We start from the raw sequence: 56,871 nt of genomic DNA, 5'->3' as shown, positions 1-56,871 counted from the left end.
CGTTCTTCGCCACAATGTAATAGGGCTGCTCACCGGTGAGTGCCTCGCGGATGGTTTCCCGGTCCATCCCCAGCACGCTCGCCAGTTCGGAATGTCCCTGGTCGCGGCTCACGTCCACCAGCCGGTCCTGCCCGTCCACGGTCTCAAGCCGTTTGAAGGTATCAGTCTTGGTGTTCACGCGCTGGTCCACAACCACGTTGTAGCGGATCACGCTGTTGGCCAGGACCGTTCCGCGGCTGTCAAGGACACTGCCCCGTTCGGCGGGCAGCGCCGTGTGCATCATGCGCTTATTGAGCGCTGCCTCGGCCATGCCGCCGACGTCCAGACCCTGGACCAGGAAGAGCTTGCCGCCCACCACCAGCAGCAGCGTCAGCATGATGCCGAGGCCAAGACGGAGGCGTTTGGTGGCGTCAGGTTCTTTCGCGTTCCGCGGCTTGCCGGTCTTCTGCGCCACCGTGATCTTCCTTGCTGCTCGGCTGTCCTGCGTGAATCCGTACTACTGCTCCGGGGTCTTCTGTTCCGGGACCGGAACGGACCCGCCGTAGAGTTCCACCGCAGGTTTCTTCGGTGCGGCCACAGACTTCTTCTTGGCCGGTGCTGCGGCGGCTGCCTGCGCGGGCTTGCGGCCCGACAGCGGTTCGCCCTTGGTCGCAGGGGGCACCACGATCAGCTGGCCGGGAACGGCCGGCGCAGGAATGACTGCCCCTGCTGCGCCGCCCTCGACAGCCGGGACCGCCTTTCCTGTTACAGAGAGGTTGGACAGGTCGATCTGTCCCTTCACGGTGGATGCAACCATGCCCAGTTCCGTGGCCTTGGCGGCGAGGTTCTGCGGTGCTTCGAAATTCTGGACCTGCTGGGTCAGGTCCTGGTTCTGCTTGGTCAGGGTGCTCTGCCGCGCCTTGAGGGTGACCAGTTCGTACTGGGCGGTGGAAACTGAAATATTCAGGACCAGCACTGTCACCAGGGCAACTGCCAGCATGGCGAAGCACAGGACCACGAAGGGAGCGCGCCGCTTCCTTGGGGCCGTGCGGACCACGGACAGCGGGGTGCGCGCCTTCCTCGCCGGGCCCGCCGCGCCGGCGGGAAGGTGGGCGTCAGTTGCCGAGGTGCCCGGGACGACCGGAAACGTCTTGGCGGCTGCTGTGCTCATTCGGCTCTCCTGGCTCTGATTCGTTCCACAGCGCGCAGCCTGGCTGACGCAGCGCGGGGGTTTTCGGCGATTTCGTCGGCGGTTGGCACCTCGGTGCCTTTGGTGAGGGTTTTCAGTTCCGGCTTATGTTCTTCAAGCTCCACGGGGAAACCCAGTGGGGCCGATGACTTGGAGCGGGCCTGGAATACGCCTTTGACGATCTTGTCTTCCAGCGAGTGGTAGGACATGACAACGATCCGTCCGCCCAGGCCAATGGCGTCCACTGCCGCCGGAACTGCCCGTTCGAGGACATCCAGTTCCTCGTTGACCTCGATGCGGAGGGCCTGGAATGTCCGTTTAGCGGGATGGCCGCCGGACTTCGCAGCGCCGGCAGGCACCACAGCCCGGATCTGTTCCACCAGTTCGCCTGTGGTGGTGAACGGCCTGGCCGCCCGGGCCGTGACGATCCGGCTGGCGATGCGGCCAGCGAACTTCTCCTCGCCCCATTTCCGGATGATCCGGACAAGCTCTTCCTCGCCGTAGCTGTTAACCACGTCTGCCGCGGTCTGGCCACGGCTGGTGTCCATCCGCATATCCAGCGGAGCATCAAACGAGTAGGCGAAGCCCCGTTCCCTTTCATCGAGCTGGAGGGATGAAACTCCAAGATCCATCAGGATGCCGTGAACCTCGGAGACGCCAAGGTCTTCGAGGACATCGGGGATCTCGTCATAGACGGCATGGACCAAATCGGTGCGGGCCGCGAACGGAGCGAGCCGTTCCCCGGCCAGCGCCAAAGCTTCCTCGTCCCGGTCGATGCCGATGAGGTGCAGGTCCGGGAACCGCTGCAGCATGGCTTCCGAATGGCCGCCCATGCCGAGGGTGGCGTCGATCGCGATGGGAGTTTCGCCCCTGAGCCGCGCAGCCTCGAATCCGGGTGCCAACAAATTGATGCACCGGTCGCGAAGGACCGGCACATGGCGTTCGGACGTAGGCCTGCTCTCATCCATGCCGTGGTCCCTTCCGCCGTTGCTGGTGCCTGTCCTTTTCTTGGACCAGATCCCCATCCGCGCCTACCGGGCCCGCCTGGCTCCGGGGAAGTGAGCCAGGTTGGCCGGCCGGTGGGCCGGCTGGAGATCTCATCCAAGAATCTGCTGCTGTCCCGTCCGTCATTCAGAGAATGCCGGGAATGGGATCGTCCGTTTCGGAGAAGGCTGTTTCCTTCTCCGCCAGGTACTCATTCCAAGCCTGGGCATCCCAGATCTCCGCTCGGGAACCTGCGCCAATGACCGCCAGTTCCCTGCCGAGACCTGCATATTCCCGGAGCGCCGGTGGTATGGTCACGCGCCCCTGCTTGTCAGGTACCTCGTCCGAGGCTCCAGAAAGAAAGACGCGGATGTAGTCACGTGCCTGCTTGGAGGAGATCGGTGCCTCCCGCATTTGCTCGTGGACCCGCGCAAATTCCTTCTCGCTGAAGACGTAGATGCAACGCTCCTGGCCCCGCGTGAGAACCAGCCCGCTGGCAAGTTCCTCGCGGAACTTCGCGGGGAGAATGATCCGCCCCTTTTCATCCAGACGCGGCGAATGGGTTCCCAGGAACACTGGCCCACCGCCTGTCTGCTGTCAGGAACTGCACATCCCCTGTGTTGCAACCACCCTCTTATGTCCTCCACATTACTCCACTTTCCACCACAGTCAACGCAAACGCGCGCCTCTGCCAGCCTTTTCCACCAAATCCCGCCGCGGAATGACGCGGTTTTCGGGCCGGTGGTGCAAAGTGGAGGGATTGTGCGCCGCCGGCAGGGGCTTGACGCGAGCAGCGTGGAACAGCGCGCCCCGGACCACGGGTGCTGCGGGGCGATATGCGGGGCCGGCAAACGCTGCAATTGGGCGCAAAAAAAGACCCGCCGAAGCGGGTCTTTCACTGTTGTCCCGCTCCCGGCAATTGATCCGGGGAGCGGAATGGAGGAGAGCGGGCTTAGGGTTCCCCGCGGCGGCGTTCGTCCCACCGCTCTTCAAGATTGCTCATAAAGGACCCGCGCTTACCCGGCTTTCCTTTTAGGGTTTTTCCGGATTTCGCAGCGGGCGCGCTGCTGCGCATTGTTGCGAAGTACACGCCGCCGCCCATGACGATAAAGCCCAGAACGCCAACAAATATGTTTTGGAAAGTAACGCCAACCAAGAGCAGGAACACGCCGGCCAAGGCGCACAACACGCCAATCACCACATGCCTGGTGGACCACGAGCGCCCCGGGTCGGAACCCATCGAATTCGCAAACTTCGGGTCGTCCTCGTGAAGCTGCTTTTCAAGCTGCTCCAGCAGCTTCTGTTCGTGCTCCGACAGCGGCATCACGACCTCCTTTGGTAGGCCAACGTCCGGGCTGGTCCCAGCCACGACTTCTGCACCATTAACGGCTGTGATGCCTAAGAGGTTCCCGTATTTGCCGGTGCAGGCAAAAACGGAAACCCGGCATGCAGCCGCGGGAGCGGGAGCATGTCCAAGAGGGTCCGGCAGTATGTCCATTCGCTCATAAACTATGTACCTCTAAGGATAGTTTGTCGCGGGCCGTTCTGAAAGACGCCAATGGGTTTCGCAAGGGTTGCCCGGGACCGGCATTTCAGCCATGCCGGGAGGCTCCGTCCGTGCCTCGGCCCGGCTCCATCAGCCGGGCCGGAAGCACCGATTTGCTTCCAAATTTCCGCGTGACCTGGTCCAGTGCCTGCTCGGCCGCGCGCCAGTTCTCATCGCGCCGGTCGAAACTCAGCTGCAGCGACGTGGTGGCGGACTCCTCCAGCTGTTCGGCGCGCACGCCGACCAGCCGTACGGTCTGGCTCCGTTCTCCCACCGAGCCCAGGAGTTGCACGGCCACCGAGTAGATCAGCTGCGCGCTGTCCACGGGAGTCTGGACGGTCCTGCTGCGGCTAATGGTGGAAAAGTCCGCGTACCGCAACTTCAAGGCAATAGTCCGGGCCACAAGCCCTGCTGCCCGGAGGCGGCCGGCCGTGCGGTGAGACAGCCTCAGCAGTTCACGGTGGAGCAGGGCGTCATCGGCGGTATCCACCACAAAGGTTTCTTCCGCGCCGATGCTCTTCTCCGCCCGGACGGGCGTAACCACACGGGGATCGATGCCCCAGGACAGCCTGTGGACATGCTCGCCGGCGGCACCGAGGATCCTCTTCAGGGTGGGCAGGGGCGTCGCTGCGACATCAGCCACGGTCCGGATCCCCATCCTGGCAAGCACTTCGGCAGTCTTGGCCCCCACGCCCCATAGCGCCCCAACGGGAAGGCTGTGCAGGTAGGGCACAGTTTCATCGGGCGTGATCATCAGCAGGCCGTCCGGCTTGCAGCGCGTGGAAGCAATTTTGGCCACGAACTTGGTCTCGGCGATCCCCACCGAGGCAGTGATTCCCAGCTCCGTGGCGACACGCCCCCGGATCAGCTCCCCGATACCCCGTGGCGGCCCCAGCCGGCGAAGGGCTCCGCTGACATCAAGGAAGGCCTCGTCCACGCTGAGCGGTTCAACCAGTTCCGTCACAGATTCGAAGATTTTCATCAGCTGGCCGGATACCTCGTAATAGAGGGAATGACGGGGTTCAATGACCACCGCCTGGGGACACAGCCTGTAGGCCACTGCCATGGGCATCGCCGACTTTACCCCGAAGGCCCGGGCCTCGTAGGAAGCCGAGAGTACCACCGACCGCTCCCCCGGAAACCCGACGATAACCGGCACGCCCAGGAGCTCGGGACGGCTCCGGAGCTCTACAGAGACGAAAAAGGCGTCCATATCCACATGCATGATGCACATGGGCCGGCGGCCTGGCGGCCGTGCCGGCACTGGCTGGTTCTTACCTTCTGGCCCCACGGCTGCAATCCTATCGGCAGCTACTGACTAAACTGGAGGCTGATCCGGCATCAACTCCAGGAGGAATGACCCTGTGACGGTCTTTGGAAATCCCAGGCAGGCTGGCCTGACCGCCCTCGCAGCGGCGGTTGCCGTCACCCTGGCAGCATGCAGCAGTCCTGCCCCCTCCGCGTCGCCGGAATCCACGACATCGGCATCCGCCACCGCTTCTGCGGCCTCCGCCGGTCCAAGCCCGTCCGCTTCGCCCGGGACAACTGCCACCGTTGGCGGATTCGTGCCAGGTTTTCCGCAGAAGCTGCTGCCCCTGATGCCGGGCGCCACGGTGCTTTCCAGCAGCTTCGACAAGACCACCTCGCCCGCTACAGCCGCGCTGGTTGCCACAACCAAAGCCACACCGGCCGCAGTCCTGGCCTTCTACACCAAGTCCCTCAGCGGGCAGGGGTTCAAGGCCGTCCCCGGAGACGCAGTGGGAACCGTCGCTTCCAAGGACTTTGTGCGCGGGGACGGCGAAACGGTCAACGTCTCTGTAGTTAAGGCCGGCGACGTAGCCACGTTCACAATTGGCGCCAACGTGGCAGCGAAGTCCGTCAAGTGACGGCGGCAGAGCAGTTAAGGGACGAACAGGCCGGCTTCGTCGCATCCGTTGCCGGGGAACTTAACGGGTTCCTCGCCGGACGGCAGGCTGTCATGGCGTCCATCTCCCCCGATATCGAGCCGATCATGGGTTCGATATCCAACCTGGTGACCGGCGGCAAACGGCTCCGCGCCCTGATGTGCTACTGGGGCTGGCGGGGGGCCGGCGGGCAGTCAGGCGCCCGTGAAGTCATAGCCGCGGGAGCCGCGCTGGAGTTGTTCCAAGCGGCAGCACTCATCCACGATGACATCATCGACCGGTCCGACACGCGCCGCGGCGGGCCCAGCGTCCACCGCCGGTTCAGCCAACTCCATGAGGCGCAGGGTTGGGCGCTGGACAGCGAACGTTTCGGCCATGCCGCAGCCATCCTGGCCGGCGACCTGTGCCTGTCCTTTAGCGAGGAAGCGTTTACGGACATCGGCGAACGGGCCGCTGCCGGTGGGCGTGCCCGCCTTATCTTCAATCTCATGCGCGCCGAAGTGATGGCGGGACAGTACCTGGACATTCTCGAGGAAGTAGCCGGCCCGGTACGCGACCGGGCCGGGGCGGTGGACCGGGCACACTCCATCATCAGGTTCAAGAGCGCAAAGTATTCGACGGAGCATCCCCTTGCCCTGGGCGGGGCGCTCGCCGGCGCGCCTGATGAACTGCTGCGGGGCTACTCGGCCTTCGCACTGCCCCTGGGTGAAGCGTTCCAGCTGCGGGATGACGTCCTGGGCGTCTTCGGGGATCCGCTGACCACCGGCAAACCGGCCGGCGATGACCTCCGGGAAGGAAAGCGCACCGTCCTCGTGGCGCTGGCACTGGACCAGGCATCGCCTGCAGAATCCGCTTTCATCGATGCCAGGCTGGGGAACCCGGACCTGTCGGCTGAGGACATCATGGAAATCCGGCGGATTATCGAGGATTCAGGTGCACTCCAGGCCACCGAAGTACTCATCGCCGAATTCGGCAGCCGTGCCTTCGACGCGCTGGCGGCACTGCCTTTGGAGGACCTGCCCAAGACGGCCCTGCAACGGCTGGCGGAATCGGCGGTCAGCCGGGCCTCCTGAGGGCAGAGCCGCATAAGAGCGGAACGGCCAGGACCCTGACGGGGCCTGGCCGTTCCGCTCTTTGACTTTCGCGCCCTTACCAGGCCAGCGTCTGCGCCCTGCGGCGGATCTCCGTCTTCCGCCCCTCACGGAGGGCGTCGATGGGCCGTCCGCGCAGGGAGGGATCCTCAGTGAACAGCCAGACAATCAGGTCTTCGTCCGAATAGCCGGCATCGGCAAGGACGACGATGGTGCCCTTAAGGCTGTCAACCACCTGGCCGTCCTGAATGAATTCCGCCGGGACGCACCGGATATTGCGCTCACCGACGCGGATGGCGGCCAGCGCCTTTTCGTCGATCAGGCTGTGCACGCGGGTGATGGAGACATCCAGCAGCCGGGCGACGTCGGGCAGGGGCAGCCATTCGCCCACAAGGTTCTCAACATTAGTCACTGACCAAGGTTGCCACGGCGCCGGCCCCGGCGCCTAGTCGACGGTCCGTCGAGAGAGCAGGCGGAGCAATCCGCCGGAACACTCCGCCCAATTCCTATTGCCGCCAATGCCGGAATTCTTGTGCTATTCGCAAATTCGTGAGAGATTCACATTGATCACAGTCATAACACTATTCACTTAAGTCACACTAGTACCGGATAAACACCGCTATCCCCGACCGCCCCGCAGTTGAGAAGAGGATTCCTTCCATGACGACGTCCCACTCGCCTAAGCAGCACCCCAGGCCGAGTCTGCCGATGATCGCCGCAACCACGGCGGCGCTGCCGGCAGTCGTGTTGTCCTCCCTGGCCCTCGCCGAGCCTGCCGCGGCAGAAAAACCGGCCCGCGCCGTGCCTGCGACCCTCGCCGCAGCCATGAAGGCCCAGGCCGCCCAGGCAGCCGCGCCGGTGATTCCCGCCGCAGCTGTGTCTACTGCGATCCCCTCCGCACTTCAGCCCGCGCGGCCCTCTGCGCCGGCCAGCTACACGATCGCGCGCGGCGACACCATCGGCGCCGTTGCCCGGCGGTTCGGCCTGAATACGGGTGAACTGCTGAAGCTGAACGGCCTGAAGGCCACCACGATCATCTACCCCGGACAGAAGATCAAGTTGTCCGGAAAAGCGGCTGCCGCACCCGCAGCACGCAAGGCGGGCGCACCTGCCGCGGCACGTCCCGCCGTCGCGGTCTCCGGTGCCACCTATACCGTTAAGGCCGGGGACACCCTGGGTGCAATTGCCGCCCGCCACGGGGTGCGGCTTGCCGATGTCTTCGCCTGGAACAACCTCTCGGGCCGTTCCATCATCTATCCGGGTCAAAAGATCAGGATGGGTGCCGCAAAGGCTGCGCCTGCGCGGGCAGCCGCGCCCGCACCGGCCAAGGCATCAACCCCCAAGCGCACCGGCGGCTCCTACACTGTCAGGGCCGGCGACACGCTGTCCGCCATCGCGTCGCGGCATGGAGTCAGGCTCTCCGCCCTGCTCTCGGCCAACCGGCTGAGCATGAGCTCCATCATCTACCCGGGCAACAAGCTGGCCATCCCGGGCGGCGTACCCGCATCCCCGCTTCAGCCGGTTGCCGCAACCAAGCCCCTGGTTCCGAGTACTTTCCTCGGGTTCACCTATCCCCCGGCCGTAGTGAGTTCGGCCAATGCGAACAAGGCGCTGCTCAACGCTTCCCCGGTGCCGACGCGGGAGCAGATGCGCGGCATCGTGGCGGACACTGCACGCAGGATGGGCGTCGAACCGTCCCTTGCACTTGCCTTCGCGTACCAGGAGTCGGGGTTCAACCAGCGCGCAGTTTCACCAGCCAACGCGATCGGCACCATGCAGGTCATTCCCAGCTCGGGGCAGTGGGCTTCGGACCTGGTGGGCCGGAAGCTGAACCTGCTCAACCCCCAGGACAACGTCACGGCCGGCGTTGCCATCATCCGCCAGCTCCTTGCCACCAGCAAGACCAAGGACCTGGCCATTGCGGGCTACTACCAGGGCCAGTATTCAGTCAGCAAGTACGGCATGTACCAGGACACGAAGGCATACGTCGCCGCCATTAAGGCGCACCAAAAGAACTTCAGCTGACTGCCCGCCCCTCACCACGAGGCGGCTGCGACACACCCAACGGGTCCGGACCGGTGACGGTTCGGACCCGTTTCACTGCCGATTAGGATCGTATGGTGAACGAACCTGCCACAGACCCCTTCGTGGGAACGCTCGTGGACCACCGCTACGCTGTCCGCTCGCGGGTGGCCGGCGGCGGCATGTCAACGGTCTACCTCGCGACCGACCAACGGCTGGACCGGGATGTTGCTTTGAAAGTGCTGCACCCCCACCTTGCTGCGGACGAGTCTTTCCTGGGCAGGCTGGCCCGCGAGGCCAAGGCGGCTGCCAGGCTTTCGCATCCTCATGTGGTGGGTGTCCTGGACCAGGGCATTGACGGACGCACCGCCTACCTGGTCATGGAGTACATCCAGGGCCACACCCTGCGCGACCTCATCAATGAGAAAGGCGCCCTGCCTCCGCGCCTTGCCCTGGCGCTCATTGATCCGGTGGTGGAGGGACTCGCTGCCGCCCACAGCGCCGGGTTCATCCACCGCGACGTCAAACCCGAAAACGTTCTTATCGCCGACGACGGCCGGATCAAGGTAGGAGACTTTGGCCTGGCCCGCGCCGTCACGGCGTCCACCGGCACAGGCACCCTGATCGGCACCGTGGCCTATGTTTCCCCCGAGCTGGTCCTGGGCAAGCCGGCGGATGCCCGCAGCGACGTCTACTCCGTGGGAATCATGCTGTACGAGATGCTCACCGGCCGCCAACCTTTCGAAGGGGAAGTCCCCATCCAGGTGGCATACCAGCACGTCAACGGGACGGTAGGGCCGCCGTCGGACCTGATCCCGGGCCTGGCAGCGGAGGTGGACGAACTGGTGCAATGGTGCACCGCCAACGACCCCGAGCACCGGCCCGTTGACGGAACCGCACTGCTGCAGGAACTGCGTCACATCAGGACGAACCTCAGCGACGCGGAGCTGGACCTGCACCCGCCCGCCGCGGACAACCGGAAGCCCGCACCGGCAAGCCCTGCCGCTGCGGGCAACGCCCCCACCGAGATCATTTCCCGAACAGCCAACCCCACAGCCGCGCTGCCGTTCGGCCGGCACCCGGTGGTTCCACTTCCCCCGGCAGAGCCCGCCCCGCTGGGCAAGCGCGCCCTGAAGAAGGCAGCACGCGAAGAAGGGAAGGCGCGTGCACGTGCCGCCGCCACCCCGGCCAGGAGCCTGCGTGAGGGCAACCCGCGGCGGCGTGGAGCGCTCTGGGCGGTCCTGCTGGTCCTCCTTGCCCTGCTGGCTACCGGGGCAGGCTGGTTCTTCGGCATGGGCCCGGGCTCGGCCGCCACGGTCCCGCCAGTGGCCAACAAGACCGTTGCGCAGGCGCAGCAGTTGTTGGAGCAGGCGGGATTCCGTTCCAGCACGAGTGATGTTTTCGACGACGACATCCCCGCCGGCCTGGTGGTGGGCAGCGACCCTGCCGCCGGCCAGGAGATCCGGAAGCTGCAGCCTGTGTCGTTGTTTGTTTCCAAGGGCCCCCAGCTCTTCCCGCTGCCGAAACTGGCAGGCGAAACCCTGGCTGATGCCCGGACCGCAGTGCAGCGCGCCGAAATGGCGTTGGGCGCCGTGACGGAACGCTTCGACGAGAACGTCGCGGCCGGCGTCGTATTTTCCCAGGACCCCGTGGCCGGGACGGAGGTCCGCCGCGGAACTCCCGTCGCACTCGTGGTCTCCAAGGGCCCGCGGCCCATCCCCGTCCCGGCGGTAGTAGGCCGGGACAGGATCGACGCGGTGAAGGCGATCGAGGATGCGGGCCTGTCTGCGGAGGTTGCCGCCGAAGAGGTCTTCGACCGCAAGGTCCCCAAGGGCGCGGTGGTGAGCCAGTCGCCCGGCAGCGGAACGCTGGCGCGCGGCGGAACTGTCACCCTGACGGTCTCCAAAGGCCCGAGGATGGTGAAGGTCCCCAGTTACATCGGCAAGCAGGCCGCGGACGCGCGCGAGGCGCTGGAAGGGCTCGGATTCGAGGTTCGGGTGAACAACATCCTGGGCGGCTTCTTCGGGACGGTCCGGGACCAGGACCCTGTGGACGCCGAGGCGCCCGAAGGTTCGGTCATCACCCTGACGGTGGTGTAGCCGGAACGCTCCGCCCGCAACACCGCCAGGGGTATGAATGCACTGATCAGTGCCTGGCCAGCGCGCCTGCCACCAGGAACGCCATTTCCAGCGACTGCATGTGGTTCAGCCGCGGGTCGCAGACGGACTCGTAACGGTCCAGGAAGGCTTCCTGGTCGATGGGGTCGGCGCCGCCCAGGCACTCGGCGACGTCATCGCCGGTCATCTCGACATGCAGGCCACCCGGGACCGTGCCCAGGGCGTGGTGCACTTCGAAGAACCCGCGCACCTCGTCAATGACGTCGTCGAAATTGCGCGTCTTGTAGCCGTTCGGGGAGGTGACGGTATTGCCGTGCATGGGGTCGGTGACCCACAGTACCTGCGCGCCGGAGGCAGTAACCTTTTCGACGACGGCGGGCAGCTTCTCACGGATGTTCCCTGCGCCCATGCGGGTGATGAAGGTCAGGCGGCCCGGCTCGCGCTCTGGATCCAGCCTGTCGATGAGGCGCAGGGCGTCATCGCCGGTGGTGGAGGGGCCAAGCTTTACGCCGATCGGGTTCCGGACCCGGGACAGGAAGTCCACGTGTGCGTGGTCAAGTTCGCGGGTGCGCTCCCCGATCCAGAGGAAGTGCGCGGACGTGTCGTACGGGAAGCCGGTGCGCGAGTCGATCCTGGTGAGGGCACGCTCATAATCCAGCAGGAGCGCCTCGTGGCTGGCGAAGAATTCCACCCGCTTGAGGGCTTCGAAGTCCGCACCACAGGAGTCCATGAACTTGATGGCCCGATCGATATCGCGGGCCAGGGATTCGTAGCGGGCGTGTGCGGGGTTTTCCGTGAAGCCCTTGTTCCACTGGTGCACCGAGCGCAGGTCCGCGAAGCCGCCTTGGGTGAAGGCGCGGATCAGGTTAAGGGTCGAGGCAGACGTGTGGTAGGCACGGAGCATGCGTGCAGCGTCGTGGCCGCGAGATTCGGGGGTGAACTCGTAGCCGTTGACGATGTCGCCGCGGTAGGCCGGGAGGGTCACGCCGTTGCGCGTTTCGTCGTTGGAGGAGCGGGGCTTGGCGAACTGGCCGGCCATCCGGCCCATCTTGATGACGGGCATCGCAGCGCCGTACGTCAACACGACAGCCATCTGCAGGATGGTCTTGACCCTCGCGCTGATCTTGTCCGCCGTGGCGGCTTCAAAGGTTTCCGCGCAGTCCCCGCCCTGGAGCAGGAAGGCCTTGCCCTGTGCCGCGGCCGCGAGGCGCTCCCGGAGGACGTCCACTTCACCCGCGAAAACGAGGGGCGGCAGGACGGAAAGTTCCTTAACCGAGGCATCAAAAACGGTCTTGTCCTGCCAGCTGGGCTGCTGGGAAATGGGAAGGTCCCGCCAGTCGTCCAGTCCGGGATAGTTGGCGGCTCCGCTCTGGGCGGTGCTGGACAGCGAAAAGGCGGGTTTGGCAGATAGCTCAGTCACCCTCTAAGCCTAGCGCCCGTGTTCCTGTGGCCGACACTGCCCTGTCACGCTGTGGACCCGGCGCGTCACACGCCGCCGGAAGCTCCCACGCCCGGCTCTCCCGGCGCTGCGGCCTCCGCGGCCAGCCGGAGCTTGACCGCGGCAGCGTATTCGTCGACATATTCCTGCCCGGACAGGCGCATGAGTTCGAACATGATCTGGTCCGTAACCTGGCGCTGCACCAGCCGGTCCTCCGCCTGGTCCCCGAACCCGCTGAAGTCCATGGGTTCACCGAAGATCATGCCGATCCGCCGGATGTTTGGGAGGCGCTTCCCTATGGGCTGCACCTTATCCGTCCCGATCATGGCCACCGGAATCACCGGGACGGCCGCCTGCAGCGCCAGCCTGGCAACGCCAACCTTGCCCCGGTACAGCCGGCCGTCAGGGCTGCGGGTACCCTCCGGGTAAATTCCCAGCAGGCCGCCGTGCATCAGCACTTCCATCCCGGCGCTCAGCGAAGCGGCTGACGCCGCGCCGCCGGAGCGGTCCATCGGCAGCTGGTTGGTGAGCCGGAAGAACAGCGCGGTGAGCCGTCCCTTAACGCCGGTGCCGGTGAAATATTCGGACTTCGCGAGAAATACCACGGGACGGCGGACCATCAAGGGCATGAAGATGGAATCCGAGAAGGACAGGTGGTTTGAGGCGATAATCGCGGCGCCCTCTTCCGGAATGTTATCCAGACCCTTGACCCAGGGGCGGAACAACAGCTTTATCACCGGACCCAGGAAGATCCTCTTCATGACCCAATAAAACACGTGGCGAACCTCTCCGGACGGCGACTTTCAAGGCCTTCTGGTCGGGCCTGGCGGGCAGCTCAATGCAACCCTACTCTAGTGAGAATTGTCCGGAACAGTGACACGATGGACGCATGACCGAAAGCAGCATCCCGCCCCGTCCCGCGGCTCTCAGCTACCCGGGACACGGCGGGAACGCCCGCATTGGCGTAGCGATCTGCCATGGCTTCACCGGAAGCCCGCTGAGCGTCCAGCCGTGGGCGGAACACCTGGCCGCCCAGGGCTATGCCGTATCCGTCCCGCTCCTGCCCGGGCACGGCACGGACTGGCGCCAACTGGCGCGGACCGGCTGGCGCGACTGGTACCGCAGCTATGAAGCCGCTTTCCTTGAGCTGCGCGGGCGCACGGAGACCTGCTTTGTCGCGGGGCTTTCCATGGGCGGGGCGCTGGCACTTTTGACGGCTTCGAAGCACCGCGTAGCCGGCGTCTCCGTTGTCAATCCGGGGTTGAGCTTCTACGACCGCCGCATACGTGTCATCGGTGTCCTGAAGTACTTCCAGCGCACCACGCTTCCCATCGAGGAAGAGCAACCCACGGCGGCCGCCACGTACGACGGCGACTATTCCCGCACGCCGCTGGCTGCGGTACATGAGCTCAAGAAGCTGTACGGTGCAGCCATCCGGGGGCTGCACCGGATCGATGCCCCCGTCCAGGTCTTCAAGTCCCGGACCGACGTGGTGGTGCCACCCACCTCCCTGGCCCTCCTGCGGCGGCGGCTGGGCCCGCGGCTTACCCAGGTGGTTGATCTTGCCAGCAGCGGACATGTGGCTACGCTGGACGTTGATGCGCCCCTGATCTTCGGGGGGTCAAGCGCCTTCTTCAACGCCCATGCACACCAGACCAATGCCCTGGAGACTCCATGACGTCCGTTCCGGACCACAGCCCCTTCCGCAGTCCCGCCACCCTCCAGGGCCCCCGGACCGGAGTGGTCCTCTCCCACGGCTTCACAGCAAGCCCGCACGGCCTCCGGGCCTGGGCCGAGGCACTGGCAGAAGCCGGTTTTGCCGTGCGCATGCCGCTGCTGCCCGGGCACGGCACCACCTGGCAGGACCTGTCCCGAACCCGGTGGCGGCAGTGGCATGATGCCCTGGACCAGGCCTGGCTTGAGCTGGACTCCGAGTGCGACCAGGTGTTTTCAGCCGGCCTGAGCATGGGCGGGACGCTCGCCCTGCGGATTGCCGCCACCCGCCCCGTAGCGGGCGTGATCCTGGTGAATCCGGGTCTGGTGGTGGACGACGTCCGGGCTCCGCTGGCCGGCATCCTTAAGCTCGTTATGAAGAGTACTCCCGCCATCGCCAATGACATCCTGAAGCCGGGAATGGACGAGGCTGCCTACGCCAGGACTCCCGTCGCTGCGGCGCACGAGGTCAACAAGATGTTCAAGGACACCATCCGGCTGCTCCCACGGATTGGCGCGCCCGTGCAGGTGTACCGGTCAACGCGCGACCATGTGGTGTCCGATGCCAGCATCCGGGTGTTGCGGCGCGGGCTCACGCACGCGCCGCTGGAGCTCGTGCCACTGGAAAACAGCTACCATGTGGCCACGCTGGACCACGATGCGGAAAAGATCTTCCAGGGTTCAGTGGACTTTATCCGGCGCCTGCAGCCCGCCGCCCCCGGAGAGGAAGTCCGCCATGACCAGGCCTGACCCGGAGTCGGCGGACCAGGGCGCCAACCAGGACGATGCCGTCTGGCTGGACCTTGTGGCACGCCTGGAGGGGGACCAGCCGAACACCGGCACGGTCTCCCCGGCGCCGGGCACCGCCGAAGCGCCCCCTCCGCGGCCGGCTTTCCGCGACTTCGACCCCCTGGGGCTCGCAGGCGGTCCGGTCACTGATCCCGCCGCGCCCGGTCCGCGCGACTACGCAGTGGATGACGACGACGAAGGCCGGTTCATCCCCGAGGAGCCACCCAGCCTTGCCGGCACCGAGCCGCTCACCATGCTTGCCTGGCTCGCCGCCGTGGGCGGGCCGGTGGCGCTGCTCTTCGCGGCCATGTTCTGGCGCTCCGCTCCCCTGCCCGCCATCCTGGGCATCGTGGCGGCTTTCGTCCTGGGCACGGTGTACCTGATCATGCAGCTTCCGCAGGAGAAGGACGAGGACGACGACGGCGCCCGCGTTTAGCTGCCCCCATGTCCTAACGGATGCGCGACAGGTCAGCCGCGCCAATGAGGCCGGCATTGGGCCCCAGCGCGGCCAATTGGATGTCCGCCGCCGGACGGAATCCGCGGCCGGTCAGGTTCCGGGCAAAGGCCTTGCGCGCCGGTTCCGCCAGGAGGTCTCCGGCTGAACACAGGCCGCCGCCGATCACGAACAGCCCCGGGTCCAGGGCCGCGGCCAGGTTGGCCAGCCCAAGGCCCAGCCATTCGCCCACCTCATCGAGCAGTTCGCGGGACGCTCCGTCCCCGCGCAGTGCCAGCTCCGTCACGGTGGCTCCGGTGATGGCGTCGGCCTGGCCTGCCACCGCTGCCAGGAGGTCCTGGGCGACCGGGGAGTTGGCGGAGGCCAAAGTCCTGGCCTCCCGGCCCAGGGCGTTTCCTGATGCGTACTGCTCCCAGCAGCCCCGGTTGCCGCATTCACAGCGGTGCCCGCCCGGCATGATGACCTGGTGGCCAAACTCGCCGGCCACGCCGAAACGGCCGCGCTCCAGCCGGCCATCCATGACCATCGCACCCCCGATGCCCGTGCCCAGGGTGATGCACACCAGGCGGCTCTCGCCCTGCCCGGCACCGAAGCGCCATTCCGCCCACGCCGCGGCATCGGCGTCGTTGGCCAGGAAAACCGGGCGGCGCAGCAGCTGCTGGAGGTTGTCGCGGAGGGGTTCATTGCGCCAGGCGAGGTGCGGGCTGAACAGCACCGTGCCGCCGTCGAGGTCCATCCAGCCGGCCGCGCCGATGCCCACCGAACGGATCCGCCGGCCGCGCCCCAGCTCTTCGACCAGCTCCACGATGACCTTTTCCACCGCCCGGGGATCACTGCCGGGCGTGTTGCGCCGCGCTTCGCTCAGGATCCGGCCGTCCGGGTCCACCACGCCCGCCGCCACCTTGGTTCCGCCGATATCGATCCCGATCGCCAGGCCACGGCGGGCCGGCCGCAGCCGGCCTTGGAAGCCTGCGCCGCGCAGCCGGGGACGGCGGGAAGCGGGCAGTTTCCGCCAGGGCGTCCTTCTGTTCAGGAGGCCGGAAGATCCCCCGGCAGGCGCAGCGTACATAGTGCCCCATTCTAGGACCGACTCCTTGCCGGCCGTGACGGATGTTGTTTGTGTCAACTGTTCGGCCATTGACGGCTAAGTTACCGGACAGTAACTTTAGGTACTGCACAGCCCGCGGGAGGCGTACTAGTCTTTAGGCATGCCCCTGCTTGGGCCACGGATATCAAAGGAGCTATAGTGCGTGAATTCAGTGTTCCGCCCCTGGTTGTCGTTCCCCCGGAGACCAACATCACCGACCTGGTGCTGCGGCAGGCCGGCAAGGCCAGCAACCCGGCGCTGTTCTCACGCCTCGACGCGGCCGGCGCCTGGCAGGACATCTCCGCCACGGAGTTCCTGGCCGACGTCAGCGCCCTGGCCAAGGGCCTGATCGCCAGCGGAGTGAACCCCGGCGACAGGGTGGGAATCATGTCGCGCACCCGGTATGAATGGGCACTCGTGGACTTTTCCATCTGGTTCGCCGGCGCAGTCTCGGTTCCCATCTACGAAACCTCGTCCCCTTCCCAGGTGGCTTGGAACCTCGGGGATTCCGGAGCCGTCGCAGCCTTCGGCGAAGCAGCACACCATGAGGCCATCATCCGGCAGGCCGTGGCGAACGAGGGACTCACTGACCTCCAGCACGTCTGGCAACTGGAAGGAGCAGGCCTGGATTCCCTGCGGGAGGCAGGCCGGGGCGTCAGTGACGACGAGCTCGAATCCCGCCGTACCTCCGCGGGCCTGCAGGACCTGGCCACCATTATCTACACCTCCGGAACCACCGGCCGGCCCAAGGGCTGCGAACTCACCCATGGCAACTTTGTGGAACTGTCCGAGAACGCCCTCGGCATCATCGGCGACATCGTCCACGAAGGTGCCAAGACCATCATGTTCCTCCCCCTGGCCCACGTCTTCGCGCGGTTTATCTCGGTCCTGGCCATGGCAGCGGGCACCACGGTGGCCCACACGCCGGACATCAAGAATCTCCTGGGCGATCTGCAGAGCTACAGCCCCACGTTCATCCTTGCCGTGCCCCGCGTGTTCGAGAAGGTGTACAACTCAGCCCTGACCAAGGCCGAGGACGGCGGCAAGGGCGCCATCTTCCATAAGGCCGCGGACACCGCGATTGCATTCTCCAAGGCGCGGCAGGACGGCCGCGTTGGGCTGGGCCTGAAACTCAAGCACGCCCTGTTCGACAAGCTGGTCTACGGCAAGCTTCGGGCAGCGATGGGCGGCCATGTCTCGCACGCGGTCTCCGGTGGCGGTCCCCTGGGCGAACGCCTGGGCCACTTCTTCCAAGGCATCGGGCTGCAGGTGCTGGAGGGCTATGGCCTGACGGAAACCACCGCGCCGGTCTCCGTTAACACTCCGGCCAGGATCAAGATCGGTTCGGTGGGCAAGCCGCTGCCCGGCAACGCCGTCCGGATCGCCGGTGACGGCGAGATCCTCGCCAAGGGCGTCAGCGTCATGCGCGGCTACTACAAGCGCCCTGACCTCACGAATGAAACGTTCGACGACGGCTGGTTCCGCACCGGGGACATCGGGAGACTCGATGACGACGGGTTCGTCTGGATCACCGGCCGCAAGAAGGAAATCATCGTGACGGCAGGTGGCAAGAACGTGATCCCCGCGCTGCTCGAGGACCAGATCCGGGCCGACGCGCTGGTTTCCCAGGTGCTGGTGGTGGGCGATAACCGGCCGTTCATCGGCGCCCTGGTCACGCTTGATCCGGAGGCCCTCCCGGGCTGGCTGCAGCGCCACAGCCTGCCCGGCGACATGACGCTTGAACAGGCTGCCATGAATCCGGTGGTCAAAGCCGCCGTGCAGGATGTCATCACGGCCGCCAATGCTTCCGTCTCGCAGGCTGAAGCCATCAAGTCTTTCCGGATTGTGCCCGCAGACTTCACGGAAGCTTCAGGCCACCTCACCCCGTCCATGAAGGTCAAGCGCGCACAGGTGATGAAGGACTTCGAAACGGTCATCGAGGAGATGTACAGCGCCAAGCGCCCTGACAACGGCTAGGAAAAGCAACGCGGGGTCACCTCCTGCCCAATAACGCGCCGTTATTGGACCGGAGGTGACCCCGCGAATGCTTTATGGGTTACTCGATGACCAGGAGCAGGTCCCCGCCCTGCACCTGTTCCACCGCTGAAATGGCGAGGCGGGCCACCTTGCCGCCCACCGGCGTCGTAATGGACGCTTCCATCTTCATCGCCTCAATCGTGGCAACGGTGTCTCCCGCATTTACGGTGTCACCCACCTTGACGGTGACGGTGACGGCGCCGGCGAACGGGGCCGCAACGTGTCCCGGCTGGGCGGGATCGGCCTTCTCGGCGGCCTTGACGTTGCTGACCACCGAACGGTCGCGGACCACCACGGGACGGGATTGGCCGTTGAGGGTGCACATGACGGTGCGCATGCCCTTTTCGTCGGGCTCCGAGACCGCCTCCAGGGAGGCGATCAGCCGCACGCCCTTCTCCAGCTGGATCTCGTGCTCCTGGCCGCGCTGGAGGCCGTACAGGTAATCGCGCGTATCCAGGACCGAGATGTTGCCGTAGGTCTCCACGCTCTTGAGGTAGTCCTTGGTGGGACCGTCAAAGAGAAGGCGGTTCAGGGTCTGCTGGCGGGTTTTCGAATCGGACTTCAACGCCGCGCTGTCCTCGGAACTCAGCTCCACGTCACGGACCTTCACGCTCCGGCCCTGCAGGGCCTTGGTGCGGAAGGGTTCCGGCCAGCCGCCCGGAGGGTCGCCGAGTTCGCCGGAAAGGAAGCCGATCACCGAGTCGGGGATGTCGTAGTTCTGCGGGTTTGCTTCGAAGTCCGCCGGGTCGGCGTTGAGGCCCACCAGGTGTAGTGCGAGGTCGCCCACAACCTTGGACGACGGCGTGACCTTGACCAGGTGCCCAAGGATCCGGTCCGCGGCGGTGTACATGTCCTCGATGGCTTCGAAGCGCTCCCCCAGTCCCAGCGCCATGGCCTGCTGGCGAAGGTTGGACAGCTGGCCGCCCGGAATTTCGTGCTTGTACACGCGGCCCGTGGGGCCCGGCAGTCCGGACTCGAACGGAGCGTAAACGCGGCGCACGGCTTCCCAGTAGGGCTCCAGGGAGCTGACGGCATCCAGGCTCAGGCCGGTGTCCCGCGGGGTATGGGCCAGGGCGGCCACCAGCGCAGAGGCCGACGGCTGGCTGGTGGTGCCTGCCAGCGACGCGGAGGCGACGTCCACCGCATCCACGCCGGCGTCCACTGCGGACAGCAGGGTTGCCAGCTGGCCACCCGCGGTGTCGTGCGTGTGCAGGTGGACCGGCAGGTCGAAGCGTTCACGGAGCGCGGACACCAGTTTGGCCGCGGCAGCGGGCCGAAGCAGTCCCGCCATGTCCTTGATGGCCAGGATGTGGGCGCCGGCGTCGACAATCCGCTCGGCGAGCTCCAGGTAATAGTCAAGCGTGTAAAGCTTCTCGGCCGGGTCCAGCATGTCGCCGGTGTAGCACAGCGCCACCTCGGCGACGGCGGTCCCCGTGGCCCGGACGGCGCGGATGGCGGGTGCCATCTGGCTGACGTCGTTCAGCGCATCGAAGATCCGGAAGATGTCGATGCCGGTAGCGGCCGCCTCGTTCACGAAGGCTTCGGTGACTTCCTCCGGGTAGGGCGTGTAACCCACGGTGTTGCGGCCGCGCAGCAGCATCTGCAGGCAAACGTTGGGCATGGCCTTGCGGAGCGCCGACAGCCGGTCCCAGGGGTCCTCCCCCAGGAAGCGGAGTGCGACGTCGTAGGTGGCGCCGCCCCAGGCCTCGACGGACAGCAGCTCCGGCATCAGGGCGCTGACCGCGGGACCTGCAGCCACGAGGTCGCGGGTGCGGACACGGGTTGCCAGGAGGGACTGGTGCGCGTCGCGGAAGGTGGTGTCCGTGACGGCGACGGCGGTCTGCTCCCGCAGCGCCCGGGCAAATCCTTCGGGGCCAAGCTCCAGGAGCCGCTGCCGGGAACCTGCGGCCGCGGGCCGGTCCTTGACGTTGGGCAGTTTGTCCGCGGGGTTCGACTGGACCGTCAGTTCGCCGTTGGGCTTGTTAACGGTGACGTCGGCCAGCCAGGTGAGAAGCTTGGTGCCGCGGTCCGCCGACACCCTGGCCTTGAGCAGCTGGGGACGCTCGTCGATGAAGTTGGTGGCTACGTCGCCGGCGATGAAGTCCGGATCGTCGAGCACCGCCTGCAGGAAGGAGATGTTAGTGGACACGCCGCGGATGCGGAACTCGGCGAGGGCACGCCGGGCACGTGCCACGGCGGCGGGATAGTCCCGGCCGCGGCAGGTCAGCTTGACCAGCATGGAATCGAAGTGGGGGCTGATTTCGGCACCCGAGTAGACGGTGCCGCCGTCGAGCCGGACGCCCGCGCCACCGGCGGAGCGGTAGCCGGTGATCTTTCCGACGTCAGGCCGGAAGCCGTTGGCGGGATCCTCGGTGGTGATGCGGCTCTGCAGGGCCGCGCCGCGCAGCTTGACGGTCTCCTGGGAGAGGCCGAGGTCGGCGAGTGTTTCGCCCGCGGCGATCCGCATCTGAGCCTGGACCAGGTCCACGTCCGTGACTTCCTCGGTGACCGTGTGCTCCACCTGGATGCGGGGATTCATTTCGATGAAAACGTGCTGTCCCGCACGTTCACCCACGGTGTCCACGAGGAACTCCACCGTGCCGGCGTTGACGTAATTCAGCGCCTTGGCGAACTTGACCGCGTCGCGGTACAGGGCCTGCCGGATGCCCTCGTCCAGGTTGGGCGCAGGTGCGATCTCGATGACTTTCTGATGCCGGCGCTGGATGGAGCAGTCGCGTTCAAAGAGGTGCATGACGTTGCCCTCGGCATCCGCCAGGATCTGCACCTCGATGTGGCGGGGGCGCAGGACGGCCTGCTCCAGGAACATGGTGGGGTCGCCAAAGGCCGCGTCCGCCTCGCGCATGGCTGACTTGAGCGCTTCGGGGAGGGCCTCGCGGGTGTCAACGCGGCGCATGCCGCGGCCGCCGCCGCCGGCCACGGCTTTGGCGAAGATGGGGAATCCGATTCCGTCCGCGGCAGCCAGGAGCTCGTCCAGGTCCTTGGACGGGGCGCTGGACTTAAGTACAGGCACCCCGGCATCCCGGGCCGCCTTCAGCGCGGCAACCTTGTTGCCTGCCAGCTCCAGGACTTCCGCCGGCGGACCAACGAAGGTGATACCCGCTTCCTTTGCCGCACGCGCCAGGTCAGGATTCTCGGACAGGAAGCCGTAACCGGGGTAGATTGCATCGGCTCCGGATTCTTTGGCCACCCGGATAACCTCGGCCACGTCCAGGTAGGCCCGGACGGGGTGGCCTTCCTCACCGATGAGGTACGCCTCATCGGCCTTCTGCCGGTGAATGGAGTTCCTGTCCTCTTGGGGGAACACGGCAACGGTCTTTGCGCCCAGCTCGTAGCCGGCGCGGAAGGCCCTGATCGCGATTTCGCCGCGGTTGGCCACCAGAACTTTGGAAAACATACTTCTCCTGCATCATTGCGGGGTGGAACGGGTGGTCACAGTGTCTAGGACCTCCAAGGGCAAACACAAATCTTTGTGTCAACCATCACAAACTTTCCCGTCATCTCCAGAACGGCAGCACCGGAAGACTGCAGGCGGGCCGCCGCTGAAGCAGCACCCCCACGCGGCCACGCTGCATGCCGGAGCCCACCCAAGGCGGGTTTCCCCGGCGCATCAACATATGATGGGTGGGGCGGCAGCGCCGTCCGGCTTCGGTACCGCCGGAGCAAACACTACCCCGAACACGGCATCCGGCGTTAGGTTTTGGTCTCTCAAGTGCAAGTAGTCAGCATCAGCAGCCTCAAGGGTGGAGTCGGCAAGACTTCCGTCACCACAGGACTGGCGTCTGCGGCGCTGGCCACGGGAATCAGCACGCTGGTGGTGGACCTGGATCCGCACGCGGACGCCACAACGGCGCTCGGCGTCCAGCCCGGCGACCAGCTCGATATTGGCCGCATGCTCAAGAACCCGCGCAAGGCCAGGCTCACGGACAACGTGGTGGGCAGCACCTGGACTTCCCATGCGAACGGCAACGGATCCGCTGTCCTCGATGTCGCCGTCGGCTCTGCTTTCACCGGGATCTACGACCGGCCGGACCTCGGCCGCCGTGACCTCCGCCGGCTTTCTGCCGTGCTCGCGGGGGCCGGGAACTACGACCTGGTCCTCATCGACTGCCCGCCCTCGCTCAACGGGTTGACCCGCATTGCGTGGTCGGCCAGCGACAAGGTTGCCCTGGTGGCCGAGCCCGGCCTGTTTTCCGTGGCCGGAACCGAACGGACTATGCGTGCCATCCAGCTCTTCCGCCAGGAATTCGCCCCCAACCTGGCCCCGGCCGGAATCGTGGCCAACCGCGTGCGCACCGGGTCGTCAGAGCACACCTACCGGCTCGCGGAAATGGAATCGATGTTCGGGGATCTGCTCTTGAACCCCCGTATTCCGGAACAGGCCAACTGGCAGCAGATCCAGGGCGCGGCCCACCCTGTCCACCACTGGCCCGGCGATTCGGCGAAGACGACGGCCGGGCTCTTCGACCAGTTGCTGGCAAACCTCATGGCAGCCGGAAGCCTGCGTCCCCGGACCCGCTAGGCGGAACCGTCAGGCCCGCCTCCACGCAGCGAAGGCCCCCTTCCTGCTGGAGGGCGGCCTTCACCGTTTTAATCCTGCTGCGGAGCTAGCTGATCTTGCGAGCGGCCCGACGCTTGCTGAGCTCATCGTCCGGGAAAGACTGTTCTGCCGCGTGCTCGCTGGGCAGGGCGGCCAGGCTGCCCTCCACCTCACGCCAGACCCGGCCGACGGCAATACCGAAGACGCCCTGGCCGCCCTGGACCAGGTCGATGACCTCGTCCGCGGAGGTGCATTCGTATACGCTGGCACCGTCGCTCATGAGCGTGATCTGCGCCAGGTCCTCGACCCCGCGTTCCCGGAGGTGTTCCACCGCGGAACGGATCTGCTGAAGGGAGACACCGGTATCCAGGAGCCGCTTGACCACCTTAAGGACCAGGATGTCACGGAAACCATAGAGCCGCTGCGAGCCGGAGCCTGCCGCACCCCGGACCGCGGGCTCAACCAGTCCGGTGCGGGCCCAGTAATCCAGCTGGCGGTAGGTGATTCCGGCCGCTTTGCAGGCAGTGGGACCGCGGTAGCCGGCGTCCTCATCCAGGACGGGAAGGTCTTCCGTGAAGAGGAGGCCCTGGGCACCGCCCGCGGGCACAGCAACACCGCCTGTGGGCTGCTTCAGCCCGCCTGCTTCGCCTTTGGGACTCACGGGGATCCTCCTTGTCCTTAGCTCCCGGGGATCAATTGCAACAGCCTGGCCGGCCCGAAGACCATGCGTGTAATTTTCGCGGGGCGCACTTTCCAGTGTGACTTGCGCGGCTGCCGTAAGCAATGGGAACTTGATACTTCGACGTTAGGGCCGGCCGGGCTCCAGGTCAAAGACCCTGGCTGCTTCGCCCTGGCGTGTCGAAACTTTCAGGCTGAACTTTAACCTTAACGTGACCTAGCCGTCGAAATCTTCCGGCTCTACGTCATCCAGGAACTCGCGGAAGCGCCGCAGCTCGCGTTCCTCGTCCACGGTGGGGCTGGGCTGGGCGTCCTCGCCCTCATCGTGTTCGGTGATTCGGACTCCGGCCTCTTCCATCACCGAGTCCGCGCACCAGATACGGCACTTCGCCCGAAGGGCCACGGCAAGGGCATCCGACGCGCGGGAGCTGACGGTGGTGCCGTTCTCGAACTGCAGCTGCCCGTAGAAGATATTGTCCTCCACGGCCACTATGTTGACGCTGACCACCGAATGACCCAGCGACTCCACCACATCCACCAGCAGGTCATGGGTCATGGGCCGCGGCGGAACCACGCCCTGCTGGGCAAGCGCGATGGCACTGGCCTCAGGGGTGCCGATCCAGATGGGGACATGCCGTTCACCGTGCAGCTCCCGGAGGAGCACCAGCGGCTGGTTGGACGGCAGTTCGATCCGGACGCCAACAATCTCGACTTCAATCATCAGATATCCATGCGTGAGATATGGTCCTGCACCAGGGCCCGGTGCAGGGTGAGGCAAAGGTCGCTGATTTCGCGGGCAGCCTCGGCAGCCCGCGCCTGGGAGGCGGAATCCTTCCGGGACGCCAGCGGCGCCACGGCGCGTTCCACCAGGCCGAACTCGCGCTCCGCCGCAGCCTGGAAAGGCCGCAGGTGCCGGGGTTCGAGTCCGTGGCTTTCGAGCTGCACGCAGGCACGTGCAACCTGGAGCGCATGCTCGTCGAACCGGCCATTGGTGTGGCTGATGAGTCCGAAACTCAGCAGCGACTGCAGCAGCGGGACACTGGCGCCGGACTCCGCGCGCAGCTGCTCTTCGGACAGCTTCCGCCCGCGGTTCTGCAGCTCGGCGGCAAGTTCGTCGGACACGATCCGCGGGGAAACCACGACGCCGGGAGGCAGGTTTTCGGGCCGGTCCCCCCTGTCGATGGCGTCAAGGTAGTCCTTGATGACTTTCAGCGGCAGGTACTGGTCGCGCTGGAGGGCCAGCACGAACCGCAGACGTTCGACGTCGCTCTCGGCGTACTGGCGGTAGCCGGCGGGGGTGCGTCGGGGGTTGATCAGCCCCTTTTCCTCAAGGAACCGGATCTTGGACGCGGTCATGCCGGGAAAGTCGCCGCTGAGCTGGGCGAGGACTTCCCCGATATTCAGGACCTGGGGTGCCCGGCGGTCCGGTTGTGCCATTGCCACAGGCAGCGGTCCCCGAATCAGCTGCGGCCTGCGCCGGCAGGACTGAGGTAGAAGGTGAGGCGGAACTTGCCGATCTGGACCTCACTGCCGGATTTAAGCTCTACGGAGTCCACTCGGTCATGGTTGACGTAGGTGCCGTTGAGGCTGTTCATGTCAACTACCTCAAACCCGCGGGAAGTACGGCGGAACTCGACATGGCGGCGCGAAACGGTGACGTCGTCGAGGAAGATGTCCGCATCCGGGTGGCGGCCCGCCGTGGTGACGTCTGAGTCCAGCAGGAAGCGCGCGCCCGCGTTGGGGCCGCTGTGCGCCACGAGCAGGGCCGACCCCGCCGGGAGCGCCTCGATGGAACTGCGTTCCTCACCGGAGAGCTTGGGAGCAATGGTGGGTTCTTCCCGGACCGGGGTGAGGTGGATGGAAGTGGTCTCCGACGCCCCGGCCGCACCCGTGCCGTGTTCCCCGTCGGCAGGGTTGTGTGTGTGGCCAGCCATGGATTCCTCCTCTTCCCGCCGCGGCCACCGGCCACGGCAACAATTGCCCTCCGGGCCTGCGCCGCAGGCCCGGTCCCGGCACCTGGCCGCGGCGGTGACGTGCGAAAACGTACTGCCGGGGCCGTGGGGCCGGACCGGAATTACCGGTTAGCTTTAGCCTACCTGCTGTTCGTACTCGGATGCACTGAGCAGCGAGTCCACGGCGTCCGGTTCGGCCAGCTTGATCTCGATGAGCCAGCCGTCACCGTAAGGGTCCGAATTGATAAGCGCGGAATCGGTATCCAGCGATTCGTTGCGGGCCACGACTTCGCCGCTCACGGGCGCGTAGATGTCGCTGACGCTTTTGGTGGACTCGACCTCCCCGACCACGTCATTGGCCGTGACGGTGGTCCCGGCTTCCGGCATCTGGGCATAAACCACGTCGCCCAGGGCATCCTGGGCGAAGTCGGTGATGCCCACACGGACCACACCGTCGGCATTGGGAGCAGTAACCCACTCGTGTTCGGCGGTGTAGGACAGGTCTTCGGGAATATTGCTCATCAGGGGCCTTTCATCGGGGTCGAACACCAATGTCAACGGGGCCAGGAAACAGGCCGCCGCTGAAAGTATAGGCACAAGTCCCGGGACGGCCGCCGGGGTTTCTGCCAAGATGGGAGCCATGAGTTTAAGCACCGGTAAAGACCTCCCGGGCCCGGACAGGTAACACCCATGCCGGAACTTCCCGAAGTGGCCGGGCTGGCGCGCTACCTCGACGAACAGCTGCGGGGAACCGTCCTGGCGAAATTGCAGCTTGTTTCCTTTGCCGTACTCAAGACCGTTGACCCGCCCTACAGCGGCCTGGAAGGGCGGAGCGTCACCGGTGTCCGGCGGTTCGGCAAGTTCATCTGCATCGATACCGGCGGGGTTTCGCTGGTCTTCCATCTGGCACGGGCCGGTTGGCTACGCTTCACCGACTCCCCCGCGGACCGGCCGCTACGGATGGGCAAAGGCCACATCGCCGCCCGAGTGGCCTTCACCGGTCCGGACGGGCCGCGCGGGTTCGACCTCACCGAAGCAGGCACCAAGAAGAGCCTGGCCGTGTACGTGGTGCGGGACCCGCAGGACGTTCCCGGGATCGCCGCCCTGGGCCCGGACCCGTTCGCGGAAGCGTTCGACGCCGGCATGCTGGCGGAGATCCTTGGCGGCAGTTCGCAGCAAATCAAGGGCCTCCTGCGCAGCCAGAGCGTGATCGCCGGGATCGGGAACGCCTACAGCGACGAGATCCTGCATGCCGCCCGGATTTCTCCGTTTGCGCCGGCTAAATCGCTGGACCGCGCCTCGGTTCAGGTCCTCTATGACGCCATCCACAGCGTGCTGGGCGAAGCCCTCGCGGAGGCGGCTGGAAAACCGCCGCAGGAACTGAAGGACGTCAAGCGCAGCCATCTGCGTGTGCACGGACGTACCGGTGAACCATGTCCGGTATGCGGAGACACGGTCCGTGAAGTGTCGTTCGCCGACTCGGCATTGCAGTACTGCCCGACCTGCCAGACGCACGGCAAGATCCTGGCCGACCGCCGGACCTCGAAGTTCCTCAAGTAACCGCATGCCCCCGGCAGCGGCAGTGCGTTTCGACGCGCAAATCCGGCCTCGACCCCCATGCTCAAAACCGCACCCTGGATTTGAGGCGCGCCACCCTGTATCCGGGTCGAAAAGGGGATGCGCGTCGAAAAGGGGCTGTCAGGGGGCACGAAAAAGCGGAAGCGCCGGAGTTGATCTCCGGCGCTTCCGCTTTTTCGGTCGGGCTGACAGGATTTGAACCTGCGACCCCTTGACCCCCAGTCAAGTGCGCTACCAAGCTGCGCTACAGCCCGTCAGTTCCGCCGTTCTCCGCTGCGCGTTAACCCGGATTACTCCGTGGTTTCCACCAGCAGTCCGGCCGAACCACCTAGAAGAGCTTACACGATTCCAGAGGGTGCTCGTGACACTTTCCAGGAATCAGTGGCGCGGTGTGTCGCAATTAACGCTTCTTGCCGCGCTTTTCCCGGACACGCATGCTGACCTCGATGGGAGTGCCCTGGAAACCGAAGGTTTCGCGCAGCCGGCGGGTGATGAAGCGGCGGTATCCGGGGTCCAGGAACCCGGTGGTGAACAGGACAAACTTGGGCGGCCGGCTGGAAGCCTGGGTGCCGAAAAGTATACGGGGCTGCTTGCCGCCGCGGACCGGGTGCGGGTGCGCTGCGACGAGTTCACCGAGGAACGCATTGAGGCGTCCGGTGGGGATGCGCTTGTCCCAGTTCTCCAGGGCCAGGTCCAGCGCGGGGACCAGCCGGTCCTTGTGCCAGCCGGTCTTGGCCGAGATGTTCACCCGGGGCGCCCACTCCACGTGCGCCAGGTCCTGCTCGATTTCGCGCTCCAGGTAGCGGCGGCGCTCGTCGTCCAGCAGGTCCCACTTGTTGAACGCCAGCACCAGTGCGCGCCCGGATTCGATGGCCAACTGGAGGATGCGCACATCCTGTTCGCTGAGCACCTCGTCCACCGCCAGGAGCACGACGGCGACCTCCGCCTTTTCGAGCGCGGCCTGAGTCCGCAGCGAGGCATAGAAGTCCGCACCCTGGGTCATGTGCTGCCGGCGGCGGATCCCGGCGGTATCCACGAAGCGCCAGGTGCGGCCGCCGAGTTCGATGAATTCGTCGACGGGGTCGCGGGTGGTTCCAGCGGTGTTGTCCACCACCACCCGCTCGGATCCTGCCAGCTTGTTCAGCAGCGAGGACTTGCCTACGTTGGGGCGGCCGATCAGGGCGATGCGGCGCGGACCCCCGGAGCGTTCCACTCCCTCGATGGTGGAAAATTCGGGGAGGACGTCCATGACGTGGTCCAGGAGGTCCGCCACGCCACGGCCGTGCAGGGCCGACACCGGGTAGGGCTCGCCGAAGCCCAGCCCCCAGAGTGTGGCCGAGTCCGCTTCCTGGGCGAAGTCGTCCACCTTGTTGGCCACCATGATGACCGGCTTCTTGCTGCGGCGCAGCATCTTCATGACGCCTTCATCCGTTGCGGTGGCGCCCACGGCGGAGTCCACCACGAAGAGCACGGCGTCTGCGAGTTCCACGGCCATCTCAGCCTGTTCGGCCACGCGCGCGTGGATGCCGCGGGCGTCGTGCTCCCAACCGCCGGTGTCCACCAGCGTGAAGTTGCGCCCGTTCCAGTGCGCCGAGTACATGACGCGGTCACGGGTGACGCCAGGGGTGTCCTCCACCACAGCCTCGCGGCGGCCCAGGATGCGGTTGACCAGCGTGGACTTACCCACGTTTGGCCGGCCGATGATGGCGAGGACAGGGTCAAGCTTGACCGGGCCGTCGAAGTCCTCGTCGCCGTACTCCCCGCTCAGCAGCGCGGCGTCTTCCTCGTCAAGGTCGTAGTCCTCCAGGCCCGCCCGGAGCGAGGCCGCGCGGAGCTCCGCCTCGTCGTCGTCGATTGCCGCCAGCCGTTCGGCCACCTGGTCCGTGCCCGCGGGCGTGTATTCGTCTTCCCCGGCGCCGAAGTGGCCGGGAGTCTGCGTGGTATCGCTCATTGCACTGTCCTTAGTGGTCATCTGCCGGCGTCCCGGCTACTGCTGCTACATCTTGCGGATCATTGGATACGGGCAACCGCTGCCCGCTGAGTTCAATGGCGTCCTGGACATGCCCGGCCAGCGCAGCGCGGATCTCCTGCGCCGCCCTGTCCATTGAAGCACGGCCGCTTTCGCCTGCATGGGCGGCAAGGGTCAGCGCCCTGCCGAAGTTCACGTGGAGCCGGCGGCCCGGACGCGGCACGCTGTCCAGGTGTTCGCTGCCCTGGCGGGTACCAAGGATTGCGACGGGAACCACGGGCGCGCCCGTCTGGAGGGCAAGCCACGCCACCCCGCCATTGATTCCGGAGGCGTCACCGCTCCCCCGGGTCCCTTCGGGAAGAATGCCCACGCACCGGCCGGCGTCGAGCACGTTCCTGCAGCGCTGCAGCGCTGCCCGGCCGCGCCGGCGGTCCACCGGAAGCTGGCCGGCTGCGGTGAGCACGCCGCCCAGGAAGCCGCGGAACATCTCCTGTTTGACCAGGATATGCATGGGCCGGGGCGCGGCCCCGAACATCACGGGCCCGTCCAGGAAGCTGATGTGGTTTCCGGCGAAGATCACCGGACCGCCCGTGGGCACGTTGGACCTGCCGGCGACGGTGGTCCGGTACACCAGGTTGTCCAGGATCCAGCCCACTGGCCGGCTCCATGCCATGGTCCACGTTCCGGGGACGCCGGCCCCGCGGTCAGTCACGGTTGAGGACCTTGGTGACGATCACCAGGGCCGCGTCCACGGTCTGGTCGAAGTCGAGGTCCGAGGAATCGAGGGTCACCACGCCGTCCGCGGCCTGGGTGAAGTTCACCACCGTTGAATCCTTCGCGTCCCGGTGGGTGACCTGCGCCGCGAGTTCCGCCGCGTTCTGCGTTCCGCCCAACTGGATGCCGCGCCGGCGCAGGCGGGCTTCCTCGCTCGCGGTCAGCAGCATGCGCACCTCGGCGCCGGGTGCGACGACGGTGGTGATGTCCCTGCCTTCGACCACCATGCGGCGGTGGTGCTTTTCGATCTGTTCACGCTGCCGGCGGATCAGCTCCGTCCGGGCGCCGAGGGTAGTGGCCACGGCGCTGACGGCGGCCGAGATGGCCGGCTCCCGGATGGCGTCGGTGACGTCGACCCCGCCCACGCGGACGTATTCCTCCTGCGGCGTGGTGCTCTGGTCAAGCACGAAGTCCCGCGCGGCCTGCTCCACGGCAGCGCCGTCTTCGAGGTCGATCCCGTTGGACACGCAGTACCAGGTCAGGGCCCGGTACATGGCACCGGTATCCAGGTAGGCAAGGCGCAGCCTGCGGGCCACTTCCTTGCTCACGCTGGACTTGCCGGAGCCGGAAGGACCGTCGATGGCGACCACCAGGGGCCGTCCGATGCGCAGAGCGGGCATGGTGTCGAGAACTTCCTGTGTCATTACTGCAGTACCCGCCATCCGCGGTCGTTGAGGGCTTCGATCAGGTGGTCGTGCTTGTTCGGCAGGACGGAAATCTCCACCATGCCGACGTTCTGGCCGGACGAGTGGTCCAGCCGGAGGTCCTCGAGGTTCACGCCGATTTCGCCGATCTCCGTGAGGAGGCGCGCGATCTGGCCGGGCTTGTCGTCCACCAGGACCGTGAGCCACGCATACGCCTGCGGAGGCCCGCCGTGCTTGCCCGGGATCCGGGCCTGGCCGGCATTGCCTTCGCTGATCAGCTGGGCAAGGTCCAGGCGGGCTCCGGGGGCGGCGGGGTCCTCGAGGGTGTTGATCAGGCGGTTCAGGTCCTCGCGCACGCCGTAAAGGATCTCGACGATCTTTCCGGCGTTGCCCCCGAGGATCTGGACCCACAGCGTGGGGTCGCTGGCAGCGATGCGGGTCACGTCCCGCAGGCCGTTGCCGGCCAGGGACAGCGCGTGCAGGGGGGTCCCCTGCAACCGGCTGGCAAGGAGCGAGGACATGACCTGCGGCAGGTGGGATACCAGGGCCACGGCTTCGTCGTGCTCCTCGGGGGTGAACTGGGAGACGACGGCGCCGAGGTCCATCGCGAGCGACCGTGCGGTCTGCAGCGCCTGGGCCGAAGTTTCCGGACCGGGGCACAGCACCCACGGCATAGAGGTGAACAGTTCCCCGCGGGCAGCTACCGGGCCGGATTTCTCGCGGCCGGCCATGGGGTGGGTCCCCACGTACCGGGTCAGGTCAACGTCCATGCCCTGCAGGTGCGCCAGGATCTCCGCCTTGACGCTGGCGATGTCCACCACCACCGCGGCCGGGTAGTCTGCCAGGGCGCCTGCAACGACCTCAGCCGTGACATCCGGCGGGGCCGCCACGACGACCAATTGCGGCATGGCGTCGCCTATTTCGGCCAGCGGCCGGCCTGCGCCGATGTCCACCGCCACCGCCTGGTTGGTGGGCGACGGGTCCGACAGGAAGACCGGGATTGCCCGGCCACGCAGGCCCAGCCCGATGCTGGTTCCGAGCAGGCCCGTACCAAGGACCACAACCGGACCGTCCAGGTGGCCGCGGCCGGCGCTGTGGAAGGCGGCCATGCCTCAGAGACCTACGGCTGCCAGCAGGTGGCCGACTTCCTGCTTGCCCAGGTTCCGGATGCTGCCCTGGCGCTGGTCACCCAGCCCGATGGGCCCGACCTTGACGCGGACCAGGCGCTGGACGGGGAAGCCGACGGCATCGAACATGCGCCGCACGATGCGGTTCTTTCCGGAGTGCAGCACCACCTCGATGAGCACGTGCCCCGGGGTGGAATCCACCAGCCGGAAGGAGTCAACGGCGGCCACGCCGTCTTCAAGCTCGACGCCGGCCTTCAGCTGCGCGCCAACACCTTGCGGGAAGGGGCCGCGGACCTGGACCAGGTACGTCTTGGGCACCTCATACGAAGGGTGCGTCAGGCGGTTCGCGAGCTCGCCGTCGTTCGTCAGAAGCAGGAGGCCCTCGGTGGCAACGTCAAGGCGTCCGACGTGGAAGAGCCGCTCGCCCTTGTTCTTGTTGTTCTTCAGGAAGTCGCTGATGCACGGGCGGCCGTCCGGGTCCTCCATCGTGGACACCACGCCCTTGGGCTTGTTGAACACCATGTAAACCAGGTTCTCGTCGAGCTGGATGCGCAGCCCGTCAACGTGGATGACTGCCGTCTTGGGATCAATGCGCACGCCCAGTTCGGTGACCACCTGGCCATCGACCTCTACGCGGCCTTCGGCGATCATCTCCTCACAGACACGGCGGGACGCCACGCCTGCGGATGCCATGACCTTCTGCAGGCGCACGCCGTCGGCGTCGTGCAGTTCCGACTGGGGCACGTCGCCGCGGGGGCCCTTCCTGCGCGAAGGCCTGCGGACGGGGCCCAGGTTCTGGCCGAAACGCTCGCTGCCGAATGCCTTGGACGCAGCGGCGCCGGGAGCACCGGTGCTCGGCCTGGCCTTGGGCGCCCCGGGGGTGCCGGGGGCCTTCTTGGAGCCCGGCTTGCGGGCGGCGGGCTTGCGCGACGACGGTTTGGCAGCACGGGCGCCGGCGCTGCGGTCAGGCTGGTCCCCGGCCAGGTCCGGGTCCACAAAGCGTTCTTCGCGTGGCTTGGGGGCGCGCTGTGGGCGGTCGCTGCCGAAGCCTGAGCCCCGGCTGGCGCCTCCCCGGGCGCTGCCGAAGCCGCCGCCCTTGGAACCGCTGCGCTGTGGTGAGCGTTCGGAGTTGTTGCGCCCCGAACCGTTACGTGGTGAACCCTGGCGTCCCGCCTGTGTCATGACCCGTCCTTCAATGTTTTGGCCGGCAAAGATGTCCACAGACAACCCTAGCCAGCCCTGCAGAAATAATCTGCCCTGATAAAAATCTTTCGCAGCCGCGGGATTCCCCGGCTACATGCGTTCCTCGTCGTAGAACTCGGCGATCCCGTCCAGCCCCGGAAGGTGCGGTGACAGTTGTGGCAGTTCCGCCACAGAGCCAATCCCCATCCGTTCAAGGAAGTAGGAGGTGGTGCGGTAGAGAATGGCGCCGGATTCCGGATCCGTCCCGGCATCCTCGATCAATCCGCGCTGGGCCAGTGTCCTGACGACGGAGTCAACGTTGACTCCGCGAATTGCAGACACCCTGGCCCGCGATACGGGCTGGCGGTACGCGATGACCGCCAGTGTTTCCAAGGCAGCCTGCGTGAGCCTGGCGGTCTGCCCTTCCAGCACGTACTTGCCCACGATGTCAGCGAACTCCGTGCGGGAGTAGATCCGCCAACCGCCGGCGATGTTCCGCAATTCAAAGCCCCGGGGGCTGGAGCCGAAGCCAGCGCTACTGGCGTTCTCCATATCCGGGGCGTTACCAGTATACCCGTTATACTCGCGCTCCAGTTCTGCCAGCAGGCCGCGGACGGTGTCCACCGTCAGGCCGAGTCCCGCGGCGAGCTCCTCTTCCGTGGCGGGCTGGTCCACCACCATGAGGACAGCTTCCACCGCAGCCTTGGCGCCGCCCGGCAGACCGGCCAGGTCCTGTTGTTCCTGTTGTTCCCGCTGGTCCGTGCCGCTCATGGCTGCTCCTCGTACTCTTCGCTGACGTTTTCCGCCGTCCAGTCCCGGTTCCCCGCCGCCCAGTGCACGGTGAGGTCCGCCAGCGGGGACAGCTGGTCGAAGGACACCGCCGTATCGCGGAACAGCTCCAGCAGTGCCAGGAAGCGGGCCACCACCACCAGCGTGGATTCGGCGTCCGCTATCAGGGAGCGGAACGGCTGCGGCGATTCACGCTGCAGGCGCAGGCCCAGGAGCGCGGCCTGCTCCCGGACGCTGACGGCGCTGCCGTGAAGGTGGGCGATGCCCACTTCGGTGGGCGCAGCGGGTTTAGGCCGGAGTGCGCTTTCGGCCAGCCGGGCGAACTGTTCCGGCGTGTGCTTCCAGACAAGCTCCGGCAGCATGGCGGCAAAGTGTTCCTCGAGTGCCACCTGCCGGGGAAAGCGGCGCGCCTCCCGGTAAAGGGTGTCATCCAGGATGGCGGCCACCTGCTTGAAGGCTTTGTACTGCAGCAGCCTGGCGAACAGGAGGTCCCGGGCCTCAAGCAGTGCGATGTCCTCGTCATCAACCGCTTCGCCGGACGGCAGCAGCCGCGCGGCCTTCAGGTCCAGCAGCGTGGCGGCGATGACCAGGAATTCGCTGGCTTCATCCAGCGCCCATTCCTCCCCGAGCTCCTGGAGCTTACGGATGTACTTGATGAACTCATCGGTAACGGTGGCGATGGCCACCTCGGTGATGTCCAGCTGGTGCTTGGCGATCAGGCCCAGGAGGAGGTCGAACGGGCCGGTGAAGTTGGCCAGCCGTACCTCAAAACCCGGCTTGGTATCTGCTTTGGCCTCTGCCACGGGATTGCTAGGGCGCGCCGCCGCGCGAAATCAGTTCCTTGGCCAGGCGGCGGTAGGCGTCCGCGCCCACATGGTTGCCGGCATAGCTGGTGATGGGCTCCGCAGCAACGGTGGCGTCCGCGAACTTGATGGAGCGCTTGATGACGGTTTCGAACACCTTGTCGCCGAATGCCTCCACGAGCCGGGTGATCACCTCACGGCTGTGCAGGGTGCGGGCGTCGTACATGGTGGCCAGTACGCCGTCCACCTGCAGGCCGGGGTTCAGCCGGTCCTGGACTTTGTCGATGGTTTCCACGAGCAGGGCGACTGCACGCAGGGCGAAGAACTCGCAGATCAGCGGAATGATGACACCGTGAGCGGCGGTAAGTGCGTTGACTGTCAGCAGGCCGAGGGAGGGCTGGCAGTCGATGAGCACGACGTCGTAATCGTCCTCGACCTTCTTCAGGGCACGGTCCAGGACCTGCTCCCGGGCAACTTCGTTGACCAGCTGGACTTCCGCCGCGGAGAGGTCGATGTTTGCCGGCAGTAGGTGCACGTTCTCCACGGCGGTCTGGTGGATGGCCTGGCGGATGTCCACCTTGCGGTCCATGAGGACGTTGTAGACGGTGAGGTCCAGTTCGTGCGGGTTGACACCGAGCCCCGCCGAGAGCGCACCCTGCGGATCGAAGTCCACCAGGAGCACGCGGCGGCCATATTCTGCGAGCGCAGCGGCAAGGTTGATGGTGGACGTGGTCTTGCCCACGCCGCCCTTCTGGTTCACCATGGCGATGACGCGGGCCGGGCCGTGCGAGGACAGCGGCGCGGGGTCCGGGAATTCGCGGTGGGGGCGCCCCGTGGGACCCATCACCGCGTTGTCCAGGTCAAATTCCGTGCCTTCCAGAGTTGCTGAACCCTGTTCGCTGCTCACGTATCTATCCACACTTTCACTGACGGTGATTTCCTGCCTCCGGAGCCCCGGAGGCGTTCCTTCTTCTTCCCAAGGTTACAGGCGCCGACACGGTATTCGGGGCAACTTGACTTTCCCCGGATGTTGAGCCTTGACCCTCTAGCTGAGGTCGAAGGTTTTGCCTGGGGACATGGCAGTGCCCCCGCCTGAAGGCTGCGGGGGCACTGCCGGGACCTGCCGGAACGCGGGCTGTCCGTCGTCCTAGACGGTGGCGGGAACCCGACGGGTTTCCACTTCCTCCGCCGGTGCCGTGCCATGTCCGGCGATCATGGTCTGCTCGTCGAACGGCTCGGCCCCGGAGAGTACGCGGCCCACCTGGCCGCCGTCGATCTCCTTGACCCAGGTGCCGATCAGCAAGGTGGCCACGGCGTTGCCCGTGAAGTTGGTCAGAGCGCGGGCCTCGGACATGAACCGGTCGATGCCGACGATCATGCCGACGCCGCCCAGCAGTTCGGGCTTGTGTGCCTGCAGACCGGCAGCCAGCGTGGCCAGGCCTGCGCCGGTCACGCCGGCCGCCCCCTTTGAGGCGATGATCATGAAGATGAGCAGGGAGACCTGGGCGCCGAGGTCCAGCGGGGTTCCCATGGCGTTGGCCACGAAGAGGGAGGCCATGGTGAGGTAGATGGCCGTGCCGTCGAGGTTGAAGGAGTAACCGGTGGGAACGGTGACGCCGACGACGGGCTTGGAGATGCCGAGGTGTTCCATCTTGGCGATGAGGCGCGGCAGGGCGGCTTCGGAGGAGGACGTGGAGAAGATGAGCAGGTACTCACGGGCCAGGTACTTCATCAGCTTGAAGATGTTGACGCCGGTGACCACCTTGAGCAGGCCGCCCAGGATAATGACGATGAACAGCGCGCAGGTGATGTAGAAAGCCGCCATGAGCGTGAACATGCTGACGATCGCCTGGAAGCCGGTGGCTCCAACGACGGCGGCAATGGCACCGAACGCACCTACCGGGGCAAGCCACATGATCATGATGAGGATCCGGAACACCAGTACCTGGCCGTGTCCGACCGCCTTGAGGATGGGAGCGCCCTGCGGACCCATCTTCTGCAGGGCGAACCCTACGAGGATGGCGGCAAAGAGGGTGGGCAGTACGGGGATGTCGCCCGGGATGATGCCAAGGAGGAAGGCGACGGTGCTGTCGACCTCTGCCTTCTTGCTGGGGTCGTAGGCCGCCAGTTTCAGGCCCTCGCCCGGGTGGATCAGGTTGCCCACCACCAGGCCGATAGCGAGCGCGAATGTCGACATGACCAGGAAGTACCCCAGCGCGAGGCCGCCCACTTTGCCCACCGTAGCCGCCTTGGCGATGGATCCGATCCCGAGCACGATCGTGCAGAAAATAATCGGCGCGATCATCATCTTGATGAGCTTGATGAATCCGTCGCCCAGCGGCTTGAGGGACTTGCCCACCTCGGGGAACATGAGGCCGACCACGGCACCCAGGATTACAGCGGCGATAACGGCGATGTAGAGATAATGCGATTTGTCGATGCCCTTGCGCCGCACCTCGGCGGTGTCAAGCGACTCTCCTCGTTGAGAAGCCATTGGTGTCTCTCCTTATGGATAATCTGTTAGACGCTTCGGCGCAGTTTCCGGGCCCAACGTCCTTGTGGTGTGATTCCCATCATTGGCCCTCCCGTGATCCAGCTCACCGTTGCGTTCATATTGGTCGCAGGAGGCACGGTGGCCGCAGGAAGGTTGAAGGAGGCGCGGATGATTTACCACTGGAGCATTGCCCGGCGGCTGTTCGTGGCGAACCTGCTGATCGTGGTGGCGTTTATCGCCATCGTCGGTTCTGCGGCCTATGTGGACGCCCGGGACCGCGCCTACGAAGAGGCCGGGGCGCGCATGGCAGGCATTGCCGCAGCCGTGGCGGCTGCGCCGGTGGTGCTGGAGGCCGCAGCCACGGACGACCCGTCCGCCGCCCTGCAGCCCTACGCCACGGAGGTCATGGCCACTGCCCATGCGGATTTCATTACGATCATGGCTCCGGACCGCACCCGCTGGACGCATCCAAGCCCCGACGAAATCGGCCAGCCCTATATCGGTTCCATCGATGCGGCGCTGCGGGGGGAAGTGTTCACGGAGGTCACCGCCGGCACGCTGGGCCCCTCAGTCCGGACCATCGTCCCGGTGAAGGAAGCGGACGGGAGCGTGAAGGCGCTGGTGTCCGCCGGCGTCACGGTCCGGACGGTGGATGTGGCCTTCGCCGGGCGGCTTCCGGCGCTGGCCGCGATAGGAGGAGCCTTGCTGGTGGGCGGTTCGTTGGCAGCGTGGCTGCTGGGCCGGTACCTGCGCAGGGTCACGCGCGGCTGGGGTCCGGAACAGCTGGCCCAGCTGTTCGCGTATTACGAATCCGTGCTCCATTCAATCCGTGAGGGGCTGGTCCTGATCGACACCAGGGGCCGCGTGGTTATGTACAACGACCAGGCCGCGGAACTGCTGGGACTGGAACACCGCGGCGGCAATGATCCCAGGGACGCCCCCGCCCTGGCAGACCTTCCGCTCGATGACGAACTCCGCGTCCTGTTCGAATCCGGCCGCACGGCCAAGGACGAGATGGTGCTGGCCGGTCCACGCATCCTGGTGGTCACCCAGGCCCCGGCCAGGGCGCCTTCCTCCCCCGGTTTCCGAGGCCGCGCGCCCGTCTACGGAACGGTGGCCACACTCCGGGACCGCACAGAGGTGGAAGCGCTGGGCAGCGAACTGCAGACGATGCGCACGCTCTCGGATGCGCTCCGCGCCCAGACCCACGAACACGCCAACCGCCTGCACACGATGGTTTCCCTGCTGGAGCTGGGACGGACCACTGAGGCGCTCGACTTTGCCACGAAGGATCTGGAGCTGAGCCAGCAGCTGACCGACGACATAGTGCGTTCCGTGAATGAACCCGTGCTGGCGGCCCTGGTCATGGGCAAGGCCGCCGAAGCGCATGAACGCGGGGTACAGCTGGACGTGGCGGCGCTGGGCACCGGAGGCGCGGCGGGCATCGCCGTCCAGGACCTGGTAACAGTGCTGGGGAACCTGCTGGACAACGCCATCGACGCGGCGGCCGAGGGCGCACCGCCCCGGCATGTCATGCTGACGGTGGAATCGGACGAGGAGGGCCTGGACATCACCGTCCATGACTCGGGGCCGCCCATCGATCCGGCGGCCGCGGAGGGGATATTCCGGCACGGCTACAGCACCAAGCCCGGTTCCCGCGGCCGCGGCATCGGGCTCGCCCTGGTCCGCCAATCGGTTGGGCGCCTGGGAGGCATCCTGACGGTCAATGGCCGCCGCGGGGCCAAGTTCGAAGTCTTCCTCCCCGCCACCGCCGCAACCCCCGGTAAGGAGCAGCCGTGAGCACCATCCGTGTCCTCGTCGTTGAGGATGAAGCCGTCGCCGCGGCCGCGCACGCCGCCTACGTCCAGCGGATTCCGGGCTTTGAGCTGGCCGGGACGGCGGCCGACGGCCAGTCCGCGTTGCGGCTGCTGGGAGAACTCGCCAGCTCAGGAGCCCCTGTCGACCTGGTGCTGCTGGACATGAACCTGCCCGACCTGCACGGACTGGATATTGCGCGCCGGATGCGGTCATCCGGAATCCTGGCGGACATCATTGCCATCACGGCGGTCCGGGAGCTTGGCATAGTCCGGAGCGCGGTGGCCATCGGCGTGGTCCAGTACCTGATCAAGCCGTTCACGTTCGCCACGTTTGCGGACAAGCTGGAGAGCTACCGGAGCTTCCGCCACCAGCTTTCGGACCGGCAGGCCGGCCGTGGCAGGACCGGCGCCTCCCAAAGCGAAGTGGACCAGGCCTTCGCAAGCCTGCGCGCGCCCTCAGAACTTCCGTTGCCGAAAGGCCTCTCTGCAGCCACGCTCGGATCGGTTCAGGACTACCTCCGGGAACATAGGGGTGCTGTCTCGGCGACAGAGGTCATGGACGCGCTGGGCATGTCCCGCGTGACCGCCCGGCGCTACCTGGAGTACCTGGCCGACGCCGGCACGGCCCTTCGCACAGCACGGTACGGCACGCCGGGGCGGCCCGAGAACGAGTACCGCTGGAACGGGCACTGACTCAGGGGCTTGCGCCGTCACACTCCCACGCGTGATGAACAGATAGCCCCCGGGTTGACGCAGCCACGTCACGAGGCGGAGCCAAGCCACGGGGGTGTGTCCTGTATACAAATGGCAAGAATTTTCGAGAGATTCTTCGAACCTGGTGCAACAATGGCTACTCTGTGTATACACTGATCGGGTTGCAGCGAAGGAAGGAGACCGGGATGCGGGCCAGCGACAGGGCATATGCGGCATTGCGCGATGACATCATCGAATGGCGCCTGGGCCCGGGAACCGTCCTGGCGGAAGTCGAACAGTCCGAACGCCTCGGCGTCTCACGTACTCCCCTCCGGGAGGCGCTCAGCCGCCTCACCGCCGAAGGACTGACGACGGCGGCAGGCGGCCGCGGCGTCGTCGTCAGCGGAATTTCGCTGGAGGACATCGGGGAACTGTTCGAACTCCGCGAAACGCTCGAGGGGAAGGCTGCCGCACTGGCTGCCGAGCGCGGCGATCCGGCCACCTTCGAAGAACTCAGGCAGGAGCTGGCCGCGGCCCCGCAGTTGATCGACGGCAGCGAATCCGGCCGGCAGGCCTATTACGCGCTGGCGGCCCGGCTGGACGCCGCCATCGACTCGGCGATCTCCAACTCATACCTGGCGCAGGCCATGCGGAGCCTCCGGGTCCACCTGGTCCGAGTCCGCCGGCTGGCCGCCGATGATGCGGACCGGCTCACCGCTGCCGCCGCGGAGCACGCCGCGATCGCCGAGGCCATCGCGGCCGGCAACCCACGGCTGGCCCAGGCGGCAACCACCGTCCACCTGCACCGCAGCCTCTCCCACGTCAAAGCCACCCACATCCCCTAGAAGGAGCACCATGGTCAAGGAACACCACGTCCGCGTGTACAAGAGCGAGGAAAACCTGCCCCGTGAGGAGCAGCTCGCCTACAAGATCGCCCAGGTGGCCACGGACCCGGTGGCAGTCACCGACGAGGTCACCGACATGGTCATCAACCGGATCATCGACAACGCCTCGGTGGCCATCGCCTCGCTGAACCGCGCCCCCATCATCGCCGCCCGCGCCCAGGCCCTGGCGCACGGCCCCAGCACCGGCGGCAAGGGCGCCAAGGTGTTCGGCATCGACGAGCGGGTCTCCCCCGAATGGGCAGCCTGGGCCAACGGCGTGGCCGTGCGTGAACTGGACTACCACGACACTTTCCTGGCTGCGGACTATTCCCACCCTGGCGACAACATTCCGCCGATCCTGGCCGTGGCCCAGCACACGGGCGCCAGCGGCGCGGACCTGGTCCGCGGCATCACCACCGGCTACGAGATCCAGGTCAACCTGGTTAAGGCCATCTGCCTGCACAAGCACAAGATCGACCACGTGGCCCACCTTGGCCCGTCAGCCGCGGCGGGAATCGGCACCCTCCTGGGCCTGGACGTGGAAACCATTTTCCAGTCCGTGGGCCAGGCGCTGCACACCACCACCGCCACCCGCCAGTCCCGCAAGGGTGAAATCTCCACCTGGAAGGCGCACGCCCCCGCCTTCGCCGGCAAGATGGCGGTCGAGGCCGCCGACCGCTCCATGCGCGGGCAGACCTCCCCCGTGCCGATCTATGAAGGCGAAGACGGCGTCATCGCCTGGATGCTGGACGGGCCGGATGCGTCCTACATGGTGCCGCTGCCCACCCCGGGCGAAGCCAAACGGGCCATCCTGGACACCTACACCAAGGAGCACTCCGCGGAATACCAGGCCCAGGCCTGGATCGACCTGGCCCGCAAGCTCAACCGTGAGCACCCGGAGGCGACGGACCCGGCCAACGTGGCCTCGGTGCTGATCAAGACCAGCCACCACACCCACTACGTGATCGGCTCCGGCGCCAACGATCCGCAGAAGTACTCTCCCACCGCGTCGCGGGAAACCCTGGACCACTCCATCCCGTACATCTTCACCGTGGCCCTGCAGGACGGCTCCTGGCACCACGTGGACTCCTACGCCCCCGAGCGCGCCGCCCGCCCGGACACCGTGGAACTGTGGCACAAGGTCACCACTGAAGAAGACCCGGAATGGACCCGCCGCTACCACTCGCTGGATATCAGTGAAAAGGCCTTCGGCGGATCCGTGGAGATCACGCTCACCGACGGCACCGTGATCAAGGACCAGATCGCCGTGGCGGACGCACACCCGCTCGGCGCCCGGCCGTTCGCCCGCGAACAGTACGTCAACAAGTTCCGCACCCTGGCCGCCGGCCTCGTGGAGGAGGCCGAAATCGAAAGGTTCCTCGCCGCCGTCGAACGCCTCCCGGAACTGGCCGCAGGCGAACTGGACCAGCTGAACATCGCTGCCGCCCCCGGCGTCATCGACCTGGACGCGGCACCGAAGGGCCTGTTCTAGATGCTCTACTCCAAAGTGACGCCGGAGCAAAAGCGCATCCGGTTCCGCGAACTCCTCGCCGCCGGGACAACCGCACGGTTCCCCGGCGCGTTCAACCCGCTCTCCGCGCGGCTGATCGAGGAAAAAGGCTTTGACGGCGTCTACATTTCCGGCGCCGTGCTGGCCAACGACCTGGGCCTGCCGGATATCGGGCTCACCACCCTCACCGAGGTGGCCACCCGCGCAGGGCAGATCGCCAGGATGACGGACCTGCCGTCGATAGTGGACGCGGACACCGGTTTTGGCGAACCGATGAACGTGGCCCGGACCGTGCAGGAAATCGAGAACGCCGGCCTGGCCGGGCTGCACATCGAGGACCAGTTCAACCCCAAGCGTTGCGGCCACCTCGACGGGAAGAACGTGGTGGACCTGGACACGGCCACCAAGCGAATCCGCGCCGCGGCAGACGCCCGCCGCGACCCGAACTTCCTGATCATGGCCCGGACCGACATCCGCGCCGTGGACGGCCTGGCCGCCGCCCAGAACCGTGCCAAGGCGCTGGTGGAGGCCGGCGCGGACGCGATCTTCCCGGAAGCCATGGCCACCCTGGACGAGTTCCAGGCCATCCGGGATGCAGTGGACGTGCCGATCCTGGCCAACATGACCGAGTTCGGCAAGAGCGACCTCTTCACCGTGGACCAGCTCCACGGCGTAGGCGTCAACATGGTCATCTATCCGGTGACGCTCCTCCGTAGTGCCATGGGCGCCGCGGAGCGTACGCTGGAAGCGATCAGGGCTGACGGCACCCAGCAGGCGCAGGTCGGGAACATGCTCACGCGTGCGCGGCTGTATGACCTCGTGGATTACGAGGCCTACAACCGCTTCGATACCGGGATCTTCAACTTCCAGGTTCCCGGTAACTGAAACCCGCAAACCCCGGCCCGGCACCATCCGGGCCACCAGGCGACAGGAACAAAGGAGTTTCAGCATGGCTGAACAGGACATCAAGAAGGGCCTCGCCGGCGTCGTGGTGGATTACACCTCCGTGTCGAAGGTGAACCCCGAGACCAATTCGCTTCTCTACCGGGGCTATCCGGTCCAGGAGCTGGCGGCCCGGTGCAGTTTTGAGGAGGTTGCGTACCTGCTGTGGAACGGCGAACTGCCCACGGCTGAGCAGCTCGCGGAGTTCACAGCCCGGGAGCGGGCCGGCCGCGCTTTGGATCCGGTGGTCAAGCAGGTCATCGATGCGCTGCCCACCACGTCCCACCCCATGGATGTGTGCCGCACGGCCGCCTCCGTGATGGGCGCCCGGCATCCCATGGCAGAGGACTCCTCGCGGGAGGCAAACATGGCCAAGGCCGTGGACCTCTTCGCCGCAATGCCCGCCGTAGTGGCGTACGACCAGCGCCGCCGGCACGGGCAGGAACCGGTGGCGCCGCGGGATGACCTGGGCTACTCGGCGAACTTCCTGTGGATGGCCTTCGGCGAGGAGCAGGTGCCCGAGGTGGTGGAGGCGTTCAACGTCTCGATGATCCTGTATGCCGAGCACTCCTTCAACGCCTCCACATTCACCGCCCGGGTGATCACCTCGACGCTGTCCGACCTGCACTCGGCCGTGACCGGTGCCATCGGTGCGCTCAAGGGGCCTCTGCACGGCGGCGCCAACGAGGCCGTGATGCACACCTTCGACGAGATCGGCATCCGCCAGGAGGAATCCCTGGAGGAGGCAGCTGCCCGGGCCAAGGCGTGGATGGAGGACGCCCTCGCGCAGAAGAAGAAGGTCATGGGCTTCGGGCACCGCGTCTACAAACACGGCGACTCGCGCGTTCCCACCATGAAGGCCGCCCTGGACAAGATGATTGCCCACTACGGCCGCCCGGAACTGCTGGGGCTCTACAACGGCCTGGAGCAGGCCATGGACGAGGCCAAGGCCATCAAGCCCAACCTCGACTACCCTGCCGGGCCCACGTACCACCTGATGGGCTTCGACACCCCCACGTTCACGCCGCTTTTCGTGGCCAGCCGGATCACCGGCTGGACGGCCCACATCATGGAGCAGCTTGATTCCAACTCGCTCATCCGTCCGTTGAGCGAATACAACGGAGCAGAAGAACGCCACGTGCCGTAGCAACGGCTTAGGGTTAGCGTTCGACGGCGGGCCGGCCACCTTGGGGTGGCGGCCCGCCGTCGCTTGTCTACAGGGCAGTCGTCTACAGGGTCAGATCGAGGGATACCATCATGCGCTTGAGCTGCGCATATTCACCGGTCGCCATGTAGGCTTTCGCCTCTGCCACAGAGGAGAACACCAGCCCCTCGCCGCCCAGATTCACCTGGAACTGTGAGGCGAAGGACAGCGTCCCCACCGGCGAGGACACCGTGTTGTAGTACATGCATGCCTCGGTGGCGTGCAGATCCGGCTGGGACAGGCCCAGTGAACCGTTCACCCTAAGGCCGCTTCCCGTTCCGTCCAGCACCCGATAGCTAAACTCCGGCGCTGCCGCGCCTTCGGAGGCACGGTAGGGAAAGGTCACCGGCTCCGAGTCGAGGGTGAGCAGGGGTACCGCTTCCGGCCCGCAGGCACCGCCGAGACCACCCGGCTGCGCGTGAATCAGCGAGGCAACTTTTGCCCCCTGTTCGTTCTGTACGTCGAGACGGACGGACGGCACAGCCCCGTCCACGCTGTGCTCGATGACCGCCCACCCGGGGGGCAGGTCGAAGGCGACGCCAGCGGACTGGTTCGAGTACCGTTCCCAGCCAATCGGCGTGGGTGCCGGCGCGGGGGTGGCCATCGGGACGACAACTTTCCTGGAGGGGACAGAGCTGGCATCCACGGCTGGAGCGGGCGGCGCGGACACGCGGGCGGAAGGCGCCGGCGCGGCACTGGCGCTGGCGGAAGCAGACTGGGTTGCCACCGGCTTGCTGGCTGGTGCGGGGGCGGCCGTGGGTACAAGATTCGTGGCGACCAGGACGCCAGCCGCCACGGCGGCGGCAGCCAGGGTCACGGCGCCGAATACGCGGGCGCGGGCCCTTCTCCGCTCCGCGAGGGTGGGAATGTCCGCGGACACCCGGTCGGCGAAAATATCGGGACGCAAAAGCATAGCGCTGAGGGCCTGTTCGGCGTCGGGCGTGGCGGGGCCGTGCCCCAGCGGGTCGGCTCCGGCGACGAGGTTCCTGATGGAGTCCATGGCTAGGCACCGACTTTCTGGTCGAAGTGGCCGCAAAGAGCCGGGACGAGTTTGCGGAATGCTTCCCTTGCCCGGTGCAGCCTCACCTTGGCGGTCGACTGGGTGCATTGCAGGACCTGGGCGATCTCCGCGATGGTCAGCTCGTCCCAGTAGGCCAACTGCAGGATGTCGCGATCCTTTTCGCGCAGCGCCGCCATGGCCTCCTCCACGGCTGTGATATCGCGGTCACCTTCCCCGGATGGGCAGGTGACAGGCGTGAGGCTGAGCCTTTCATGCAGCGCCCGGCGCCTGTCACGTGCCCGGTATGCGTTACCAATAAGGTTGCGGGTAACGGTCAGGAGCCAGGAAACTTCGGTGGGCCCCGTACCGTCCCACTTTTGCCATGCCACGCGGAACACGTCGGCTGCCAGTTCCTGTGCCAGTTCGGCGTCCTCCACCCGGCGCGCGACGTACTTGTGGATTCGCGGATACTTGTCCTTGTATAAGGCGATAAACGCCAACTCGCGCTCTGAAAGCACGGTCCCCCCTGACTTCCTGTTGCCCACCTGAATGTAACCGTATAGTTTCCGGCCAAGCCAGGACGGTTACAGTTCCTGGGTCGGCCTCGTTTCAGCGGGAGGTGTAGTCCAGGACTTCCCGCACGCTTTCGTTGTCATCGTTCATGACCACGGTGAGTTGGAGTGTGTTGCCATCCAGGGCCAGCGGGAGCCAGTGGGCCGCATCCTGCCACATCCGTTCGACCGGCAGCGATGCTGTGCCAAACCATTCGGGGAGGATTTCGGCCGTTTCGGCCGGCTCCCCGATCCACTGCGCAGCGACGAACAGCCGGGTGCTCATATTCCACTCCGGCCGGGCCGGGAAATCGAAGACCACCAGACCGGCGTCGCGCAGGTCCTCCTCCCTGACCAGCACTCCGGATTCCTCATAGACTTCGCGGCAGGCGGCCTCGGCATCCGTCTCTCCGGGCTCTACATGGCCCCCCAGCCCTACGATTTTCCCGCGTCCGAAGCCGGTTTTCTTCAGGCCGAGCAGGACTTCCCGGCCGGCTTCCCCTTCCCGGAGCAGGAAGCAGAGGGTGACGGCGGCGCTCATCCGAGGGCCCGTGGGTGCGCCGCCGCATAGACCTCACGGAGCGTGTCCGCGGTAACGAGCGTGTACACCTGGGTGGTGGTGACGGACGCATGCCCCAGCAGTTCCTGGACCACCCGGACGTCCGCGCCGCCTTCCAGGAGGTGGGTGGCGAACGAGTGCCTCAGCGTGTGCGGCGAGACGTCCCGGGTGATGTTGGCCTTTTCCGCGGCCGCCTTCAGGATGGTCCATGCGCTCTGCCGGCTGATCCGTCCGCCACGGGCGTTCAGGAACAACGCCGGGGTGCCCTTGCCCTTGGCGGCCAGCAGTGGCCGGCCACGGACCAGGTAGGCGTCAAGGGCCCGGGCACCGTAGGAGCCCAGCGGCACCAGGCGCTCCTTGGACCCCTTGCCGAACAGGCGCACAATGGCGGGACCTCCCTCCAGGGATTCCCTCTCTGGCAGGGAGATGTCATCCACGTCCAGGCCCACTGCCTCGCTGATCCGGGCACCGGTGGAGTAAAGGAACTCAAGGAGGGCCCGGTCGCGAAGGCCAGTGGCCGTGTCCGTGCCGGCTGCCTCCAGGATCCGGGTGACCTCGTCCACGCTGATGGCCTTGGGCAGCCTCTTGCCGGCCATGGGTGGGTGCACTTCACTTGCAGGGTCTGCCGGGGTGTGGCCTTCGACCGCCCAGAATTTGTGCAGGCCACGGACCGCAACCACCGTCCTGGCCGCAGAGCGCACGCCCAGCGTGGAGCCCCCGTCGGACCCGTCCGAAAGGGCCTGGACGTAACCGGTGACGTGCCGGCGGGTGATGTCCTCGGGGCGGGTGCAGCCCGCGGCGGCCAGGTAGCGGGAGTAGCGGGCCAGGTCGCGGCGGTAGGCGGCCAGCGTGTTCGCGGCGAGGCCGCGTTCGACGCCCATGTGCTGCAGGTAGTCCGTGATGGCCCTCTCAATGGCGCCGGGAGGTGCCGCCGGGCGGGCCGGCGCAGCTTCAGCCGATGGAACCATCAGCGCTGGCTGGGGTGTTCGGGCCAGGGGGCGTCAGCGGGGCGGAGGCTTGCGTAGCCGTCAGCGCGGGCGGCGGCCGCTGCGAGGATTCCGACGACGGCACTCGGGTTGTGCAGGCGGCCCGCCAGAACGGCGGCAAGGGCGTCGTCCAGGCTGATCCAGTGGAATTCGATTTCCGCTTCCTCGTCCGTGCGGTGGTGCCGTTCGGGGTGCGGGATCTCCGTAAGGTCCCTGGCCAGGTAGATCCTGATGGCTTCGCTGGACGAGCCCGGCGAGTTGAAGAAATCCACCAGGACGTTCCAGGTGCCGGCGGCGAGGTCTGCTTCCTCGGCGAGTTCCCGGGCGGCTCCGGCCACGAAGTCCTCACCTTCGACGTCCAACAGCCCGGCCGGGATCTCCCACAGGTCCATGCCCACGGGGTGCCGGTACTGCTTGAGAAGCAGGATCTCCCCGTCCTTGTTCATGGGCAGGACGGCCACGGCGCCTGGGTGGTCGATATAGTCCCGGGTCAGGGCGTGGCCGGAATCCTGCAGCTGGAACGTATCGCTGACGACATCCCAGATCCGGCCGTCGTAGACCTTCTCGGTAGACAAGAGACGGCGCGTGCTCGGTGCATCCGAAACGTGGCCTGCAGCAGGATTGGTTTCAGGTGTACCGGGCATCGCGCCGTCCTTCTTCTGTTGTGCGTTACTTAGCCGCTACGCTACCCGATGCCTTGGCTCCGGACGCGCCGGCGGCCGCCGTGGCGGCGCCGTTCTGGTGGTCCAGGGCGGCCTTGACCAGGCCGGCGAAGAGCGGGTGCGGCCGGGTGGGCCGGGAGCTCAGTTCCGGGTGGGCCTGGGTGGCCACGTAGTACGGGTGGACGTCAGCGGGCAGCTCGACGTACTCAACAAGCTTGCCGTCCGGCGACGTGCCCGAGAAGACCAGGCCCTGGGCGGCGATCTGGTCACGGTACTTGTTGTTGACCTCGTAGCGGTGCCGGTGGCGTTCGCTCACGCTGGTCTTGCCGTAGGTCTTGGCGATGACGGAACCTTCGTCCAGCTTGGCTTCGTAGAGGCCCAGGCGCATGGTGCCGCCCAGGTCCCCGCCGCCTTCGACGAACTCCAGCTGCTCTTCCATGGTGGCGATGACCGGGTACTTGGAGTCCGGCTCAAACTCGCTGGAGGAGGCACCTTCCAGGCCGACCACGTTACGAGCGTATTCGATGACCATGCACTGCAGTCCCAGGCACAGGCCCAGCACCGGGAGCTTGGTTTCCCTGGCGAACTTCAGGGCGCCAAGCTTGCCTTCGAGGCCGCGGATGCCGAAGCCGCCGGGGACGCAGATGGCGTCCACGCCGTCCAGCGCCTTGATGGCGCCTTCGCGGGTTTCGCATTCGTCGGACGGTACCCAGCGGATCTTGACCTTGGCTTCGTTGGCGAAACCGCCGGCGCGCAGCGCCTCGGTGACCGAGAGGTAGGCATCGGGCAGGTCGATGTACTTGCCCACCAGCGCGATTTCCACGTGGTGCTTGGGGTTGTGCACCGCTTCCAGGAGCCGGTCCCAGCTGGTCCAGTCCACGTCCTTGAACGGGAGGTCCAGTGCCCGCACGATGTACGAATCCAGGCCCTGGCTGTGCAGGGTCTTGGGGATGTCGTAGATGCTGGGCGCGTCCGCGGCGTTGACCACGGCGTCGATGTCCACATCGCACATGCGGCCGATCTTTTCGCGCATGGCTTCGGGCACTTCGCGGTCCGAACGGATCACAATGGCCTCGGGCTGGATGCCGATGGAGCGCAAAGCGGCAACGGAGTGCTGCGTGGGCTTGGTCTTCAGTTCCTGGGACGGACCGATGTACGGGACCAGGGAAACGTGGAGGAAGAACACGTTGCTGCGGCCGATGTCCTGCCGCACCTGGCGGGCGGATTCGAGGAAGGGCTGGGATTCGATGTCGCCAACCGTGCCGCCGATTTCGGTGATGATGACGTCCGGAGCGTTCTTGCCCTCGGCGGGCAGGCGCATGCGGCGCTTGATCTCATCGGTGATGTGCGGGATGACCTGGACGGTGTCCCCCAGGTACTCGCCGCGGCGTTCCTTGGCGATCACCGTGGAGTACACCTGGCCGGTGGTGACGTTGGCCGAGCCTTCGAGGTTCTCGTCCAGGAAGCGCTCGTAGTGTCCGATGTCCAGGTCCGTCTCGGCGCCGTCGTCGGTGACGAAGACTTCGCCGTGCTGGAAGGGGTTCATCGTGCCCGGATCCACGTTCAGGTAGGGATCGAGCTTCTGCATAGTTACAGACAGGCCACGCGCCCGCAGGAGGTGGCCGAGGCTCGAAGCCGTCAGCCCCTTACCGAGCGAGGACGCCACACCACCGGTTACGAAGATGTGCTTGGTCGTCTTGGACGAGCCCGGGAACCGGGAATTTACACGGGAATTTGATCGCTGCACCACGGAATTCGAGCCTATCATCAAATGAGCCTTCCACGGACGGGGACACTGTTCCCCCAAACGTCCAAGTCTGCAGTCCCGGATCCCGATGGGCAAGGGCAGCCCGTCCAGCGGGCAGCTGGAATGGCCCGCCACGGGACCCGCGTCCGGGCCGCTCAGGCGCGCTGTGGCAGCAGTTTGGCGTCGTCCAGCAGTTCCTGCGCATGCGCCCGCGCAGACTCTGAGTCCTCCTGGCCCGCGAGCATGCGGGCCAGTTCGCGGACCCGTTCTGGCCCGTTAAGGAGGCGCACATCACTGGAGGTGAACCCGGTGGCGGTGCCGCCGTCGGCTCCCCGGACCGACGTCTTGGTCACCGTGATGTGCTGGTCCGCGAACGCCGCCACCTGGGGAAGGTGGGTGACCACCAGCACCTGCACGTGCCGCGCCAGCATGGCCAGCCTTCGGCCGATCTCGACGGCGGCCCGTCCGCCCACGCCGGCGTCGACCTCGTCGAAGACAAAGGTGGGCACCGGGTCCACGGCCGCCAGCACCACTTCGATGGCCAGCATCACGCGGGAAAGTTCACCGCCGGACGCGCCCTTGCCCAGCGGCCTTGCCGGTGCTCCGGCGTGCGGCTGCAGCAGGAAGCTGATGTCATCCGCGCCGTGCGGGCCGAGCTGGCCCGCCGGTTCGAGGGTGATCACCAGGGTGGCGTCCGCCATGGCCAAAGCGGTCAGCTCGGCGCTGACCCGGGAAGAGAGATCCTTCGCGGCCTTCGTCCGGATCTTACTGATGGCTGCCGCCTGTTTCTTCAGCTCCGCTTCAGCCCGGACCACTTCCGCTTCCAGGGCCTCGATCCGGCTGGAATCGTCCTGCAGTTCGTCGAACCGGGCACGGCTCTTCTCCGCCCATTCCAACACTTCGTCAATGCTGGGTGCATACTTCCGGACCAGCCTGGCCAGCGCGGCACGGCGCTCCTCGATCTCTGCCAGCCGCTCCGGGCCTTCAGTGTCGAGACCGGCCTGGTAACTGGCCAGCTCCGTGGCGATGTCGTTGAGCAGGAATCCCACCTCGGCGAGGCGTGCGGCAGCGGCGCCGAGTTCGGCATCGTGTTCCGCCACGTGCTCAAGGGTCCGCTTGGCGGCGTCGATGAGGGTGGTGGCATCCCCCGCCTCGCCGAAATCCTCGGCTATGAGGGCCTGGTGGGCCGTGCTGGCCGCGATCCGGAGCTCTTCCACGTTGGCGAGCTTTACCGCCTCGGCCTTCAGGAGTTCGTCCTCACCTGGCTGCGGATCAACCTCGTCGATTTCGGCCAGGGCGGCCTGGAGGGACTCTGCCTCGCGAAGCCGGTCCCGGGCTTCGCTGCGAAGCGTGTCCAGTTCGGCCTGGTTCGCCTTCCAGCCGGCGTACAGCTCCTGGTAGGCGGCAAGCTGCCCGGCCAGCGCGTCCCCGGCGAACTTGTCCAGGGCACCCCGCTGGGCCGCAGCCCCCTTGAGCCGGATCTGGTCCGACTGGCCATGGACAACCACCAGCGATTCGCCCACCTCGGCCAGGGCCCCCACCGGCGCGGCACGGCCGCCCAGGAAAGCCCGGCTGCGTCCGTCGGCCCCGAGGCGGCGGGCAAGGATCAGCTCCGCGGCGCCGTCGTACTCCTCCGCCTCGGCGCCCGCCTCCAGGGCCCGTACCACGGCGGGGTGGCCCGCCTCGAGCTTCACGACGGCCTCGGCGCTTGCGCTCTTGGCGCCGCTGCGCACCGCGCCGGCGTCGGCCCGGGCCCCAAGCAGGAGCCCGACGGCGGTGACCACCATGGTCTTGCCGGCGCCCGTTTCGCCGGTCACCACGCTGAGCCCGGGTCCCAGCGGAAGGGTCGCGTCGGTGATGACGCCCAGATCGCGGATTCTCAGTTCTTCAAGCATCGGTTCACTTCGCGGTTGACGGATCGGTGTCTGCATCCGGGCGTGCGGCCTGCAGCGGGGGCATGGGACGCGGGGTCCGGACCACCGGGATGGGGCCTGTGGTGATGGCCTCCGCCTTCGGAACAGGACCGCGCCAGCCGTGGATGGGCAGTTCGAACTTGCGCACCAGCCGGGCCGAGAACGGCGTCTGGTGCGTCCGGGCCAGCCTGACGGGCGTGCCGGACTTGGTGACTTCCACCCGGGAGCCCGGCGGCAGGTCCACGGACCGGCGCCCGTCGCACCAGAGCACCCCCTGCGCGTCGGTGCGGCCCAGGACTTCGACGGCGAGCTTCGAGCGTGGTGACACCACCAGCGGCTTGGCGAAAAGCGCATGCGCGCTGATGGGGACAATCACCAGTGCCTCCACTTCGGGCCAGACCACCGGGCCGCCGGCGGAGAAGGCGTACGCCGTGGAACCGGTGGGCGTTGCCAGGACGATCCCGTCCGAACCGAAGGAGGTGAGCGGACGCTCGTCCACCTCAGTGACCACCTCGATCATCCGTTCCCGGTTGGCCTTCTCGATGGCCGCCTCGTTCAGGGCCCACGTGTGCCAGATCTTCTGGCCGCGCACCCACACCTGAACGTCGATGGTCATCCGTTCTTCCACCGTGTACTCGCGGCTGGCGATCCATTCGACCGTCTGGGCGAGGTCCGCCCGCTCGCTTTCGGCCAGGAACCCCACGTGGCCAAGGTTCACGCCCAGGAGCGGGACATCCACCTCGCGGACCAGTTCCGCTGCGCGCAGGATGGTGCCGTCGCCTCCGAGCACCATGACCAGTTCCACATCGGGAAGCCGGACGTGGTCATGCAGGATCTCCACCGGCTGCGCCAGGTGTCCGAAAAACCGCTCCATGTCCTGGAGCTCCGATTCCTGCATCACCGGCACGATGCCGGAAGCGTGCAGGAGGGCGCACGCCTCCCAGGCAGCCTTCAGCGATTCCTCGCGGCCGGTGTGGGCAAGGACCAGTACACGCCTGCTCATTCGGTTCCGCTCTCTAGTGGTTCGGCCAGATTCGTCCAAGCAGAGCAGACACAGCTGCCTCCCGCTCTTCGATCTTAGGCAGGTCCTGGCCCATCCTGCGTCTTATCCACAGGAAGTATTCAACGTTTCCGTCCTGGCCTGGAAGGGGACTGGCCGCCAATCCGCACAGGTCCAGTCCGGCGTCGAACGCCGCCCTGGCCACCTTTTCAACGGCCAGCCGGCGCTCCCGCTCCGACGTCACTACCCCCGTGCGGCCCAGCCGGTCCTTGCCGATTTCGAACTGGGGCTTGACCATCAGCACCAGGTCGCCGCCTGGCCGCGTGCAGTCCGCCAGGGGCTGGACTACGAGGGTCAGGGAAATGAACGAAAGGTCTGCGACAGTCAGGTCTGCCGGCCCGCCGATGTCCGAGGGTTGCATGTACCGCACGTTCAGGCCCTCGTGGACTTCCACGCGCGGGTCCTCCCGCAGCCGGGGCACCAACTGGCCGTGTCCGACGTCGACCGCCACCACGTGCGCGGCGCCCCGCCTCAGGAGGACGTCGGTAAAACCGCCGGTGGATGCGCCGGCATCGAGGCAGCGTTTGCCTTCGGGCAGCACCTGCGGGAACTCCGCCAGGGCACCTGCGAGTTTATGCCCGGCCCGGCTGGCATACTCGTCCCGGACGTCGTGCTCCACTTCGAGATCCCGCGCGTCATCCACCTGCAGGGAGGCCTTGGCGAGCACCAGTCCTGCGGAGCTGACCTTGCCTTCGGAGATGAGCGCTGCGGCGTGGGTCCGCGACCGGGCCAGTCCGCGAGCCACCAGCGCCTGGTCGAGCCGGAGCGGCATCAGGCGCCGCCGTCCGCGATGCTGTTGGCCGTATCCGTGGGGTCCGCGTTGAGGGCCGCCAGGAGGTCGTCATGAAGCTCGTTGTACGCAGCTTCCTGCTCGCCCACTGGCAGGTGCGGCACGGCCTCCAGGCGCTTGATGGCTTCGGCCACCACCTGGTCGGTCACTCCGGCTCCGGCTGCAAGCCCGGTCGCGTCAGGCGCGGGCCACTCCGCGGGCGGCTGGGCTGCTGCGGATTCGCCAGGTTCGGTCAGCTCAGTCATCCGACCAGTCTAATGATCAAGCCACGCCAGTTTGGGCGCATGGGGCGCGGCGGCGTCCGGCGTCGCGGCCCACCAGGCAGCACAGGCAGCGCGCCAGGCGTTCAGGTCATCCTGGCGGCCGATGATGCCCACGGCACCGTTCGCGACCCTGGCCGTTGCCCCGCCGCAGGAATACGTGCCGTCCTCGTGCGTCACCTCGGGGTACGGCCGGTAAAGGTCCGCAAGGGTTTCGATGATGTAGGCGGGGCGTTCGGCCGCCCGTGCCGCCAGGATGCTGTCCCGGGTGTCCACGCCGGTCAGGACCGCAACGGTGGCAAAGCCGGCATTGTTGCCGCCCAGGATGTCAGTGTCCAGCCTGTCCCCCACCACCAGCGGGCGCTCAGCCCCGAGGCGCTTGGCAGCAGTGTGGAACAGGGGGGCCTCCGGCTTACCGGCAACCCTGGGTTGCCGGCCCGTGGCCGCCGCGACCGCAGCCACCAGTGTTCCGTTGCCGGGGGCAATCCCGCGCGCCTGAGGGATGGACATGTCAGTGTTGGTGGCAACCCAGAGGGCACCGGCGGACACCACATAGGCTGCCTCGGCAAGGTCTTTCCAGCCGATCTCGGGGTTGAAGCCCTGGACTACAGCCACCGGCTGCTCATCCTGGCTGTGGACCGGAACGAGCCCCGCCAGTTCGACTTCGTGCGCCAGCGCCGCGCTGCCCGTAACCAGGACCCGCGCGCCGGGCGCCAGCAGGGACGCCAGCAGCTCCGCAGCGGCCTGGGACGAGCCGACCACCTGGTGGTTCTCAGCCGGGGCGCCCAGCTCACGCAAATGCGCGGCGACCTGCGCCGGAGAGCGCGAGGCGTTGTTGGTCACATAGCCAAGGCCGATGCCCAAGGCAGACAGTTGCTGCAGGGACTCCACTGCGCCCGGGATGGCGTGCGGTCCTGCGTAGACGACCCCGTCCAGATCGGACAGGAGCGCGTCGAAACGGGAAATCAGGGACGCCTCTGCCACCTGTCAGTCCTCGTTGCGGTCAGCGTTCGGGGCATCATCGTGGCTTTGTGCGCCGTCGAGCCCCTCGGCTGAGCCGTCCTCTGTCGGGCCGCCGGTGTGCTCTTCATCCTCGTCCACCGAGTCCTGGTCCGATTCCGCGTCGTCGGAGACGAAGTAGTCGGCTTCGGCGTCGTCGATGCTGGCGTCCTGGACGTCGGCGGGTGAAGCGCTGGCAGCTTCGGCGTAGCCGGGAGTGCCGGCGTCGTCCGTTCCTGCTGCGTCCGCGGTGTCGGAGGACCGGCTGTCCGCTGACTTGTTGGTACCTGCCAGCAACCGGCGGCGCTCGGCCTCCTCGCGTGCTTCCTCTTCCTCGTCCCAGCCGAGGTCGATGATGTCGGGTTCTTCATCGACGCCCTGGCCCAGCGCGTTTTCGGCGACGACGGCCTGCTTCTTCCACTTCTCCGCCTCAGCCTCACGGCCCACCGCAGCGAGGGCGTCACCGTAGGCGCGGAAGAGGCGGGGGCTGTATGAGAAGGCCCGGTTGATGTCCAGCTGCGCGATTTCCAGCTCCGCGACCGCTGCGTCCAGCTGTCCCAGGTCGGTGCGGGCGCCGGCTGCCACGATGGCGAGCTCGACCTTGCCGGGAGCGTCTAGGTCCTGTGCTTCCTCGGAGCGTGCCACGTCCAGGGCACGGTCGGGGCGGCCAAGGCCGCGTTCGCAGTCCGCCATCACCGGCAGGTGCACGTTGGAGCCGCTGATCCGCCGGTACGTGCGGAACTCCCGCAGCGCCTCGCCGTAATGTCCGGCGGCGTAGGCGGTGAGGCCCACTGCCTCGCGGACGGCGGCGAGTCTGCCGCCGCGGCGGCTTGCCGCCAGGGCGTGCTGGAACGCCAGCTCGGGCTCGTCGTCGATCAGGCGGCCGGCCATCACCAGGTGGCGGGCCACCCATTCGGCACTCTTGGCCTCGAGGGTCTTGATCTGGTGCTGCGTGGCGCGGTCCAGCTCCTTGCCGGTAACGTCCTCGTCAATTTCCGGCGAACGCTCGCGGTCCGGGCGGTTGGCGCTGCGGAGGTCACGCACGTTGGGGACCCGTGCGGGGCGGTCCTCCTGGCGGCCGTAGCCGCGGGGGCCCGAGTCACGGGTGTTGTCACGGGTGTTGTCACGGGAGTAGCGGTTGTCCCGGGTATCCCGGCTGTCACCGTCGCGTGCGGGGCCGCGGCTGAAGCCACGGTCCGGGCCCCTGTCAGCGGAACGATCGAAGTTGCGGGGTCCGCGGTCCTGCCGGTCGCCGAAGGGCTTGCGGTTCTCCCCTGCACCGAAGGTGCGGCGGTCACCCTCGTCGCGGCGCGGCCGGTCACCGAACGGTTTACGGTCCCGGTCACCGCCACCGAAGCTCCGGCGGTCACCCTCGTCGCGGCGCGGCCGGTCACCAAAAGGTTTACGGTCCCGGTCACCGAACGGTTTACGGTCCCGGTCACCGAACGGTTTACGGTCCCGGTCACCGCCACCGAAGGTCCGGCGGTCACCCTCGTCACGGCGCGGCCGGTCACCAAAAGGTTTACGGTCCCGGTCACCACCACCGAAAGGTCGACGCTCGCCCTCGTCGCGGCGCGGCCGGTCACCAAAAGGTTTACGGTCCCGGTCACCACCACCGAAGCTCCGGCGCTCACCCTCGTCGCGGCGAGGCCGGTCGCCGAAGGGCTTACGGTCACGGTCACCAAAGGGCTTACCGCCGCGCTCGGGCCGGCCGGCGGAATCAGATCCGTCACGGTTGGTGCGGGCGCGGAAACCGCGCGGCTCTCCGCCGGAGTTGTTGTTGCCGCGGAAGGGCCCGCGGTCATTCCTGCGGTTGCCGCCGTTGTGCTCAGCCATGTGGATTCCTCCTGTTGAGAGCCGACTACTGGCGCAACTGCAGCCGCTCGTATCCGTGTTTCGTTTTCCTACGCAACCCGAAATCAAGCGCTTCGAAGTCCGTACATCTCCATCAATTCTAGGGGAGCACGCCCCCGGCGGCTTACGTACCGGGTGCCAGACGCCTCATCGTGGCCATCTTCACACGTCAACGGCCATGCCGAACGCTCATGGATGTGAGAGAGCGATGCGCGGTTCGTTGCCGGTGAGAGAGCGTTGCCCGGTTGGGTGCCGGATGTGAGAGAGCGTTGCCCGGTTGGGTGCCGGATGTGAGAGAGCGTTGCCCGGTTGGGTGCCGGATGTGAGAGAGCGATGCGCGGTTGGGTGCCGGATGTGAGAGAGCGTTGCCCGGTTGGGTGCCGGATGTGGGAGAGCGTTGCCCGGGGGGGTGCCGGGTGTGGGAGAGCGTTGCCCGGGTGTGGGGGTTTAAATGTGGGAGGCCCCGAACCTGGTGGTTCGGGGCCTCGACCAATGTGTGTCCGGCGGTGACCTACTCTCCCACACCCTCCCGGGTGCAGTAC

Annotated in this window: 53 protein-coding genes and 1 tRNA gene (1 of these 54 only partly in view); 16 read left to right on the top strand and 38 right to left on the bottom strand. The window is 66.6% G+C overall.

Annotated elements, in window-relative coordinates; all coding sequences use genetic code 11:
• The 6 genes from ACIQCN_RS03285 to dinB all read right to left on the bottom strand — a co-directional run.
• A protein-coding gene (locus tag ACIQCN_RS03285) for a peptidoglycan D,D-transpeptidase FtsI family protein (RefSeq protein ID WP_400609394.1) crosses the window boundary here: on the bottom strand, positions 1-454 show its 5' portion. The gene continues 1,349 nt to the left of window position 1, outside the view; 454 of the gene's 1,803 nt are visible here — the first part of the coding sequence; it begins with the start codon at positions 452-454; the stop codon falls past the left edge of the window.
• Between the two features lie 42 nt (positions 455-496).
• Positions 497-1,150: a hypothetical protein gene (locus ACIQCN_RS03280; RefSeq protein ID WP_400608383.1), complete on the bottom strand. Its 654-nt coding sequence runs from the start codon at positions 1,148-1,150 to the stop codon at positions 497-499.
• Entirely contained in the window at positions 1,147-2,136 is a 990-nt protein-coding gene (rsmH, locus tag ACIQCN_RS03275; protein ID WP_400608381.1) for a 16S rRNA (cytosine(1402)-N(4))-methyltransferase RsmH, read from the bottom strand. The genes ACIQCN_RS03280 and rsmH overlap by 4 nt, the downstream gene beginning before the upstream one ends.
• A 163-nt stretch (positions 2,137-2,299) precedes the next feature.
• Positions 2,300-2,728, bottom strand: coding sequence for a division/cell wall cluster transcriptional repressor MraZ (gene mraZ, locus ACIQCN_RS03270; protein WP_009358613.1), 429 nt, complete (start codon positions 2,726-2,728; stop codon positions 2,300-2,302).
• A 376-nt stretch (positions 2,729-3,104) separates the two neighbouring features.
• On the bottom strand, positions 3,105-3,476 hold the full coding sequence (locus ACIQCN_RS03265; RefSeq protein WP_400608379.1) for a DUF3040 domain-containing protein: 372 nt from the start codon (positions 3,474-3,476) through the stop codon (positions 3,105-3,107).
• Positions 3,477-3,744: 268 nt separating this feature from the next.
• A complete protein-coding gene (gene dinB / locus ACIQCN_RS03260; RefSeq protein ID WP_400609393.1) occupies positions 3,745-4,932 on the bottom strand; it encodes a DNA polymerase IV in 1,188 nt (395 codons plus the stop codon).
• Positions 4,933-5,062: 130 nt separating this feature from the next.
• Here dinB and ACIQCN_RS03255 point away from each other — a divergent pair, with 130 nt between their 5' ends.
• Entirely contained in the window at positions 5,063-5,584 is a 522-nt protein-coding gene (locus ACIQCN_RS03255) for a hypothetical protein (RefSeq protein WP_400608375.1), read from the top strand.
• Positions 5,581-6,675 (top strand): polyprenyl synthetase family protein, encoded by a 1,095-nt coding sequence (locus ACIQCN_RS03250; RefSeq protein WP_400608373.1) that lies wholly within the window; start codon positions 5,581-5,583, stop codon positions 6,673-6,675. Before ACIQCN_RS03255 ends, ACIQCN_RS03250 begins: the two co-directional genes overlap by 4 nt.
• Before the next feature lie 76 nt (positions 6,676-6,751).
• Here the strand turns inward: ACIQCN_RS03250 and ACIQCN_RS03245 are convergent, their stop codons facing one another.
• Positions 6,752-7,105, bottom strand: coding sequence for an Rv2175c family DNA-binding protein (locus ACIQCN_RS03245; protein ID WP_400609391.1), 354 nt, complete (start codon positions 7,103-7,105; stop codon positions 6,752-6,754).
• A gap of 248 nt (positions 7,106-7,353) precedes the next feature.
• On the opposite strand from ACIQCN_RS03245, the gene ACIQCN_RS03240 reads away from it, so the two are divergent.
• Together ACIQCN_RS03240 and pknB are read left to right on the top strand one after the other, a co-directional pair.
• On the top strand, positions 7,354-8,718 hold the full coding sequence (locus ACIQCN_RS03240; protein WP_400609389.1) for a LysM peptidoglycan-binding domain-containing protein: 1,365 nt from the start codon (positions 7,354-7,356) through the stop codon (positions 8,716-8,718).
• 92 nt (positions 8,719-8,810) lie between these two features.
• On the top strand, positions 8,811-10,814 hold the full coding sequence (gene pknB / locus ACIQCN_RS03235) for a Stk1 family PASTA domain-containing Ser/Thr kinase (protein ID WP_400609387.1): 2,004 nt from the start codon (positions 8,811-8,813) through the stop codon (positions 10,812-10,814).
• A gap of 46 nt (positions 10,815-10,860) precedes the next feature.
• On the opposite strand, the gene ACIQCN_RS03230 is transcribed toward pknB, so the two are convergent.
• Positions 10,861-12,252, bottom strand: a complete 1,392-nt coding sequence (locus ACIQCN_RS03230) for a class II 3-deoxy-7-phosphoheptulonate synthase (protein ID WP_400608365.1) — start codon at positions 12,250-12,252, stop codon at positions 10,861-10,863.
• A 65-nt stretch (positions 12,253-12,317) separates the two neighbouring features.
• Positions 12,318-13,046, bottom strand: a complete 729-nt coding sequence (locus ACIQCN_RS03225) for a lysophospholipid acyltransferase family protein (RefSeq protein WP_400609385.1) — start codon at positions 13,044-13,046, stop codon at positions 12,318-12,320.
• Between the two features lie 113 nt (positions 13,047-13,159).
• On the opposite strand from ACIQCN_RS03225, the gene ACIQCN_RS03220 reads away from it, so the two are divergent.
• From ACIQCN_RS03220 to ACIQCN_RS03210, 3 genes are read left to right on the top strand one after another with little or no spacing between them, the layout of a single operon-like run.
• Positions 13,160-13,948 carry an alpha/beta hydrolase gene (locus ACIQCN_RS03220; protein ID WP_400609383.1) on the top strand — a complete coding sequence of 263 codons (789 nt, stop codon included), beginning with the start codon at positions 13,160-13,162 and terminating at the stop codon, positions 13,946-13,948.
• Complete coding sequence (locus ACIQCN_RS03215) at positions 13,945-14,733, top strand: alpha/beta hydrolase (protein ID WP_400608360.1); 789 nt, start codon at positions 13,945-13,947, stop codon at positions 14,731-14,733. The genes ACIQCN_RS03220 and ACIQCN_RS03215 overlap by 4 nt, the downstream gene beginning before the upstream one ends.
• Positions 14,720-15,208 carry a hypothetical protein gene (locus tag ACIQCN_RS03210; RefSeq protein WP_400608358.1) on the top strand — a complete coding sequence of 163 codons (489 nt, stop codon included), beginning with the start codon at positions 14,720-14,722 and terminating at the stop codon, positions 15,206-15,208. Before ACIQCN_RS03215 ends, ACIQCN_RS03210 begins: the two co-directional genes overlap by 14 nt.
• A 13-nt stretch (positions 15,209-15,221) precedes the next feature.
• Here the strand turns inward: ACIQCN_RS03210 and ACIQCN_RS03205 are convergent, their stop codons facing one another.
• Positions 15,222-16,295, bottom strand: a complete 1,074-nt coding sequence (locus ACIQCN_RS03205) for an ROK family glucokinase (protein WP_400608356.1) — start codon at positions 16,293-16,295, stop codon at positions 15,222-15,224.
• 177 nt (positions 16,296-16,472) lie between these two features.
• Between ACIQCN_RS03205 and ACIQCN_RS03200 the strand changes: the two genes are divergently transcribed.
• The gene (locus tag ACIQCN_RS03200) at positions 16,473-18,290 is read left to right on the top strand and encodes an AMP-dependent synthetase/ligase (protein WP_400609381.1); all 1,818 of its coding nucleotides are present in this window, start codon (positions 16,473-16,475) and stop codon (positions 18,288-18,290) included.
• Between the two features lie 79 nt (positions 18,291-18,369).
• On the opposite strand, the gene ACIQCN_RS03195 is transcribed toward ACIQCN_RS03200, so the two are convergent.
• Positions 18,370-21,765, bottom strand: a complete 3,396-nt coding sequence (locus ACIQCN_RS03195; RefSeq protein WP_400609379.1) for a pyruvate carboxylase — start codon at positions 21,763-21,765, stop codon at positions 18,370-18,372.
• A gap of 315 nt (positions 21,766-22,080) precedes the next feature.
• Between ACIQCN_RS03195 and ACIQCN_RS03190 the strand changes: the two genes are divergently transcribed.
• Positions 22,081-22,890 (top strand): ParA family protein, encoded by an 810-nt coding sequence (locus ACIQCN_RS03190; RefSeq protein ID WP_400608350.1) that lies wholly within the window; start codon positions 22,081-22,083, stop codon positions 22,888-22,890.
• An 85-nt stretch (positions 22,891-22,975) separates the two neighbouring features.
• Here ACIQCN_RS03190 and ACIQCN_RS03185 read toward each other — a convergent pair whose 3' ends face one another.
• The 5 genes from ACIQCN_RS03185 to gcvH form a co-directional block, all read right to left on the bottom strand.
• Positions 22,976-23,569, bottom strand: coding sequence for a MerR family transcriptional regulator (locus ACIQCN_RS03185; RefSeq protein ID WP_400608348.1), 594 nt, complete (start codon positions 23,567-23,569; stop codon positions 22,976-22,978).
• Between the two features lie 234 nt (positions 23,570-23,803).
• Positions 23,804-24,307, bottom strand: coding sequence for a bifunctional nuclease family protein (locus tag ACIQCN_RS03180; protein ID WP_377217014.1), 504 nt, complete (start codon positions 24,305-24,307; stop codon positions 23,804-23,806).
• Positions 24,307-25,023 (bottom strand): MerR family transcriptional regulator, encoded by a 717-nt coding sequence (locus tag ACIQCN_RS03175; RefSeq protein WP_400608346.1) that lies wholly within the window; start codon positions 25,021-25,023, stop codon positions 24,307-24,309. The genes ACIQCN_RS03180 and ACIQCN_RS03175 overlap by 1 nt, the downstream gene beginning before the upstream one ends.
• 23 nt (positions 25,024-25,046) lie before the next feature.
• Positions 25,047-25,520 (bottom strand): FHA domain-containing protein, encoded by a 474-nt coding sequence (locus tag ACIQCN_RS03170; protein WP_400608344.1) that lies wholly within the window; start codon positions 25,518-25,520, stop codon positions 25,047-25,049.
• Between the two features lie 153 nt (positions 25,521-25,673).
• Complete coding sequence (gcvH, locus tag ACIQCN_RS03165; RefSeq protein WP_400608342.1) at positions 25,674-26,060, bottom strand: glycine cleavage system protein GcvH; 387 nt, start codon at positions 26,058-26,060, stop codon at positions 25,674-25,676.
• 168 nt (positions 26,061-26,228) lie between these two features.
• Here gcvH and ACIQCN_RS03160 point away from each other — a divergent pair, with 168 nt between their 5' ends.
• The gene (locus ACIQCN_RS03160) at positions 26,229-27,098 is read left to right on the top strand and encodes an Fpg/Nei family DNA glycosylase (protein WP_400609377.1); all 870 of its coding nucleotides are present in this window, start codon (positions 26,229-26,231) and stop codon (positions 27,096-27,098) included.
• 198 nt (positions 27,099-27,296) lie between these two features.
• On the opposite strand, the gene ACIQCN_RS03155 is transcribed toward ACIQCN_RS03160, so the two are convergent.
• The 10 genes from ACIQCN_RS03155 to ACIQCN_RS03110 form a co-directional block, all read right to left on the bottom strand.
• Positions 27,297-27,370 (bottom strand) — tRNA-Pro (locus tag ACIQCN_RS03155).
• Between the two features lie 146 nt (positions 27,371-27,516).
• A complete protein-coding gene (gene der, locus ACIQCN_RS03150; protein ID WP_400609375.1) occupies positions 27,517-29,067 on the bottom strand; it encodes a ribosome biogenesis GTPase Der in 1,551 nt (516 codons plus the stop codon).
• Between the two features lie 10 nt (positions 29,068-29,077).
• Positions 29,078-29,758 (bottom strand): lysophospholipid acyltransferase family protein, encoded by a 681-nt coding sequence (locus tag ACIQCN_RS03145; protein ID WP_400609831.1) that lies wholly within the window; start codon positions 29,756-29,758, stop codon positions 29,078-29,080.
• 31 nt (positions 29,759-29,789) lie between these two features.
• Positions 29,790-30,503 carry a (d)CMP kinase gene (gene cmk / locus ACIQCN_RS03140; protein ID WP_400608336.1) on the bottom strand — a complete coding sequence of 238 codons (714 nt, stop codon included), beginning with the start codon at positions 30,501-30,503 and terminating at the stop codon, positions 29,790-29,792.
• The gene (locus tag ACIQCN_RS03135; protein ID WP_400609373.1) at positions 30,503-31,612 is read right to left on the bottom strand and encodes a prephenate dehydrogenase; all 1,110 of its coding nucleotides are present in this window, start codon (positions 31,610-31,612) and stop codon (positions 30,503-30,505) included. Before ACIQCN_RS03135 ends, cmk begins: the two co-directional genes overlap by 1 nt.
• 3 nt (positions 31,613-31,615) lie before the next feature.
• Positions 31,616-32,812: a pseudouridine synthase gene (locus ACIQCN_RS03130; RefSeq protein WP_400608332.1), complete on the bottom strand. Its 1,197-nt coding sequence runs from the start codon at positions 32,810-32,812 to the stop codon at positions 31,616-31,618.
• A gap of 111 nt (positions 32,813-32,923) precedes the next feature.
• A complete protein-coding gene (locus ACIQCN_RS03125) occupies positions 32,924-33,583 on the bottom strand; it encodes an SMC-Scp complex subunit ScpB (RefSeq protein WP_400608330.1) in 660 nt (219 codons plus the stop codon).
• Entirely contained in the window at positions 33,580-34,404 is an 825-nt protein-coding gene (locus tag ACIQCN_RS03120; protein WP_400609371.1) for a segregation and condensation protein A, read from the bottom strand. The genes ACIQCN_RS03125 and ACIQCN_RS03120 overlap by 4 nt, the downstream gene beginning before the upstream one ends.
• 7 nt (positions 34,405-34,411) lie before the next feature.
• Positions 34,412-35,311 carry a ParA family protein gene (locus tag ACIQCN_RS03115; protein ID WP_400608326.1) on the bottom strand — a complete coding sequence of 300 codons (900 nt, stop codon included), beginning with the start codon at positions 35,309-35,311 and terminating at the stop codon, positions 34,412-34,414.
• 240 nt (positions 35,312-35,551) lie between these two features.
• Complete coding sequence (locus tag ACIQCN_RS03110; RefSeq protein ID WP_400609369.1) at positions 35,552-36,898, bottom strand: cation:dicarboxylate symporter family transporter; 1,347 nt, start codon at positions 36,896-36,898, stop codon at positions 35,552-35,554.
• Between the two features lie 168 nt (positions 36,899-37,066).
• Here ACIQCN_RS03110 and ACIQCN_RS03105 point away from each other — a divergent pair, with 168 nt between their 5' ends.
• The 6 genes from ACIQCN_RS03105 to ACIQCN_RS03080 all read left to right on the top strand — a co-directional run bounded on the left by ACIQCN_RS03105 (position 37,067) and on the right by ACIQCN_RS03080 (position 43,891).
• Positions 37,067-38,698 (top strand): ATP-binding protein, encoded by a 1,632-nt coding sequence (locus ACIQCN_RS03105; RefSeq protein WP_400609367.1) that lies wholly within the window; start codon positions 37,067-37,069, stop codon positions 38,696-38,698.
• Positions 38,695-39,408 carry a response regulator gene (locus ACIQCN_RS03100; protein WP_400609365.1) on the top strand — a complete coding sequence of 238 codons (714 nt, stop codon included), beginning with the start codon at positions 38,695-38,697 and terminating at the stop codon, positions 39,406-39,408. Before ACIQCN_RS03105 ends, ACIQCN_RS03100 begins: the two co-directional genes overlap by 4 nt.
• Positions 39,409-39,614: 206 nt before the next feature.
• A complete protein-coding gene (locus ACIQCN_RS03095; RefSeq protein ID WP_400608318.1) occupies positions 39,615-40,253 on the top strand; it encodes a GntR family transcriptional regulator in 639 nt (212 codons plus the stop codon).
• A 10-nt stretch (positions 40,254-40,263) separates the two neighbouring features.
• Positions 40,264-41,784 carry an MmgE/PrpD family protein gene (locus ACIQCN_RS03090; protein WP_400609363.1) on the top strand — a complete coding sequence of 507 codons (1,521 nt, stop codon included), beginning with the start codon at positions 40,264-40,266 and terminating at the stop codon, positions 41,782-41,784.
• Complete coding sequence (gene prpB / locus ACIQCN_RS03085) at positions 41,785-42,687, top strand: methylisocitrate lyase (protein WP_400609361.1); 903 nt, start codon at positions 41,785-41,787, stop codon at positions 42,685-42,687. It abuts the gene before it with no gap.
• Between the two features lie 64 nt (positions 42,688-42,751).
• On the top strand, positions 42,752-43,891 hold the full coding sequence (locus ACIQCN_RS03080) for a bifunctional 2-methylcitrate synthase/citrate synthase (RefSeq protein ID WP_400608313.1): 1,140 nt from the start codon (positions 42,752-42,754) through the stop codon (positions 43,889-43,891).
• An 82-nt stretch (positions 43,892-43,973) separates the two neighbouring features.
• Here the strand turns inward: ACIQCN_RS03080 and ACIQCN_RS03075 are convergent, their stop codons facing one another.
• The 12 genes from ACIQCN_RS03075 to ACIQCN_RS03020 all read right to left on the bottom strand — a co-directional run bounded on the left by ACIQCN_RS03075 (position 43,974) and on the right by ACIQCN_RS03020 (position 56,311).
• Positions 43,974-44,948, bottom strand: a complete 975-nt coding sequence (locus ACIQCN_RS03075) for a hypothetical protein (RefSeq protein WP_400609359.1) — start codon at positions 44,946-44,948, stop codon at positions 43,974-43,976.
• 2 nt (positions 44,949-44,950) lie between these two features.
• A complete protein-coding gene (locus ACIQCN_RS03070; RefSeq protein ID WP_400609357.1) occupies positions 44,951-45,466 on the bottom strand; it encodes an RNA polymerase sigma factor in 516 nt (171 codons plus the stop codon).
• Positions 45,467-45,557: 91 nt separating this feature from the next.
• Complete coding sequence (locus tag ACIQCN_RS03065) at positions 45,558-46,040, bottom strand: 8-oxo-dGTP diphosphatase (protein WP_400609355.1); 483 nt, start codon at positions 46,038-46,040, stop codon at positions 45,558-45,560.
• Positions 46,037-47,026, bottom strand: a complete 990-nt coding sequence (xerD, locus tag ACIQCN_RS03060) for a site-specific tyrosine recombinase XerD (protein ID WP_400609353.1) — start codon at positions 47,024-47,026, stop codon at positions 46,037-46,039. The genes ACIQCN_RS03065 and xerD overlap by 4 nt, the downstream gene beginning before the upstream one ends.
• A complete protein-coding gene (locus tag ACIQCN_RS03055) occupies positions 47,026-47,688 on the bottom strand; it encodes an NUDIX domain-containing protein (protein WP_400609351.1) in 663 nt (220 codons plus the stop codon). Before ACIQCN_RS03055 ends, xerD begins: the two co-directional genes overlap by 1 nt.
• A 25-nt stretch (positions 47,689-47,713) precedes the next feature.
• Complete coding sequence (locus tag ACIQCN_RS03050) at positions 47,714-49,474, bottom strand: CTP synthase (protein ID WP_400608305.1); 1,761 nt, start codon at positions 49,472-49,474, stop codon at positions 47,714-47,716.
• 134 nt (positions 49,475-49,608) lie between these two features.
• Entirely contained in the window at positions 49,609-51,348 is a 1,740-nt protein-coding gene (recN, locus tag ACIQCN_RS03045; RefSeq protein WP_400609349.1) for a DNA repair protein RecN, read from the bottom strand.
• 4 nt (positions 51,349-51,352) lie between these two features.
• On the bottom strand, positions 51,353-52,369 hold the full coding sequence (locus ACIQCN_RS03040; RefSeq protein WP_400608301.1) for an NAD kinase: 1,017 nt from the start codon (positions 52,367-52,369) through the stop codon (positions 51,353-51,355).
• Between the two features lie 13 nt (positions 52,370-52,382).
• Positions 52,383-53,198, bottom strand: coding sequence for a TlyA family RNA methyltransferase (locus ACIQCN_RS03035; protein ID WP_400608299.1), 816 nt, complete (start codon positions 53,196-53,198; stop codon positions 52,383-52,385).
• Positions 53,198-53,461 (bottom strand): hypothetical protein, encoded by a 264-nt coding sequence (locus ACIQCN_RS03030; RefSeq protein WP_400609347.1) that lies wholly within the window; start codon positions 53,459-53,461, stop codon positions 53,198-53,200. The genes ACIQCN_RS03035 and ACIQCN_RS03030 overlap by 1 nt, the downstream gene beginning before the upstream one ends.
• A 9-nt stretch (positions 53,462-53,470) precedes the next feature.
• Positions 53,471-54,460 carry an HAD-IIA family hydrolase gene (locus ACIQCN_RS03025; protein WP_400609345.1) on the bottom strand — a complete coding sequence of 330 codons (990 nt, stop codon included), beginning with the start codon at positions 54,458-54,460 and terminating at the stop codon, positions 53,471-53,473.
• A gap of 3 nt (positions 54,461-54,463) precedes the next feature.
• Positions 54,464-56,311, bottom strand: a complete 1,848-nt coding sequence (locus tag ACIQCN_RS03020; RefSeq protein ID WP_400609344.1) for a hypothetical protein — start codon at positions 56,309-56,311, stop codon at positions 54,464-54,466.
• Positions 56,312-56,871: the final 560 nt, after the last annotated feature.

Source organism: Pseudarthrobacter sp. NPDC092424 (assembly GCF_044754925.1).
Classification (GTDB): Bacteria; Actinomycetota; Actinomycetes; order Actinomycetales; family Micrococcaceae; genus Arthrobacter.
The sequence above is the reverse complement of the archived record's forward strand: the minus strand, read 5'-3'. Positions and strand labels throughout refer to the sequence as shown.

Coding starts and splice junctions, on each gene's coding strand:
- ACIQCN_RS03280 (WP_400608383.1), bottom strand. CDS start 1,150: ATGAGCACAGCAGCCGCCAAGACGTTTCCGGTCGTCCCGGGCACCTCG.
- rsmH (WP_400608381.1), bottom strand. CDS start 2,136: ATGGATGAGAGCAGGCCTACGTCCGAACGCCATGTGCCGGTCCTTCGC.
- ACIQCN_RS03265 (WP_400608379.1), bottom strand. CDS start 3,476: ATGCCGCTGTCGGAGCACGAACAGAAGCTGCTGGAGCAGCTTGAAAAG.
- dinB (WP_400609393.1), bottom strand. CDS start 4,932: ATGTGCATCATGCATGTGGATATGGACGCCTTTTTCGTCTCTGTAGAG.
- ACIQCN_RS03240 (WP_400609389.1), top strand. CDS start 7,354: ATGACGACGTCCCACTCGCCTAAGCAGCACCCCAGGCCGAGTCTGCCG.
- pknB (WP_400609387.1), top strand. CDS start 8,811: ATGGTGAACGAACCTGCCACAGACCCCTTCGTGGGAACGCTCGTGGAC.
- ACIQCN_RS03220 (WP_400609383.1), top strand. CDS start 13,160: ATGACCGAAAGCAGCATCCCGCCCCGTCCCGCGGCTCTCAGCTACCCG.
- ACIQCN_RS03215 (WP_400608360.1), top strand. CDS start 13,945: ATGACGTCCGTTCCGGACCACAGCCCCTTCCGCAGTCCCGCCACCCTC.
- ACIQCN_RS03210 (WP_400608358.1), top strand. CDS start 14,720: ATGACCAGGCCTGACCCGGAGTCGGCGGACCAGGGCGCCAACCAGGAC.
- ACIQCN_RS03205 (WP_400608356.1), bottom strand. CDS start 16,295: ATGTACGCTGCGCCTGCCGGGGGATCTTCCGGCCTCCTGAACAGAAGG.
- ACIQCN_RS03195 (WP_400609379.1), bottom strand. CDS start 21,765: ATGTTTTCCAAAGTTCTGGTGGCCAACCGCGGCGAAATCGCGATCAGG.
- ACIQCN_RS03180 (WP_377217014.1), bottom strand. CDS start 24,307: ATGATTGAAGTCGAGATTGTTGGCGTCCGGATCGAACTGCCGTCCAAC.
- ACIQCN_RS03175 (WP_400608346.1), bottom strand. CDS start 25,023: ATGGCACAACCGGACCGCCGGGCACCCCAGGTCCTGAATATCGGGGAA.
- ACIQCN_RS03170 (WP_400608344.1), bottom strand. CDS start 25,520: ATGGCTGGCCACACACACAACCCTGCCGACGGGGAACACGGCACGGGT.
- gcvH (WP_400608342.1), bottom strand. CDS start 26,060: ATGAGCAATATTCCCGAAGACCTGTCCTACACCGCCGAACACGAGTGG.
- ACIQCN_RS03160 (WP_400609377.1), top strand. CDS start 26,229: ATGCCGGAACTTCCCGAAGTGGCCGGGCTGGCGCGCTACCTCGACGAA.
- der (WP_400609375.1), bottom strand. CDS start 29,067: ATGAGCGATACCACGCAGACTCCCGGCCACTTCGGCGCCGGGGAAGAC.
- ACIQCN_RS03145 (WP_400609831.1), bottom strand. CDS start 29,758: ATGGCATGGAGCCGGCCAGTGGGCTGGATCCTGGACAACCTGGTGTAC.
- cmk (WP_400608336.1), bottom strand. CDS start 30,503: ATGACACAGGAAGTTCTCGACACCATGCCCGCTCTGCGCATCGGACGG.
- ACIQCN_RS03135 (WP_400609373.1), bottom strand. CDS start 31,612: ATGGCCGCCTTCCACAGCGCCGGCCGCGGCCACCTGGACGGTCCGGTT.
- ACIQCN_RS03130 (WP_400608332.1), bottom strand. CDS start 32,812: ATGACACAGGCGGGACGCCAGGGTTCACCACGTAACGGTTCGGGGCGC.
- ACIQCN_RS03125 (WP_400608330.1), bottom strand. CDS start 33,583: ATGAGCGGCACGGACCAGCGGGAACAACAGGAACAACAGGACCTGGCC.
- ACIQCN_RS03110 (WP_400609369.1), bottom strand. CDS start 36,898: ATGGCTTCTCAACGAGGAGAGTCGCTTGACACCGCCGAGGTGCGGCGC.
- ACIQCN_RS03105 (WP_400609367.1), top strand. CDS start 37,067: ATGATTTACCACTGGAGCATTGCCCGGCGGCTGTTCGTGGCGAACCTG.
- ACIQCN_RS03095 (WP_400608318.1), top strand. CDS start 39,615: ATGCGGGCCAGCGACAGGGCATATGCGGCATTGCGCGATGACATCATC.
- ACIQCN_RS03090 (WP_400609363.1), top strand. CDS start 40,264: ATGGTCAAGGAACACCACGTCCGCGTGTACAAGAGCGAGGAAAACCTG.
- prpB (WP_400609361.1), top strand. CDS start 41,785: ATGCTCTACTCCAAAGTGACGCCGGAGCAAAAGCGCATCCGGTTCCGC.
- ACIQCN_RS03080 (WP_400608313.1), top strand. CDS start 42,752: ATGGCTGAACAGGACATCAAGAAGGGCCTCGCCGGCGTCGTGGTGGAT.
- ACIQCN_RS03075 (WP_400609359.1), bottom strand. CDS start 44,948: ATGGACTCCATCAGGAACCTCGTCGCCGGAGCCGACCCGCTGGGGCAC.
- ACIQCN_RS03065 (WP_400609355.1), bottom strand. CDS start 46,040: ATGAGCGCCGCCGTCACCCTCTGCTTCCTGCTCCGGGAAGGGGAAGCC.
- xerD (WP_400609353.1), bottom strand. CDS start 47,026: ATGGTTCCATCGGCTGAAGCTGCGCCGGCCCGCCCGGCGGCACCTCCC.
- ACIQCN_RS03055 (WP_400609351.1), bottom strand. CDS start 47,688: ATGCCCGGTACACCTGAAACCAATCCTGCTGCAGGCCACGTTTCGGAT.
- ACIQCN_RS03050 (WP_400608305.1), bottom strand. CDS start 49,474: ATGATAGGCTCGAATTCCGTGGTGCAGCGATCAAATTCCCGTGTAAAT.
- recN (WP_400609349.1), bottom strand. CDS start 51,348: ATGCTTGAAGAACTGAGAATCCGCGATCTGGGCGTCATCACCGACGCG.
- ACIQCN_RS03040 (WP_400608301.1), bottom strand. CDS start 52,369: ATGAGCAGGCGTGTACTGGTCCTTGCCCACACCGGCCGCGAGGAATCG.
- ACIQCN_RS03035 (WP_400608299.1), bottom strand. CDS start 53,198: ATGCCGCTCCGGCTCGACCAGGCGCTGGTGGCTCGCGGACTGGCCCGG.
- ACIQCN_RS03030 (WP_400609347.1), bottom strand. CDS start 53,461: ATGACTGAGCTGACCGAACCTGGCGAATCCGCAGCAGCCCAGCCGCCC.
- ACIQCN_RS03020 (WP_400609344.1), bottom strand. CDS start 56,311: ATGGCTGAGCACAACGGCGGCAACCGCAGGAATGACCGCGGGCCCTTC.